Here is a 54,657-nt window from a genome sequence, read left to right as displayed (position 1 = left end):
ACGACCCGGACGGCGGCTACGGCCACCCCGACCACATCCAGGCCCACCGCGTCGCCATGCGCGCCGCCGGGCTGGCGGCCGAGCCGGGCTTCCGCCGCGACCTCGGCGAGCCGCATGCGATCGCCAAGGTCTACTGGAACTGCCTTCCGCTCTCCGTCGTCGAGGAGGGCTTCGCCCGGCTGCGGGCCCTGGGCAAGGAGAACGTCTTCCCCGGCATCGCCACCGCGTCCGATGTGCCCGGTGTGCTGCCGGATGCGGAGGTCTCGGCCGAAATCGACACCGCTGCGTACGTGCCCGCCAAGGCGGCCGCGATGCGGGCCCACGTCACGCAGATCGCCGTGGACGGCCCCTTCTTCGCCCTCTCGAACGACCTGGGCCAGCCGCTCTTCCCGCGCGAGTACTACCGGCTCGTCAAGGGCAGACCCGGCGTCGAGAACGGCCGGGAGCACGACCTCTTCGCAGGAGTGGACGCATGAACGGCCTTGTCACTCCGCCCAGTTTCGGGCGCCTCGCGGCGTATGTCCTGTTGGCGGTCCTCGGATTCGCCGTCGGCGTCGCCGGGTCGCTCGTCCAAGGCGGCTGGTTCCCCGCAGGGTTGCTGCTCGCCCTGCTCGGCATCGCGGGACTCTGCTACGGCGGCCTGACGGCCACCGGCACCCGGGTCGGCGGGGCCGCACCCGGCGCCGGCTGGCTCATTGCCGTGCTGATGCTCTCGAGCACCCGGCCGGAAGGCGACTTCCTGTTCGGGGCGGGAATCGGCTCCTACGTTTTCCTGCTGGGCGGGATGATCGTGGCTGTGATGTGTGCCACGCTCCCGAAGCTGCCGCAACCGGGCGGGCCTGCGGCCCGACTTGGCAAGTGACGTGACCATTTCTGCCTGACGACGGTGCGATTGCCGCTCGCCCGGCCCCTGGCCTGATCCGGCGGTCGTCAAATACGCGCCCGTGGTGCCCAGTATGGTGGTGCGCGCCGCCGAGCCTCCCCCTGGCCTCCGGCGATGGGTGACCCCGAGCGAGGTCAACGAGGGCGGCAAAGAGTAACCGGGAGAACCTGCTTTGAGCCGTGAATCTGACAGTTCGTCCTCCACGCCCCAGGGTCGCGGCGGAGCCACCGCCTACCCCTCGGGCACGCCGCCGTACGGGACCGCCTCCGGCCCCGGCACGGACGGCGCGGCCGCGGCTGCCGGGCCGGACGAGCCGAAGCTGACCGAGACCACGCTGACCACGCGGATCCGCATCAACATCCCGGGCTCGCGGCCCATCCCGCCCGTCGTCATGCGCACCCCCGTCGCCGGGGGCGGCGAGGACGAGGGCCCGGCCGCCGCGCCCGCCGCGCCCGCAGCCAAGGCCGCCCCGGCCGTTCCCGCCCCGGCCGCCCCCGCGGCGGAGCCGGCGGCGGAGAAGGCCGCGGACAAGACCAGCGACTGGTTCGCGCCCCGCAAGGGGTCCGCGGGCGGCGCCCCCGCCGCCCCCGCCCCTGCGCCCGCGCCTGCTCCGGCCCCCGCTCCCGCGCCGCGGCCCGCGCCCCGGACGCCGGCCGCCCCGGCGGCGGCACAGGGCGACAGGCCCCCGCTGCCGAAGCGCGGCGCCCCCGGCTCGGGGGCCCCGTGGCGCGGCGGCCCGCCCGCCGGCCTGAGCAGCGGCTCGCTGTGGGAGAAGGGCGCGCCGGGCCGCTCCGTGGGCTCGGGCGACGCCCCGTACGTGGGCGGCCCCGCCGCGGACGGCACCGCCGGTGCGGGCATGGGCATGGGCGCCGCGCCCATGGCCGGTGACCCGTCGACGACCGGTGCCACGCCGTGGGCCGGCGACTCCGCCGCCACGGGCACGGGCGGCGGTCCCGCACCCATGGCCGGTGACCCGTCCACCACCGGTGCGACGCCGTGGCAGAACGGCCAGGCCGTCGACGACTGGCCCGCGCCGGGCGGCAGCCCCGCCCCCATGGCGGGCGATCCGTCGACGACTGGTGCGACGCCGTGGCAGCAGCCGGTCGGTCAGACCGATGACTGGCCGGGTGGTTCTTCGACGACCGGTTCCATGCCCGTTCCCGGTGACCCGTCCACGACGGGGACCATGCCTTTCCCGGGCGATCCGTCGACGACCGGCACCACGCCGTGGCAGCAGCCGGTCGGTCAGACCGATGACTGGCCGGGTGGTTCTTCGACGACCGGTTCCATGCCCGTTCCCGGTGACCCGTCCACGACGGGGACCATGCCTTTCCCGGGCGATCCGTCGACGACCGGCACCACGCCGTGGCAGCAGCCGGTCGGTCAGACCGACGACTGGCCCGGCGGTTCCTCGACGACGGGAACCGTGCCCGCGCCCGCCGCCCCCGCGGCCGGCGGCAAGGGCTCCTGGGAGCGCGTCGGCCCGGCGGCGGGCGCGAACCCGTCCGGCGCCGGTGCCACGCAGCAGTTCCCCGCGGCCACGCCCGGCGAGGGCGCCCCGCTGACCCCGCAGGCGCCGCCCTCCAAGAAGAAGCGCGGCCCCAAGGGCGGCAAGGGCGGCGGCGGAACCGTTCCGGCCCCGTCCAGCGAGACGCTGGTCAGCGGCGTGCCCGCCGCCGTGCCCCCGGCGGCCGGGCAGGTGCCGAAGCCCCCGATAGACAGCGGCGCGCCCCGCATGTCGGTGCCCAAGCCCAAGACGCAGGTCCCGCCGCCGCCCGCGCCCAGGAGCGAGGACAAGAAGGCCGCGCCCGCGGCCAAGGCGAAGAAGAGCGCGCCCGCGAAGAAGGGCGGCGGCCGCTCGCGGCTCGTCCTGCTGGGCGGCGGCATCGTCGGCCTGGTCGGCGTCGCGTACGCCGCCGGCCTGCTGATGGACCACGCGGACGTGCCCAACGGCACCACCGTGCTCGGCGTCGACATCGGCGGCTCCTCCAAGGAGGCGGCCGTGCAGAAGCTCGACTCCGCCCTGGGCAGCCGGGCCGGCGCCCCGCTCCAGGTCACGGTCGGCGGCAAGACGGCGCAGCTCAAGCCGTCCGTGGCGGGCCTGTCCATCGACACCCAGGCCACCGTGCGGTCCGTGTCCGGGCGGGACTACAACCCGCTCACCGTCATCGGCTCGCTCTTCGGCGGCTCCCGCAAGGCCGAGCCCACCGTGATCGCGGACGAGGAGAAGATCGGTTCCGCGCTCAAGGCGCTGTCCGGCGAGACGGGCGCGGCGGGCGACGGCACCATCAAGTTCGAGCCGGGCAAGGCCGTCGCCGTCTACGGCAAGGCGCACGAGGGCCTGGACATCGACAAGTCGGTGCAGGTCATCTCGGACGCGTACAAGGCCCGCGTGGCCGGCGGCGCGGACAAGCCGGTGGCGCTGCCCAGCTCCGGCCAGCAGCCGAAGGTGAGCAACGCCGAGGTCGACCGGATGATGAAGGACTTCGCGGAGCCCGCGATGTCCGGTCTGGTCACCGTGCAGACGGACCCGGCGCACAAGATCCAGTTCGGTCCGGACCGTTCGCTGCCGAAGATCCTCTCCGTCAAGGAGGTCAACGGCAAGCTCGTCGAGAGCTACGACCTGGAGGCGCTCAAGGAGCTGTACGGGAGCGCGTTCAACGGCGTCCTGATCCAGCGCGGCGACGGCACGAAGAAGCCGGTCATGCCCCAGGACGTCGCCGGGGCCCTCGGCAAGGCCCTGCGCGGCAAGACCCCGGCCGACCGCATCGCCACGATCGCGGTCAACGGCAGCTGACCGAAAACCGCCCCTGCACGGGCCCTCGTACCTTCACCGGTGCGGGGGCCCGTCCCGTGCACCCATGACATCTGTCATCCCGGGTTCACGACGACCGACACTGCAGGTGCAGCTCCCGGCCGGGGATGATGGTCGGCATGACCACTACAGCAACGTTCACGGGGGACGGGCGCCGCACCGGCGGCGCCCCCGTGGTCAGTTTCGACAACGTCAGCAAGTCCTACGGCAGCGTCAAGGCCGTGGCCGATCTCCACCTCGAACTCCACCCGGGCGAAACCGTCGCCCTGCTCGGCCCCAACGGCGCGGGCAAGTCGTCCACCCTCGACCTGCTGCTCGGACTGCGCAATCCCGACGCGGGCCGGGTCCGGCTCTTCGGCACGACGCCGCAGCAGGCCATCGCGCAGGGCAAGGTCGGCGCGATGCTGCAGAGCGGCGGCCTGATGGAGGACGTGAAGGTCCGCGAGCTGGTGAAGCTCGCCTGCGACCTGCACCCGCGCGCCTACCCGGTCGACCGCGTGATGAAGAACGCGGGCGTCGAGGAGATCGCCGACCGCATGGTCAACAAGCTCTCCGGCGGCCAGGAGCAGCGCGTGCGCTTCGCGCTCGCGACCGCGGGCGCCAACGAGCTGATCGTGCTCGACGAGCCGACGACGGGCATGGACGTCTCGGCCCGCCAGGCCTTCTGGGCCGTGATGCGCGAGCAGGCAAACGAGGGCCGGGCGGTGCTCTTCGCCACCCACTACCTGGAAGAGGCCGACGCGATCGCCGACCGCGTGATCGTGCTGCACCGCGGCCGGGTCCTCGCGGACGGCTCGGCCGCCGAGATCAAGGCGAAGGCCGGCGCCCGCCGCATCGTCTTCGACCTGGAGGGGCCGATCAACGAGGCCGCCCTGCGCGAACTGCCCTTCCTGTCCAGCCTGGAGATATCGGGCCGTACCGTCCGCATCCAGTCCCACGACGCCGACTCCACCGTGCACGCGCTCTACGGGCTCGGCTTCTTCCCCCGCAACCTCGAGGTCGCGGGTCTCGGCCTGGAGCAGGCCTTCATCGCCATCACCGAAGCCGCGACCGCCGAAGAGGCAGCCCGATGACGTGTCTCCCGGGGGACACCCCCCGGACCCCCGGCCGTAACCGCTCCGCCGCAGCACCCGGACACGTCTCGCGAGGGATATCCCGATGAACACCCTGATCAAGCTCGAAATCACGCGCACGCTGCGCAACAAGAGGTTCATGTTCTTCTCGGTCGCCTACCCGGCGATCCTCTACACGGTGATCGCGGGCGGCGCGAGCACCGAGGAGCTCGTCAAGGGCACGCACCTGACGCTCCCGCTGCTGATGATGGTCTCCATGGCCTCCTTCGGCGCGATCACCGCCGTCCTGGTGGGCAACAGCGAGCGGATAGCCAAGGAGCGCGAGAAGGGCTGGGTCCGCCAGCTGCGCCTCACCGCGCTGCCGGGCCGCGGTTATGTGACGGCGAAGGTCGCCTCGGCGGCCGTCGTGTCGCTGCCGTCGATCGTCGTCGTGTTCATCGTCGCCGCGGCCGTGAAGAACGTGCGTTTCGACGGGGTCTGGCAGTGGTTCGCGCTGACCGGGGTCATCTGGGCGGGCAGCATCGTCTTCGCCGCGCTGGGCGTGGCGATCGGCTACCTCGTCACCGGTGACGCCGTGCGTCCCGTCACGTTCATCGTGTACTTCGTCCTGTCGATCCTGGGCGGCCTGTGGATGCCGACCGCGACCTTCCCGCACTGGGTGCAGAAGATCGCGGAGTGGGTCCCCACCCACGCCTACGCGGCGCTCGGCCAGGCCATCGAGCAGGGCCACGCCCCGCACGTGAAGGACGTGGCCCTGATGGTCGCCTACGGTGCGCTCTTCGCGGGTGCCGCCGCCTGGCTGTACCGCAAGGACACGCACAAGTCCTGACGGGGTGTCAGTTATCGGCCCGGGCGGCGGCGGGGAGACTGCGAGCATGAACGAGCACAACGACCCCATGGGGAAGGTCGCAGAAAGTCCCTTCGCCCGGGTCGGCAGGGCGCCGGAGGACTGGCGCCACCTGCTGATCAAGGCCTGCTGGACGCTCCTCTACATGTCGTACCTGTACTACGCGGTGGACGACCTGAGGAGCGGAAGGCACACGGAACTCGCCACCCAGCTCGGCTGGATCGGCCTGTCCGCCTTCGTGGCCGGCTACTTCTACCTCACCCTCGCCCCGCGGCCCGAGGGCTACGTCCCCAGCCGGATCGCGATCCTCGGCGGGCTGTACGTCCTCGCGTTGACGCTGGCACTGACGCTGGGCGGGGCGTGGACGGTCCTGCTCGTGTACGTCTCCATCTCCAGCGGCGTGATGCTGCCGCTGAAGTGGTCGCTGAAGTCCGTCCCGTTCGTCTCGCTCACCGTCTTCCTGCTCGGCATGATCGAGCACGCGGCCACCGTCGAGGTGCTGCTGCTCGTGCTGCCCACCTTCCTGGGCGGCGCCGCGATGATCGCCGTCATGCAGATGGGCCGCACCATGCGGGAGTTGCGCGAGGCACGGGCGACCGTCGCCCACCTCGCCGCGAACGAGGAACGCCTGCGGCTCGCCCGGGACCTGCACGACCTGCTCGGGCACTCGCTCTCCCTCATCACGCTCAAGAGCGAGCTCGCCGGGCGGATGCTCCCCGAGCACCCCGAGAAGGCCGCGCAACAGGTCGCGGACATCGAAAAGGTCAGCCGGCAGGCCCTGGTGGACGTCCGGGAGGCGGTGAGCGGATTTCGCCGCCCCACCCTGGAGGCCGAACTCGCCGGAGCTCGCACTGCCCTGGCCGCGGCCGGCATCGCCGTCGACCTCGGCGGGGCGACCGACCGCCACCCGGACCTCGCGCCCGACACGGAGGGCGCCCTGGCCTGGGCGCTGCGGGAGGCGGTGACCAACGTGGTGCGGCACAGCGGGGCCCGCCGCTGCGAGGTGACCGTCGCGGAACGGGACGACGAGCTCTGCCTCACGGTCACCGACGACGGGCACGGCCCCGGCGGCCCGTACGGCAACGGCCTGACCGGCCTGACGGAGCGCCTGGCGCTGGCCGACGGGCGGCTGGAGACGGGCCCGGCGCCGCACGGAGGCTTCCGGCTGCGGGCGTACGTCCCGCTCTCGCGCAGGGCGGAGCCCCGGCCGCCTACCCTGTCGGTGTGACACAGCAGATCCGCGTACTCCTCGCCGAGGAGGAGTAACCCCTTGCGGACCTAGGGTCTGACCTGCGGCTTTCTGATGTGGGAACCGTTGCGCTCTAGGCGCCCCAAAGGGGATACGCCTACTGGGAGCACCGGATCATGTCTGTTGAGCACGTCTGCACCATCTGCGGGAAGAGCGAGCCGAACGCTGTAGACCTCTACACGCGCAAGTCGAAGCGCTTGAGGGAAGACGACCACCGCCGAGAGCAGAGCACCGACGCGCAATGCGAGCAGGGGCACCGCTGGGCGCACCGCAACGGGTACGCGGTGCGGAAGGTCTGGCGGGACATCCAGAGCGCTTTCAAGGACGTCAAGCGGTCCGACTTCGACCGTGCGTTGCGCGCCCTGGCCGACGGCGAGGTTCCGGCGCTGTGGGCGTACGCGATCGACCGGTTCAGCCGCAAGGGAGCCGAGGACCTTCTGAAGGTGATCGGCAAGGCGCGCGTCATCTTCGACATGGACGGGCTCGACTCGAACGAGACGCGTGACCGTCGTTGGATCATCAACCGGGCCGAAGAGGCACGGGAGAGCAGCGAGAACCTTTCCAAGCGGGTCAGGGACACCAAGGAAGCACAGCGCGACGCTGGGCTTTGGGTGGCCGGTCGCGCCCCGTTCGGATACGTCGTCTCCCGCGACCGTGTCCTGATGCCGGACGAAGAACCGTACATCTGCCATGTGGCGACGCGGACGGAGTGGTCCCGCGCCGCACTTCTGCGGGAGATGTTCCGCAGGATTGCGGAGGACGGCGCCTCTACGCGTGAGGTCTGCCGCTGGCTCGACGGCATGGGCGTCCCGTCCCCTGGCGGAAGCTCCTGGGGGTACGCGTACGTCCACCGCATGACCCGGAACCCTGCCTTCTCCGGGTGGCAAGTGATTCAGATCCGCCCGGGGCATCCGGAGGCCTACCGCAATAGCAAGGGCCAGAAGGTTCGCCTCAAGGGCAAGGCGCTGGTCACCTCCGAGATGCAGCGCAAGGCGCAAGAGACGCTGACGGGCGGCAATCTCATCCCGCTTGCCCACCGGGCCCGGGATACCCGGCGCAAGCACCTGCTTACGGACCTGATGCAGTGCGAGGGGTGTGGCCGGTCGATGTCCATGGGCGGCAAGGCGTACAAGTGCCAGGCCGCAACGGGAGGCACCGGATGCAAGGCAATCGCCTCTGCCAAGGTCGAGGCCATTGAGAACTTCGTCTTCAACGCCTGGTTGGCACGGCTGACCAACGCAGCTGAAGACGACCCGATCGTGATCGCCGTCTCCGAGCGCTGGACGGCCCGTGTGAGGCCCGAGGAGACCGAAGAAGAACAGGCCGCACGCGCCGCTCTGCGAACCGCTGAGGCCGGTTTGAAGCGGCTCCTCGACGACCGTCAGGCGGGCGTCTACGACGGCGCGGCAGCGCGGTACTTCGGCCCTCTGCTGCGGGATGCGAACAAGGCTGTCGAAGCCGCCCGAGAAGAGGTCAACCACTACTCGCACGGGGGCACTGTCACGTTGCCGTTTGAAAGCGTGGAACACGAGACCCTCACGGCCACATGGGATGCGGCGGACCTGCCCAAGAAGCGTGACCTCCTCCGCCTTGCCATAGAGCGCATAACGGTCCGCAAGGCCCCGCGCCAGGGCGCCCGTTTCGACGGCCACGAGCGGTTGACCATCGAATGGGCCCAGCCCGCCCAGCAAGAGGATTTCGCAGAGGCCGCGTAAGCGCGTCTGAGCCCCTTTCAGCCCCACCTCTCCACTCCTGAGGGGTGGGGCTTTTCGCGTGCCTACAGCGGCGTATGCGGGGCGTGGCGGGCCCCACCGGCAGCCGGGCCACCCAGAGGAGCCCAGTTGTCGGCAGAGAAGGCGTGACGAAGTGCGTTAGCCCTCGCTGATCCACCAAGCCGATGACCTACGGGAAGTGATGAAGTGACGGTTTATGGGTAGGTCCACGTATCCCCATAGAGCACCTATAGGGAAAACGAGACCCGCTTTCAAACTGCCACTTCATCACCCTGGCAGTCACACAGGGGGCGCGAAGGCGCCAGCGCAGGGCGTGGCCGACATCACCGCTGTGCAAACGGCGTGCGGGCCGACAGCGGAGAACGCTTGCGCTCTAGTAGCCGTACGGGGGCGCCGCGTAGCAGCCAGCCCGCCGATGGTCAGCGGAGTGCGGTGGAACGGTGATTCTTGGTGTTTTCTGGAATGCCATAAGAAACCTATAGGGAAAACAGGATCGCCCTCCGAACCACCGTTTCACCGCGCCGTGATAGGCGTCACTCAACGGTATGCGGGAAGTGCCGGAAGCGGTGTCGCTCCAGGCAACCATAACGCTCTAGTAAGGGCACAGAACTCGTGATCACCGCATCACGTGATGCGGTGCCCTCTCTGAGCTGGCTAGACATCCGGCCCAATTGGCGCAAGCCAGTTGACGCCCGCGCAGGGGCGCACCTCGATTCTTCGGCGAATCATGTTGAGCGCACTTCGATGCCGCCCAATTCGCCGAACCGCCCCCCTTCCGGTACGTGCTGCACCGCGTTCCGGTAAGGGGGATTTTTCGTACCCAGAACCAGGAAGGTGTCAGGCTTGACAGGGGTTCGTACTACCAACTTGAAGACCTTTCGGGCTCATTGTGTCGAAGTCAAGAAGATTGAGCATCGCATTGCCGATGCCCGGAAACGTCGCCGCGAACTCATCGAAACGTACGGCGCTGGCACCGTAGATGCCCGCGAAGCTAGCCGCCCCCTCACCATGCAAATGCGTGAGGACGCTCAGAAGCTGCACGACATGTGGGACAAGTTCTTCGAGGACATGTAATGCCAGACAACAGCCCGGGAAGTCTCAACGTCGCCCAACTCGCCGCGCAGCATACGCCGGAAGAACTCGCCCGCATGGTCGTGAACCATCGGCGCGAGGCCACATCGGCCCGACAGCACGCGCGCCGTGAGCAGGACAAGGCATTGGCGGCGATGAGGGACGCGGCAGAGCAGTCCGCCAAGGCTGCCGATCTGACCAACGAGGGAAGTGAACGCCCGCCAGGTCCAAAGGAGTTGGCAGCAGAGATCCGGTTGCACGTATTCAACAAATTGCCCGTGCCGGACGAACTAAAGCGCATGTTTTCTCGACTTCAGCTCGCGCAGATGAGCCCACGGCAACGCGCTGCCTATGAGGCCGGGCGCCAGCGTTAACCACTACAGAAGGGGCTATTCATGGCTCATAAGATTCAGATTGACCAGGTAGCAACTGCCGCCCTGGGGCTGCTTTCGTACCAGTCCGTACTTGGCGCCACTGTCCACCGTGACGCCGAAGCGGAGTTTGAAGGTGGCCGGGGATCGGTTGTAGGCGTCCGCCTGCCGAAGCAGCGAACCGCTAAGAACTACACGGGCACCACCGAGTACGCTGACGTAGAGGAAGGCATCGCGCACGTCAAGCTGACCGATGAGCCGACCGACGCCGCAAAGCTTGGCACTCGCGATCTTTCCCTTAATATCCGCGACTTTGGCGGACAGGTTCTCATGCCGCAACTCGACGCGGTTTCTCGCTACATCGAGAAGAACCTGGCCGCGCTCATGAACGCTCAGAGCGAATCGGCGGATGCGGTGGTCATTGATCCGGCCGTCCCGCTCAAGGCAATTGCCGCAGCCTCCGCCGAGTTCGTCCGGCGCGAGATCGACCCGGGGGACCGTTTCCTAGCGGTAGGCCCTGACGTGTACGGGGCCCTGCTGGACGTCGAACGGCTTCAGCGCGTGGATGCGTCGGGAGATGATTCGATGCTTTCGCGCGCCGAGATCGGAACGTTGTTTGACTTCCGTGTCATCGTCTCGCCTCATCTGACGGGGGCCGTCGCTTACCACACGACGGCTTTTGCGCTGGCGAATCGGGCACCGAACGCCAACGAGGGTGCAGGCAAGTCGAGTTCGCAGACGTTCAACGGTTACGCAATTCGTGCGACGCTCGATTACTCCGCTGACGTCAAGTCGGATGTTTCTATCGTTGACTCGCTTTGCGGTTCAGCAATCCTTGATCCGAATCGAATGATTGCGTTCAAGCTCAAGAAGACTCAGAAATAACCGTCAATTGGCAGCAGCGCGGCCCGTTACGCCCGCTAACCCCCCTGCCGAGGGTCTCCCTCCGTCAGCGACCCGAGCCGGGGGCCAATAGCGCGCCCGTCCGTGTACGGGTCTGGGGTTTTTCTGTCCAGGCTTCACGGGGCGGGGCGCGGGGGTGCGGGCACGGGCAGGCCCCGCACGCCTGCGAATCAAAGGTGACCCTTTCGCCGGCTCGGGGTGTCCGATCCTCAACTCTCGTGTTGAGGCGCGGGAGTTGACCCCTTCGGTTCCATGGCCCCGCACCTTCCCCTGTCAGGGTGGGTGCGGGGCCATCCGTGTGTCCGGGGCTGCTGGCCAGGCGTACGCTGGCCGGACGAGAGCACGACACCACACGCACTAGGCGGGGATCATGAGCGCTCTAGGGGAGAACGTCAGGAAGCATCGTCGGCTACGGGGTCTGACCCAGGAACAGTTGGCCTACGCTGCTGGGCTCGCTCCCTCCACCGTCGCCAAGCTGGAACAGGGCGGAAACGTCCGCATCGAAACCCTTCACATTCTGGCTCGCGCGCTGCATGTGAAGACCTCTCAACTCATGGCATCCGACACACCGGAACCAGTTCGAAGCGAAGACTCGACCCGTGTGGGGCTGGCCGAATTGCGGAGCGCGCTTACTCCGCCCCTGGGAATCGCAGACGGCCCTAACGAAAGGCCCGATGAGGAACCCAACCTTCCCGCGCTCCTGGAAGTCATCCGCGCTGGCTCAGCGGCGTACGACTCGGACAACTTCGGTTCCGTGGCTGGCAAGATGCCTGAGATCATCCGGGACGCGAATTCAGCTGTTGCCTACTTCGGCAATGGCGAGGAGTACACACAGGCGCTGTCTGCCCGCGCGGAGGCATATTTGCTGGGCGGCCGGTATCTGACGCAGGTTCGGCAATACGATCTTGCCTATCATGCGCTGTCTGGAGCGATTCAGGATGCGCGAGCGGTGCAGGACATGAACACGGCAGGGTATGCCGTGTTCATCATGTCGTGGCTGCTGCTCCGGCAAGGGCGATTCGATGATGCGGAGCGAGCGGCTATCGAGACAGCGGACCGCCTGGAACCGCGAATCTCGAAAGCGCCGCCGGAAAGGCTGGCCGTGTGGGGCTGGCTCGCCCTGCAAGCGGCTGCCGCTTCTGTTCGCAACAACCGCCCCGAGGAGGGCGCGGAAGCCCGCCGGATTGCCGAGTCTGCCGCTGCTGCCCTGGGAAGGCATCCCGGTGCCCGGCACCGGTTCGGGCGATTCGATATCGCCGTTGCCGGAATGAAGGGGCTGGAGGATGAGCTGATCTCCGAGAACGGCGACCCCTTCCGAGTGATCGACGAATCCACCGGAAAGGCTCGATTCTCCGACCACGCCATGAAGGCCTCCCGCATCGCTGAGACCGACAAGGAGTGGAACCGGCACCGCCTCACTGTGGCAACGGCATTCGTCAAGGTGGGTGAGCACGACAAGGCACTCGACCGGCTGACGGCCGTGGACTACGCCAACCCGCAATGGCTCCGGCATCAGCGCATGGCGCAGGACGTGATGGCGGCGATCGTCCAGCGTCGTAAGCGCAGGCTCACCGCCGAGATGCGCGCCATGGCAACCCACCTGGGCGTACTGGGCTAGCTGCTACGTAGCGCGGTAGTTCCGAGTGATCGCTTCTCCAACTGCCGTGCTGCGGAGCTGGATTGAGATGTTCTGTGGCCATAGCTTCGCGGTATCCCGAAACCGAGCAGGCCAGGGGTCAAGATGGTTCACAGAACAGAAGCCGATCACCAGCGCAGGCGCGGCCTTGCCGACGATGCGGCGGGAGTCGCACGCTTGCTGCCTTGGGCGACGGATGACGGCCGACCCTGCTACCTCGCGACCGATGGCGCGGGGTGGCTGTCGGCGCTCGCCGACGACATGGAAGCCGTGCAACTCGCCGTGGGTGCTGAGCTGTTGGGGCATGTTAACGCCACGATGGGTGCCCCGAAGTTGTCGGATGGGGAACTGCGTTACCTGGTGGCCCGTCTGTACGAGGCGCTCGGCGACGCGCTGATTGTCGCTGAGAGTCGGGGCAAGCGTCTGTCAGGGGCGGACACTGGCGACGGCAGGGAGGGCCAGGCATGACCCTGGAGCCTGCCCCCGTGGAGGGCTGCAAGGTTTGCGCGCACTGTGCTCACTGGCGCAGGGCGTATCGCACGGGGGTTGGTACGCCAGAGGGCTACGCGAACCAGTCGGCGGCGTCTGACTGCAACGTGGAGATCCGGAATCACCCGCATGTGCCGCGCAAGGTAGCTCTTCCGGTCAACCGCCCGGCGGTGGCGTCGTGACGAGAAGCATCACCCTCCCCGCCGTGAAGCACGCGATCAGTACCCACCCGCGCAGCGAGATCACCGTTACGGCGCACTGCATGAGTGGTGGGTGCGGGTGGACGCTCGCGCCGACGGCAGACCTGGAGACGGCGGACGTGGCGATGATGTCGCACACGGGCCGTTCGGGGCACCCGCTGTTCGGCCGGACGTTTGAAGACGTAGCCCTCGTGCGCCGCCTTGAGTTGAACGAGGGGAAGCGGGAGATCCCGGCGCTTCCGTCCGAGGAGCCGCAGCACGAACACGCGGCCCACTGAGACCCCCACCCGGTTGCACACCCCGTGAAGCGGAGTCGGCCGGGCGGGTACCCAAGCACCATCGACAACGGAGGTACGACATGCAGAAGCACGCGTGGTGGCTGACCATGGCCGATGGCAACCCTCAGGACGACAGCGACTCGGGCAACAAGCACGGGGGCGGCGGGTCGGACGAGGGCGGCAACACCAACGACGGCAAGGACCCGGCGGACGGCAAGTGACCGAGCGCACCGCAAAGGAGGTGGGCCCCCAGGGGCTCGCCTCCGTGCTCATGGAAAAGGGAGCCCTGGCAAGCGACTGGCTCCCTGCGTTCGAGGCGGTACCGCGTCACGCGTTCATGCCGGATGCGATCTGGCCCGGTCGCGCTGGCATGAACCGGCAGAGTGACCGCGTGATCCGCAGCGAGGAACCTGACGTGTGGTGGGAAGCCGTCTACCGGGACGCGCCGATCACGACGCAATGGGATGACGGTGCGTACACCGGAACCGGCAAGGGCAAGTCACCTACCTCGTCCAACTCCATGCCCACGATGGTGTTTTCGATGTTGGACGCGCTCAGTGTGGAGGACGGGCAGACCGTTTTGGAGGTCGGCACCGGAACCGGGTGGAACGCTGCTCTGCTGTCTCACCGGCTGGGCGCTGAGAACGTCGTCAGCGTCGAAGTGGACGAGGCCAGTGCAGAGGACGCGCGTGCCCGCCTGAACCTCGCTGGACTCCGTCCGCTGGTACACGTCGGCGACGGGGCGCAGGGGTACCCGGAGCGGTCTCCCTATGACCGGCTGATTGCTACGTGCTCCATCGGCAGCGTGCCCCCGCCATGGCGGGAGCAGGTGAAGCCAGGCGGGGTGATCGTGACCCCGTGGGGGCCGACGTACGGCGGGGAGGCGGTAGCGCGTCTCACGGTCGCCGGGGACCGTTCGGCGTCCGGCCCGTTCGTGGGGTCGTCGGCGTTCATGCGCATGCGTGCTCAGCGGGTCCAGCGTCGGCACGTCCGTGAGTATCTGGGCGGGCGGAAGTGGCCAGCGGACGGCGTGAAGTCCATGACGTCACTGTCCCCGGACGACGTGGGTGACTGGCACGTCATGTTCGCGATCGGGGTCCAGGTGCCCGACGCGTTCCCGTGGATGGAGCCGTACGACGACGGTTCATACACGCTCTGGCTGCGGGACACGGCCGTCACGTCGTGGGCTACCACTGACTACGTGCCGGGGAAGGATGAGTTCGAGGTCTACCAGTCTGGACCCCGGAATCTCTGGGATGAGGTGCTGGTGGCCTACCACTGGTGGGACAGGCAGGGGCGGCCCGGGTTCGAGCGGTTTGGGCTGACCGTGGACGGCGACGGCGAGCGGGTGTGGCTCGACTCTCCGGACAACCCCGTGTCGGTGCCGTAGCCGCGCGGGCGTGCGACCGTGCCCCCTCAGCCCCGCCTGTGCGCTGTACCGATGCGCATGGGCGGGGCTTCGCCGTGTCTACCCTGGCCCGTATGACTGACGCCCCCGATCAGCCGCCCGTAAGATGTGTAAGAGTCCTCCTCGCCGAGGACCAGTCCATGGTCAGGGAAGCCCTGGCAGCCCTGCTCGGGCTGGAGGACGACATCGACGTGGTCGTCCAGGTGGCCAGGGGCGACGAGGTGCTGGACGCCGCCAAAGCCACGCCCGTCGACGTCGCCCTGCTGGACATCGAGATGCCGGGCATGACGGGCCTGGAGGCGGCCGCGGTGCTGCGGCGCGAGCTGCCTGCGCTCAAGGTGGTCATCCTGACCACCTTCGGGCGCCCGGGCTATCTGCGCCGCGCGATGGAGTCCGGCGCGGACGCCTTCCTGGTGAAGGACGCGCCCGCGGCACGGCTGGCGGACGCACTGCGCAGGGTGCTGCGCGGGGAACGGGTCATCGACCCGACCCTCGCCGCGGCGGCCCTGGCGGACGGCGCGAACCCGCTGACGGACCGCGAGCGCGCGGTCCTCACGGCCTCGGCCGACGGCTCGACCAACGCGGAACTCGCCGCGCGGCTGCACCTGTCGAACGGCACCGTCCGCAACTACCTGTCCACGGCCATCCAGAAGACGGGGGCACGGAACCGCGCGGAGGCCGTTCGCATTGCGCGGGACAAGGGGTGGCTTTAGGGCCCCGTAAGGGGCGCGGGGAACTGCGCGAGCAACCACAGACGGCCTGTAGCCGACGCACCACCCCAGAGGTCCGGGGCGAAGCCCCGGGGACGTCAACTGCGGGCGCGTCGTGGCTGATCGCGCAGTTCCCCGCGCCCCTTACGGGGCGCTGACCGCACGGTCAGTTCAGCATCGCCCGCGCGGCAAGCGCCCGGTGCCGGACGGACTCCGCCACGGTCGGGTCCGCCACCGCCACGACCTCCGCGTACTCCTCCATCTCGCGCGCGCCCCGCGCGAAATCCCCTCGCTCCACGAGGAGTTCCGCCCGCTCGAAACGCAACCGCGCCGGATGGCTGGGCAACAGCAAAGCGAGTTCAACGGCCCACAGTTGAACGTCGCTCCGCTCCGGCCGCGCCGCCGCCCACGCGCGGATGTTGTTGAGCACCCGCAGCACGATGTCCAGCGGCTCGGCCGGCGAGAACACCGACGGCGACAGCGGCGCCCCGGTCGCCCCGGCGACCAGCAGCCCCGCGTCGTCCTCGGACAGGATCCGTCCCCCGTCGAACGGATCGACCAGGACGTGGTGCCCGTACGGGTCCCCGAAGCCGACCACGAAGTGTCCCGGCAGGGCCACCCCGTACACCGGCGCCCCGGCCCGGCGGGCCGTCTCGATCCACACCACCGACAGCAGGATCGGCAGGCCGCGCCGCCGCGCCAGCACCGCGCCCAGCAGCGAGGACTCCAGCCGCCGGTAGTCGGCGGGCACGCCGTGGAAGCCGCACCGCCCGCCCAGCAGCTCCGCGAGCGCCTCCGCCCAGCGCTGCGGCTCCGCCCCGCGCAGCAGCGCGGGCAGCAGCCCGGCGAGGCGGTCCAGCTCCATCTGCGCCTCGTCGACGGCGCGCTCGCCGCAGCCCTCCTCCCCGGCCGCCGCCTCCTGCTCGACCAGCAGGCACAGCAGCGCCAGGTCGGGCCGTTCCTCCCGGGCCGCCGCGGCGAACCGCCGTCGGCGATGGGGGTCCCCCCAGCGGTAGCTGGGGGAGGCGTCGTCCATGGCTGCCTCCTTCCTCCATGGTGCGGCCGTGACTACGGCCGCGGCTCGCGGCGGTAGTGATAGGCGTGGTGGGTGGTGAAGCCGAGCTCGTCGTAGAGCGCCGCGGCCCCGCCGTTGTCCGTCTCGACCTGGAGATACGCCGCCGAGGCGCCCTCGTCCAGCGCCTGCTGCGCCAGCCGGGCCATGACCAGGGTGCCCAGCCCCTGCCGCCGGCGCCCGGGGGCCACCGTCAGTGCGGAGAAGCCCGCCCACCGGCCGTCGACCACGCACCGCCCGATCGCCGCGCCGGGCACCGTCGCGAACCAGACCGACGGCCCGCCCGTCAGCACCGCCCGCGCGTCCTCGGCGCCGCCCTCGCGCCCGTAGGCGGCGAGCCACTGTGCATCCGGCTCGCGGGAGAGCAGCACCGCCCCCGTGTCGGCACCGGTGTCGGCGACCGGCGCCAGCGCGGCCGTCCGCATCAGCGCGTGCCGCTCGGCGGCCCAGCCGCGGGCCGCGAGCGCGGCGTCGAGCGCCTCGTCCGCCGCCGCGTCCCCGGTCGTGACCTGGATCAGGGCCGGCAGCCCGCGCCGCCCGTACCACTCGACGACCCGGTCCACGGCCTCCGGCAGCGGCAGCCCGGGGGAGCCGAGGGGCAGCACCGAGTTGGCCCGGGCGGTGAAGCCGCCCGCGGCCCGCAGGGTCCAGTCGCCCAGCCGCTCCGTCTCCCGCGCGGGCCAGCCGCGCGCCGCGGTCTCCTGCAGCTCACGCACGGTGGCCGCCGGGCCCCGGCGGCGGGGCGGGGCGGCGGGCACCACCTTGCCCGCGACGAGCGCCCGCTCGGGAATTTCGATGGTTTCCCCAGTCCTGCGAGTGATCCGCAGCACACCGCCTTCCCAGGAGACGAGCTCTCCGACGGTGTCGGTGAACCGTTCCGGGGACCGGACGGAGTCGTTCAGTCGCCGCACGGAGACCCTTTTTCCCACATCTGCCGCGGTGATCCGGACTTCCAGTCTTCCGCCCGTGGTGAATTCCACAGCTCTGCCCGCCCCTCTTGTTCGTCATGTGCCCGGGGAGGGAGATACTAGGTGTGGGCATCGACGACGCCGCGCTCCCGCGCGAGATTGGCCCTACCGAGGAGGAACGACAGCGTGACCTACGTCATCGCGCAGCCTTGTGTCGACGTGAAGGACAAGGCGTGCATCGAGGAGTGCCCCGTCGACTGCATCTACGAGGGCTCCCGGTCCTTGTACATCCACCCGGACGAATGTGTCGACTGTGGTGCCTGTGAGCCGGTCTGCCCGGTCGAGGCGATCTTCTACGAGGACGACACCCCGGAGGAGTGGAAGGACTACTACAAGGCGAACGTCGAGTTCTTCGACGAGCTCGGTTCGCCCGGTGGAGCCTCCAAGCTCGGCCTGATCGAGCGGGACCACCCCTTCATCGCCGAGCTGCCGGCGGACATCAACCCGCAGCACTGACGGCAGCCGCCCGCGGCCCCGTACGGCCTTGCGCCGTGCGGGGCCGCGGTGCTACGTGCCGCACCCCGGACGGACCACCCCAGCGCAAGAACCAGCACAAGAACCGGCACTAGAGCCAGCACAAGAGAGCGAGCGATCACGTGGGCGCAGTCTCCTCCCGTCTCCCCGTCTTCCCCTGGGACCGGCTCGAGCCGTACAAGGCCACGGCGGCCGCCCACCCGGACGGCATCGTCGACCTGTCGGTGGGCACCCCCGTCGACCCGGTCCCGGCGATCGTCCAGCAGGCCCTGACCGACGCCGCGGACAGCCCCGGCTACCCCACGGTGTGGGGCACGCCCGCGCTGCGCGACGCCCTGACCGGCTGGGCGGAGAGCCGCCTCGGCGCCCGGGGCATCGGCCACGCGAACGTGCTCCCGATCGTCGGCTCCAAGGAGCTGGTGGCCTGGCTGCCGACCCAGCTCGGTCTCACCGCGGGCGACAAGGTCGCCTACCCGCGCCTCGCCTACCCGACCTACGAGGTGGGCGCCCGGCTGGCCGGCGCCGAGCCCGTCGTCTACGACGACCCGACGGAGCTGGACCCCGCGGGCCTGAAGCTGCTCTGGCTGAACTCGCCGTCCAACCCCACCGGCCGCGTCCTGTCCCTCGACGAGCTGCGCCGCACGGTCGCCTGGGCCCGCGAGCACGGGGTGCTGGTCTTCAGCGACGAGTGCTACCTGGAGCTGGGCTGGGAGGCCGACCCGGTCTCCGTGCTGCACCCGGACGTCTGCGGCGGCTCGTACGAGGGCATCGTCGCCGTCCACTCGCTCTCCAAGCGCTCCAACCTGGCCGGCTACCGCGCCGCGTTCCTGGCCGGCGACGCCGCGGTGCTCGGCGAGCTGCTGCAGATCCGCAAGCACGGCGGGATGATGGTGGCCGCGCCCGTCCAGGCGGCCACCGTCGCCGCTCTCGGCGACTCCGCGCACGTCGCGGAGCAGCGCGAGCGTTACGCCCGCCGCCGGGCGAAGCTGCGCGCCGCGTTCGAGGCCGCGGGCTTCCGGATCGAGCACAGCGAGGCCTCGCTGTACCTGTGGGCCACCCGGGACGAGCCCTGCTGGGACACGGTCGCCGATCTGTCGAAGCGCGGCATCCTCGTCGCGCCGGGCGAGTTCTACGGTGCCGCGGGCGAGCGGTTCGTGCGGATTGCGTTCACCGCGACCGACGAACGGGTGGAGGCGGCGGTCCGTCGCCTGGCGTAGGCCCGGCACCCGTGATGCGAAAGGGGCCCGGGAGAGCGAGTCGCTCTCCCGGGCCCCTGCGCGTTCCGCGTGGGGAACGGCGTCAGCCGCCGATCGGCAGCTGCCCGGTGGGCAGGTGACCCGCGGCCCCGCCGAGGGCGCTGGTGGCGGAGCCGGTGAGCTGCTGGCCGGCCGCCTGGAGCTTCGGCGCGGTCTCGCTGCCGGTCTGCCCGACCACGTGCTTGGTCGTCTCGACGGCCTTGTTGCCGACCCCGGTCGCCATGCCTCCGGCCTTCGTGGTGGCCCCGGAAACGGTGTTGACCGCGTGCGAGGTGTCCGCCGCGCTCAGCCCGCTGGCCAGGTCGGGGGTCTGCGCCAGGTCCGCGGCGTTCGCGGCACCGGAGGCGCCGAGGACGGTGCCGGCGCCTGCTGCGACGAACAGGGCGACCTGGGCGATCCGACGCGTGAGGGGGAGGGACATGTTTCTCCTTGTGACGGAGTGAGAGGTCGATTGCTGTCCGGCGAGCGGACGCAGTGACTACCGCGTGAGTCCCTTGAAGGTTGCGGTGGACCGAGGTAAAGAGTTGGCAATGCATCGCATTATCGGCTCTGCAGGAAACCCGTCAAACCGGACCCGCCGAGCGGGTGCACAAAAGCGCTACAAGCCGTTCATCGCAAGGAAGTTGGGGCTTCTTCGGGAATGTGTGCGGACGGCTTGCCGGGCGGCAATTCCGGTACGCGGGGCGTACGTCCCGGGAGTGGTCCGTCGCACTACTGAACGGTGGTGATGTGCACCGTCGGAGCGGAACCGGCGTCCTTCTTGTCCTTCGACTTCTGCCAGCCGTCCTTCGCGTCCTCGGCGGTCCACACCTTGCCGTCGAAGGACACGCGCGCGATGCGCAGTTCGGCCGCGTGGGCCACCGCCCAGGACGCCAGCGCCCAGCCGCGCCGCTGCGTCCCGTCCTCCGGCGCCTGCGGCGACGGCTGCACGGGCACCGTCACCGTGCCCGCCCCGCTCGACATCACCGGCTGTACCGACGGGCCGAACTCGCGCTCCAGCTTGGAGCTCACCGCCGACGCGTCGCCCGCCTTGCCGTCCCCGGGGCTGGGCGTGCAGCTGAACGCGGCCGGCTGGCGGCCCGTGAGCGCCGACGCCAGCAGCGAGGCGTCCGGCTCGTGCTTGGCGTACGCCTGCGGGAAGCCGCTGCGCTGCACCTTCTGCGCGGCCACCGTCAGCGGCAGCCGCGAGTAGCCCGGCACCTGCACCAGGTGGTCGTAGAACTTCCCCACCGAGTAGACCGGGTCGGTGATCTGGGCCGCGGTGCCCCAGCCCTGCGTCGGCCGCTGCTGGAACAGGCCCAGCGAATCGCGGTCCCCGTGGTGGATGTTGCGCAGCCCCGACTCCTGCATCGCCGTGGCCAGCGCGATGGTCACGGCCCGCTCGGGCAGCCCGCGCGAGGTCCCCACGGCCGAGATCGTCGCCGCGTTCACCGCCTGCTCGGGCGAGAGGGCGTACGACTGTCCCTGGGCGCGGGCGGTGCACCGCGGGGCCCCCGGGCCGCCCGTCACCAGCTGGGCGATGCCATAGCCGATCAGTGCCAGCAACACGGCACAGGCGGCGACGGTCCGCAGCAATCGGCCACGACGGGCGGTGGAGATCCGGGGCATGCGCCCACGTTACTTGAGAGACGTGGCAACATCCGTCCCTGCCCTCCGCGCCGGGCCGTAGCGTTCCCGCCCGGCCCTACCGGCGGTTAGGCTCCAGGTCATGGACCCCATGGCACTCGACCTGTCCCTCGACGCAGCCGCCCTCACCGCCCGGCTGGTCGACATCCGTTCGGAGAGCGGTACGGAGAAAGAACTGGCCGATGCCATCGAGGCGGCGCTGCGCGACCTGCCGCATCTGACGGTCCACCGGTACGGCAACAACGTCGTGGCCCGCACAGGGCTGGGACGGGCCGAACGCGTCGTCCTCGCCGGGCACATCGACACAGTTCCCATTGCGGACAATGTGCCCTCCCGGCTGGACGAGAACGGCGTGCTCTGGGGCTGCGGCACCAGCGACATGAAGTCCGGCGTCGCCGTACAGCTGCGCGTCGCCGCGACCGTCCCCGAGCCCAACCGCGACCTCACGTTCGTCTTCTACGACAACGAGGAGGTCGCCGCCCACCTCAACGGCCTCGGCCACCTCGCCGACGCCCACCCGGAGTGGCTGGCCGCCGACTTCGCCGTGCTGCTGGAGCCCTCCGACGCCCAGGTTGAGGGCGGCTGCCAGGGCACCCTGCGGGTACTGCTGCGCACCGCCGGCGAGCGCGCCCACTCCGCCCGGAGCTGGATGGGCTCCAACGCCATCCACGGCGCCGCCCCGATCCTCGCGCGGCTGGCCGCGTACGAGCCCCGACGGCCCGTCATCGACGGCCTGGAGTACCGCGAGGGCCTCAACGCCGTCCGCATCGAGGGCGGGGTCGCGGGCAACGTCATCCCCGACGCCTGCACCGTGACGGTGAACTTCCGCTACGCCCCCGACCGCTCCCCGGAGGACGCCCTCGCCCACGTCCGCGAGGTCTTCGCGGAGTGCGGCATCGCGGAGTTCGTCGTCGACGACCACTCGCCCGGCGCCCTGCCCGGGCTCTCCCACCCGGCCGCCGTGGCCTTCATGGAGGCCGTGGGCGGCACCGCACAGCCCAAGTTCGGCTGGACGGACGTCTCCCGCTTCAGCGCGCTCGGCGTGCCCGCCGTCAACTACGGGCCCGGCGACGCGTTGTACGCGCACAAGCGCGACGAGCACGTGGCAGTCGAGAAGATCCACCACTGCGAGGAGCGGCTGCGCCGCTGGCTCACCTCCTGAGACATCCCGGCTGAAACATCCCGGGTGGGCCTACGCTGAACAGCAACGATCCGCAGCGGAGGGAGCGTACGCATGGTCAACCCCGAAGGGACGCGCGCACAGCGGGAACAGCGCCGGGGGCCGGTCGTCAGACGCCACGGCCAGATGCAGGCGGGCACCACCGACCAGCATCTGCTGGACACCCGCGGGACCGCGGACTGGGTGCACGAGGATCCCTTCCGGGTGCTGCGCATCCAGTCCGAGTTCGTCGAGGGCTTCGGTGCCCTCGCCGAACTGCCCCCCGCCATCAGCGTCTTCGGCTCCGCCCGCACCCGGCGCGGCACCCCGGAGTACAAGGCCGGGGTGGCCATCGGCCGCGGCCTGGTCGAGGCCGGCTTCGCCGTCATCACGGGCGGCGGCCCCGGCGCCATGGAGGCGGCGAACAAGGGCGCCATGGAGGCCGGCGGCATCTCCGTGGGCCTGGGCATCGAGCTGCCCTTCGAGCAGGGCATCAACCCGTACGTGAACCTGGGCGTCGACTTCCGCTACTTCTTCGTCCGGAAGACGATGTTCGTGAAGTACGCGAGCGGCTTCGTCGTCCTGCCCGGCGGACTGGGCACGCTGGACGAGCTCTTCGAGGCGCTCACCCTCGTCCAGACCAAGAAGGTGACGCGCTTCCCGATCGTCCTGTTCGGCACCGCGTACTGGCGGGGCCTGGTCGACTGGATGCGGGACACCCTCATCGCCCAGGGCAAGGCGGGCGCGGCCGACCTGCAGCTGTTCCACATCACGGACGACGTGGACGAGGCGATCGAGGTGGTGACGAAGGAGGCGGGGACGTAACGCCCCTGCCCGCCGCGCCCCGTCAGGCGAGCCCGCGCCGGGCCACCGCAGGTGCCCGGTGCCCGGCAATGGTGGCCACCATGTCCACCACCTGCTTCGTCTCGGCGACTTCGTGCACCCGGTACACCTGCGCCCCCAGCCACGCGGAGACGGCCGTAGTGGCGAGCGTCCCCAGCAGCCGCTCCTTGACCGGCTTGTCGAGCGTCTCGCCGACGAAGTCCTTGTTGGACAGCGAGACCAGCACCGGCCAGCCCGTCTCCGCCATCTCGCCCAGCCGGCGGGTCGCCTCCAGCGAGTGCCGGGTGTTCTTCCCGAAGTCGTGCCCGGGGTCGATCAGGATGCCGTCGCGCCGCACGCCCAGCGCGGCGGCGCGCTCGGCCAGGCCGAGCGTGACGTCGAGGATGTCCTGCATCACGTCGTCGTAGACCACCCGGTGCGGGCGGGTGCGCGGCTGGACGCCGCCCGCGTGCGTGCACACCAGGCCCGCCCCGTACCGGGCCGCGACCTCGGCCAGCTTCGGGTCCACGCCGCCCCACGCGTCGTTGAGCAGGTCGGCGCCCGCCTCGCAGACCGCCTCGCCCACCTCGTGCCGCCAGGTGTCCACGCTGATGACCACGTCGGGGTGGCGCCGGCGGACCTCCGCCACGAAGCCGACCGTGCGGCGCGCCTCCTCCTCGGCGGTGACCTCCTCGCCGGGACCGGCCTTGACCCCGCCGATGTCCACGATGGCCGCGCCCTCCGCGACGGCCTGCTCGACGCGGGCCAGCGCGGGCTCGTCGCGGAAGGTGGCGCCCTGGTCGTAGAAGGAGTCCGGGGTCCGGTTGACGATCGCCATGATCACCGGTTCGTGAGCGCCGAACTCGCGTCGTCCCAGCCGCAGCATCTTCCCAACTCCCTCTCCAAGGTCCGGCAGCGACCTTAGCTGTCTGTCGCTGTCGGTGCGGCATGGCACGATCGGAGTGGACGGTTCGGCTGACGGAGGACTACGGGGAGACGTTCGTGTTCTGGTTCCTGCTCATCGCGCTGGTCGTGGTGGTCGCCGCGGTCACCCTCGCCGTCGCCGGGGGAGGCGGGGGCGGGGCGCTGCCCGAGTCCGGGCCCGACGCGGCCTTCCGGCCGTTCCCCGCCCAGCGGCCGCTGGGCAGGGCGGACGTCGAGGCGCTGCGCCTGCCGGTGGCCCTGCGGGGCTACCGCATGACCGAGACCGACGACGCGCTCGACCGGCTCGGCGCCGAGCTCGCCGAGCGGGACGCGCGCATCGCCGAGCTGGAGGCGGCGCTGGCGGGCGCCCAGGCCGCGGCCATCGAGCGCGAGCGCCGGGCGCCGTCCGGCGAGGAGGAGGGACGGTCGTGAGCGGATCCGGAACGGTCGTCGGGCCGGACGGGCTGCGGCGCTGCCCGTGGGGCCTGGAGGCGGAGTCCATGGCGGACTACCGCGCGTACCACGACACCGAGTGGGGCCACCCGGTCCACGGCGACGACGCCCTCTTCGAGCGGATATGCCTGGAGGCCTTCCAGTCCGGGCTCTCGTGGCTGACGATCCTGCGCCGCCGGGAGGGCTTCCGCGCGGCCTTCGCGGGCTTCTCCGTCGCGAAGGTGGCGGCCTTCACGGAGGAGGACGAGGCGCGGCTGCTCGCCGACCCCGGCATCATCCGCAACCGCGCCAAGATCGCGGCGGCGGTCGGCAACGCGCGGGTCGCCGCGCAGCTGGGGGAGGGTGAGCTGGACGCCCTGGTGTGGTCGTACGCGCCCTCGGGCCGCCGGGCCGCCCCGCGCACGAGCGCGGACGTCCCGGCGGTGACACCGGAGTCGACGGCCCTGGCCAAGGACCTCAAGAAGCGGGGCTTCCGCTTCGTGGGCCCGACGACGGCGTACGCCCTCATGCAGGCGTGCGGGCTGGTGAACGACCACCTGGCCGGGTGCGCGGCGCGCGCGGCGTAGCCGGGCGCGCCGTAAGGGGCGCGGGGAACTGCGCGAACGGCCCTCACCGGCCCGCAGTCGACGCACTACCCCAGGGGTCCGGGGCGCAGCCCCGGGGTTCCTCGGCTGCGGGCGCGTCGTGGCTTGTCGCGCAGTTCCCCGCGCCCCTACGGGGCGCCCCGGCTCAGCGCCCCAAGAACCTCGGCTTCTCCTTCTTCACGAACGCCTCCACCGCGATGCGGTGGTCCTCCGCCGCGGCCGCCCGCGTCTGGAGTTCGTCCTCCTTGGCCAGCGCCTCGCCGAGAGGGCGCCCTGCCCCGTACGTGAGCGACTCCTTGATCGCCGCGTAGGCGACCGTCGGCCCCCCGGCGAGGCGCCGGGCCACGGCCTCCGCCTCGGCGGCCAGTTCCGCCGCCGGGACGACCCGGTTCGCGATGCCCAGTTCGCGGGCCTCCTCCGCGCTCACCGTGCGCGGGAAGAGCAGCAGGTCCGAGGCGCGGCTGTGGCCGATCAGGCGGGGCAGCGTCCAGGAGACGCCGGAGTCGGCGGTGAGGGCCACCCCGGCGAAGGAGGTCGTGAAGGACGCGGTGTCCGCGACGACCCGGTAGTCGGCCGCGAACGCGAAGCCCGCGCCCGCGCCGGCGGCCACGCCGTTGACCCCCGCCACGACCGGCTTCGGCATCTGCACGATGGCCGAGACGATCGGGTTGTAGTGCTCCGCGACGGTCGACATGGCCGTCGCCGTGCCGTGCTCGCGGTCGGCGGCCAGTGCGCCGATGTGTTCCTTGAGGTCCTGGCCCACGCAGAACGCCCGCCCGGTGGCGGTCAGCAGCACGGCCCGCACGGCGGGGTCCGCCGCGGCCTGCTGCAGGCTGTCCCGAAGACCGCACTTGGTCTCGGTGTTGAGCGCGTTCATGGCGTCGGGGCGATTCAGTGTGATCGTCGCGAGCCCGTCGGCCACCTCGTAGAGCACGGCGTCGGCCATGGTGCGGATCCCTCCCTCTCGGCTGCTGCGTCTGCGGGGCTCAGCATGCCGGAGATCATCCGCAGCCGATATGTGACCTGCATCAAAGAATCGGCTCCGTGTACGGGCGCAGCCCGGGGCCAGGGCGATGGCCCGATCCCCGAATTGAGTGGTTTTGCGGGAGGGCGTTGTCGAAGGGATGCGGACCGATGTTGGTCATTGGGTCGCGCGATGCGGGATAATGGCCTGGAAGCAATGTGTTCGATGCCGGTGACACCTGGGTTGTCGGCTGCGACGAGCTGGTTTCAGGAAGGGGAACGAGCATGGCGGCCATGAAGCCGCGGACGGGCGATGGCCCGCTCGAGGTGACCAAGGAGGGGCGGGGCATCGTCATGCGGGTTCCGCTCGAAGGCGGCGGTCGTCTCGTCGTCGAGCTGACCCCTGACGAGGCCAAGGCTCTCGGCGAGGCCCTGGAGAAGGTCACCGTCTGACGACGGCCCACAATCCCCCCACTGCCCTGTCGCCTCCGGCGCGGGGCAGTGGTGTTTTTCCGGGGCGCCCCGTCAGGGGCGCGGGGAACTGCGCGAGCAACCACGACGCACCCGCAGTCGAAGTACTCCCCCAGCTACCGCTGGGGGTACCCCCAGGTGCTGCGCCCCGGACCCCTGGGGTGGTGCGTCGACTGCAGGCCGTCGGTGGCTTGTCGCGCAGTTCCCCGCGCCCCTTCGGGGCGCTACCCGCGCCGGACGGCGCAGAGGAGTCCGTCCCCCACCGGGAGGAGCGACGGCATCAGCACCGTCGACTCCCGTACCGCCCGCAGCAGTTCCCGCACCCGCTGCACCTCCGCCGGAGGCGCCACGGTCGAGTCGACCGTGCGGCCGTCCGCGAAGACGCCCTCGAAGCAGACGAGTCCGCCGGGGCGCAGCAGGCGCAACGATTCCGCTAGATAGTCCAGGGACTCCATCCGGTCGCCGTCGCAGAAGACCAGGTCGTACCCGCCGTCGGCGAGCCGCGGCAGCACCTCCAGGGCGCGGCCGGGGATGAACCGCGCCCGGTTGCCGGCGAAACCGGCCGCGCGGAACGCCTGACGGGCGAACTGCTGGCACTCCGGGTCGCTGTCCACGGTGGTCAGCACGCCGTCCGGCCGCATGCCGTGCAGCAGATGGATACCGGACACCCCGGTACCGGTGCCGATCTCGGCGACGGCCTTGGCGTCCGCCGCACCGGCGAGCAGGCGCAGCGCAGCGCCGGTGCCGGACGACACCGAGCGGAGGCCCGCCTCCCGGGCCCGGTCCCGGGCCCAGCGCGTTGCCTCGTCCTCGGCTACGAACGCATCGGCGAACGCCCAGCTCGTCTGCCGGTTGCCGGTAATGGCCCTCTCCTGTCCCCGTGGTCGACGCACCCGTGACTGTATCCGCTGCCCACGGGAACCCGCAGATGGGACCGGGCGTTGGGAGAGGTGGAAGGCGGTGGCCGGATCCCGGCGCCGGCCGGCACGGTCCGGTGACGAGGGGATCACTCCAGGTCAAGGCCAAAAAGCGGGTCAAAAAAGCTTATCCGGAGCTAACGGGCGAGGTGGATATGGTAGGGGCTCCACTGGACACCACCAGAGCCGACAGGGGAGGTGCGGCTGCGGGCGGAGACCGCCGGGGAGTGCTGAGGCGCTTCCGCAGGTCCGCCGCCGAGCCGAAATCCGTGACCTACACCGCTGACAGTTCTCCCACCGCAGCCACCGCGACGTTCACCGCCGATGCGGATGCGCAGGCGTGGACTCCTCCCAGCTGGGAGGAGATCGTCAGCACGCACAGCGCACGGGTCTACCGCCTCGCCTATCGCCTCACGGGCAATCAGCACGATGCCGAGGACCTCACGCAGGAGGTCTTCGTCCGCGTCTTCCGCTCGCTGTCGACGTACACGCCGGGGACGTTCGAGGGGTGGCTGCACCGCATCACCACCAACCTCTTCCTCGACATGGTGCGTCGCCGGCAGCGCATCCGCTTCGATGCGCTCGGCGAGGACGCGGCGGAGCGGCTCCCCAGCCGGGAGCCGTCGCCCCAGCAGCACTTCAACGACACGCACTTCGACGCGGACGTCCAGCAGGCGCTGGACACCCTCGCCCCGGAGTTCCGGGCGGCGGTCGTGCTCTGCGACATCGAGGGCCTGTCCTACGAGGAGATCGCCGCGACGCTCGGCGTGAAGCTCGGCACCGTGCGCAGCCGTATCCACCGCGGCCGCTCCCACCTGCGCAAGGCGCTTCAGCACCGGTCGCCCGCCGCCCGGGCCGAGCGGCGCGAGCCGGCAGGGGTGGCCCCCGGAGTCCAGCTGAGTGGGGAGGTCGGGATCGCGTGACCGGTTCAGGCGGTCAGTCCCCCGCCGAGCATCACCTCGGCGACCGTCTCGCGGCACTGGTCGACGGGGAGTTGGGGCACGAGTCCCGGGAGCGGGTGCTCGCGCACCTCGCGACCTGCCGCACCTGTAAAGCGGAAGCCGACGCGCAGCGCCGGCTCAAGAGCGTTTTCGCGGAGGCAGCGCCTCCGCCACTTTCCGCAGGGCTGCTCGCCCGGCTGCAGGGCCTGCCGGGCAGCGAGGGCGGAGACTCCGACCGGGGCGCCGGCGGCCAGGGAAAAGCCGCCGGCTTCGGCGCTCTCCCCGGGCCGGCGTTCACCCTCCTCCCGGCCGTCGCCCCACAGCCCCGTGACAGCGGTTTCCGGATCCACGAGGTCGAGCGCGGCAGCGGCACCCGCCGCCGCTTCGCGTTCGCGGCGGCCGGAGCGGTGTCGCTGGCGGCCCTCGCACTGGTCGGCGCCCAGCCGTTGGAGACCCCGGCCGACCCGGTGCGGGCCCGCGCGGGCGACCCGGGCGTGACGACGACCTCGCTGAACATGACGCCGGACCTGGCGCCGGGCCGCTTCGCGGACAACGACCCTTACGCGGCACCGCAGCCGGCCTTCAGCGCGGCCCTGCTGCGCCCGTCCGGCGCCCCGGTCCTCCCGCCGCTGGCGCGCGCCTCGCTCCCCGTGCACGCCACCCGCTGATTCCCGCCATCGCCCCGGGGCCCGGTCCGCGGGCCCTCCGGGACCTGGAAGAATCCTCCCCGGACGGCGGGCCCTGAGGGCGGGACAGTGGGGGAAACACGATGGACCAGGCGGAATCGGCTGCGCCGCGCACCACGAAGGGCGCCCTCGAGGCCGCGTACCCCCGCCCCACGATCCCGTCCCAGCCGACTGCCGCCCCGGGCGAGCAGCCGCCGTCCCGCACGGCCGGGGCCCCGGCGCAGCCGGATGCGGCACCCGGCCAGGGCGCCGCGCACCTCGAGGCCGTCGTCCCGGCGCAGCCGACTGCCGTGCCGTACGGGCCGGTTGCGGCCCGTACGGCCGACGCGCATCCCGAGCCCGCGACTTCGGCGTCCGGGACGCCCGGTCCGGAGAGCTCGCCCATCACTGACGCACCGTCAGGCGGCCCGGCGCACGCACCCGATCCCCACGGCACGCCCGCGTCCTGGACGCCCGGGCCGTGGCGGTACGACCCCTGGGCCGTCGTGCCCGGGCAGCGGTCCGCCGCCGGGTCCTCGGCGCGCCGTCGGCGGATCGTCGGCGGGGCCGTGCTCGTGGCGCTCGTCGCGGGCGCCGTCGGCGGCGGCGTCGGGGCCTGGCTCCAGCGGGACGGCTTCGGGCGCACCCTGAACCTGCCGCAGACGGCCGCCGGCGACCGGCCCGCCGACCGGGCACCCGGCAGCGTCTCCTGGATCGCCGCCCGGGCCCTGCCGGGCGTGGTCACCCTCCACGTGAGCGGCAGCGGCGAGAGCGGCACCGGCACCGGATTCGTCCTCGACAAGCAGGGCCACATCCTCACCAACAACCACGTGGTGCAGCCCGCGGGGCAGAACGGATCCATCACGGTGACGTTCAACGGCGGCCAGACCGCCAGGGCCACCGTCGTCGGCCGGGACAGCGGCTACGACCTGGCCGTCGTCAAGGTGTCCGGCGTGTCCGGCCTCACCCCGCTGCCGCTGGGCAACTCCGACTCCGTCCGCGTCGGCGACTCCGTCGTCGCCATCGGCGCCCCCTTCGACCTCCCGGGCACCGTCACCACGGGGATCATCAGCGCCAAGGAGCGCCCGATCACCGCGGGCGGGAAGCAGGAGGGCACCGACATCAGCTACGTCGACGCCCTGCAGACCGACGCCGCGATCAACCCCGGCAACTCCGGCGGCCCCCTGATGGACTCCGCGGGCCGGGTCGTCGGCATCAACAGCGCCATCCGCTCCGCGGGCGGCACCTCCGGCGAGCCCGGGCAGAGCGGCGGCGCGCAGGGCGGCAGCATAGGCCTCGGCTTCGCCATCCCCGTCAACCAGGCCAGGCGCGTCGCCGAGGAGCTCATCAACACCGGCCGTGCCACCCATGCGGTCATCGGGGTGACCCTCGACATGGCCTACACGGGTGACGGCGCCCGGGTGAACACCAAGGGCGCCGACGGCCCGCCCGTCACCCCCGGCGGCCCCGGCGACAAGGCGGGCATCCGGGCCGGCGACGTGATCAGGGCGGTGGACGGGGTCCGGGTGCACAACGGCCAGGAGCTGATCGTCAAGGTCCGCAGCCACCGCCCCGGCGACCGCCTCCGGCTCACCGTCGAACGCGACGGGCGCGCGCACACGGCCGCGCTGACCCTGGGCTCGGCCGGCTCCGGCTGACCCGCCGGCCCCCTGCCCCGGCCCTTGGCCTGTTGTTGGCCGAGGCGTCTCCCACCCACCTCTTCCGGCCAGGTACCGTGATAGGCGGCCTGCATCCTCGGCCACCGACGCATCAAGGAGCTGCAACGTGCTCGACATAGGACCCCTCGAGCTGGTCTCGCTCGTCGTCCTTGCGGTGCTCATCTTCGGCCCGGACAAGCTGCCGAAGGTGATCCAGGATGTGTCGCGCACGCTGCGCAAGATCCGGGAGTTCTCCGACAACGCCAAGCAGGACATCCGCTCCGAGCTCGGCCCGGAGTTCAAGGACTTCGAGTTCCAGGACCTGCACCCCAAGACGTTCGTCCGCAAGCACGTGATGGAGAACGAGGAGCTGGGGCTGAAGGAGATCCGCAACGGCTTCGACTTCAAGTCCGAGATGGGCGAGATCACCGACGCGGTGCACGGCCGTACGGACGTCCCCGCCGCCGCGGGCGGCCCCGATCTGACGAAGAAGCCCGACCTCCACAAGCCGCAGGAGCGCCTCCAGCCGGGCGAACGGCCCCCCTTCGACGCCGACGCCACCTAGAACCGCGCGGCCCGCGCATCCGGGGCCCCATTGACGCAGGTGGCTATCCTCCCTTTGTTTGGGAGCAGCCGCCCGCGGTGGGCAGGCGTCCCGGTCGACGGGGCTACGAGGAGGCGCGGCGCAGATGGAGACGACGAGTCGGGCAGTGGCACAGGGCACCGGTTCGGCCGACGACGGCCCACAGGGTGCGTCCGGCACCCGGCGTCCGGTCGACGGCTATCTGATGGCGGCCTTCCCCTGGTACGGACTGGACGAGGCCCATACGGGCCGGCGCTGGCTGATGCAGGTCGGCGCCGCCGCCGACGGCACCGTGGAGCACGGCTCCACGGGCCACGGCGAGGAGCCCTCGCTGCTGCGCACCGGGCGCGCCGTCCCGGGGGCGGAGCGCCGCCGCTTCGCCGTCGTGGTGACCGTCGCGGGCCGCCCGGTGCGGCGCAGCGCCGACGGCACGGGCGTGCTGGAGGCCACCTCGGTCTCCTCGGCCGCCTGGCTGGCGGGTTCGGGCCTGCTGTCCTGCACCTGGCCCGCACAGATGGAGCGGGCCCTGCGGCAGGACTGGCTCGACCAGCAGACGGCCCTCGCCTGGGAGCTGGCCGACCACATGGACGAGGCCCCGTGGACGGCGCTCTCGCTGCCGGTGGACGGGGTGCCGACGGAGTTCCGCTACCGGGAGTCCGAGTACGGCTGGGTGCTGGCCGGCTCGCCCGAGGAGGGCGGCGTCCATCTGGGTGCGTACGGCCGGGGGATGAGCGCGTACGGCATGGGCTTCTCGGTGATCAAGGACATCACGGCGTACGCGGAACGGTAAGGGGCGGCCTCAAGGGAGGCCGCCCCTTACTGCTGTCCGTGCCGTCAGAACTTGTTGCGCGGCGTGATGCCCAGCGACATGCCGGACAGCCCGCGCTGGCGGCCGCCCAGCTTGCCCGCGATGGCCCGCAGCGCGCTGCCCGCGGGCGACTCCGGGTCGGTCAGCACGACGGGCTTGCCCTCGTCGCCGCCCTCGCGCAGCCGGACGTCGATCGGGATCGAGCCCAGCACCGGGACGTTGGTGCCCGTCGTGCGGGTCAGCCCGTCGGCGACCAGCTGGCCGCCGCCCGTGCCGAACACGTCGACCATCTCGTCGCAGTGCGGGCACGGCAGCCCGGACATGTTCTCCACGACGCCGACGATCTTCTGGTGCGTCTGCACGGCGATCGAACCGGCCCGCTCGGCCACCTCGGCCGCGGCCTGCTGAGGCGTCGTCACGACGAGGATCTCGGCGTTGGGCACCAGCTGGGCGACGGAGATGGCGATGTCGCCGGTGCCCGGCGGCAGGTCCAGCAGCAGCACGTCCAGGTCGCCCCAGTAGACGTCCGCGAGGAACTGCTGCAGCGCGCGGTGCAGCATCGGGCCGCGCCAGACGACCGGGGCGTTGCCCGGGGTGAACATGCCGATCGAGATGACCTTCACGCCGTTCGCCGACGGCGGCATGATCATGTTCTCGACCTGGGTGGGCCGGCCGTCGGCGCCCAGCATGCGCGGCACGGAGTGGCCGTAGATGTCCGCGTCCACGACGCCCACCTTCAGCCCGTCCGCGGCCATGGCGGCCGCCAGGTTGACCGTCACCGAGGACTTGCCGACGCCGCCCTTGCCGGAGGCCACCGCGTACACCCGGGTCAGCGAGCCGGGCTTGGCGAACGGGACCTCGCGCTCGGCCTGTCCGCCGCGCAGCGAGGCCGCGAGCTCGCGGCGCTGCTCGTCGCTCATCACGTCCAGCTCGACGGTGACGCCCGTGACGCCCTCGACGCGGCCGACCGCCTCCTGCACCAGCGAGGTGATCTTGTCCCGCATGGGGCAGCCGGCGACCGTCAGGTAGACCGCCACCGCGACCGCACCGCCGGCCGCGATCTCCACCGATTTGACCATCCCCAGCTCGGTGATGGGTCGCTGGATCTCGGGGTCGTTCACCGTCGCGAGCGCGGCGCGGATCGCGTCCTCACCCGGGGCGGCGGTGCCGTTCGTTTCGGTAGCCATAGGTCTGATGGTACGGCCCGGTACGGGCCCCGGGGAAAGGCCTTCAGCGGTCGGCTTCCTCACTCTCCCGGGGGAATACGCGCCGCTGTTCCAGCTCCCTGACCAGGTCCTGGAACTCCGAGCGGATCCAGTCCCGCGTCGCCACCTCGCCGAGGCCCATGCGCAGCCCCGCGATCTCCCGGGTCAGGTACTCGGTGTCGGCGATGGACCGCTCGTTCTGCTTGCGGTCCTGCTCCAGGTTGACCCGGTCGCGGTCGTCCTGGCGGTTCTGCGCGAGCAGGATCAGCGGCGCGGCGTACGAGGCCTGCAGGGACAGCACGAGCGTCAGGAAGATGAACGGGTAGGGGTCGAACCGCAGATGGTGCGGGACCGTGGTGTTCCACACCAGCCAGACGATGATGACGACGGTCATCCAGACGATGAAGCGCCCGGTGCCCAGGAACCGGGCGATCCGCTCCGAGAGCCGGCCGAAGGCCTCCGGGTCGTACTCCGGCAGCCAGCCGCGCCGCTTCACCCGCGGCACGTCCAGCCGGGCGCGCGGATGCGGATGGCCGTGCGGGTGGACGGCCGCCGACTCCGCCTTCACGCGTTCGGCGGACCGGTCGGGGCGCAGCCCCGCCCCGGTCGGCACGGCGTCCCGGCCGCGGTCACGGCTTCCCATGAGTGGCCTCCCGGATGTCGCTCATGCCCAGCGCGCCGTGGTGCAGTTCCGTCTCGCGCCAGTCCTCGGGCAGCAGGTGGTCCAGGACGTCGTCGACGGTGACCGCGCCCAGCAGCGAGCCGCTCTCGTCCACGACGGGCGCGGCGACCATGTTGTACGTGGCCAGGTAGCTGGTGACGGCGGGCAGCGGGGTGTCCGGCGCCAGGGGCCGCAGGTCGGTGTCGGTGATCGAGCCGACGAGCGTGAACGGCGGGTCCCGCAGCAGCCGTTGGAAGTGCACGGTGCCCAGGTACTTGCCCGTCGGCGTCTCGTCCGGCGGCCGGCAGACGTAGACCTGCGCGGCGAGCGCGGGGGAGAGGTCGGGGTTGCGGACCCGGGCCAGGGCGTCGGCCACGGTCGCGTCCGGGCGCAGCACGATCGGCTCGGTCGTCATCAGCCCGCCCGCGGTCCGCTCCTCGTAGGCCAGCAGCCGCCGCACGTCCGCCGCGTCGCCCGGCTGCATCAGCGTCAGCAGCCGCTCCTTGTCGTCCTCGGGCAGCTCGGAGAGCAGGTCGGCCGCGTCGTCGGGGTCCATCGCCTCCAGGACGTCGGCGGCGCGCTCCTCCTGGAGCTTGCCCAGGATCTCGATCTGGTCGTCCTCCGGCAGCTCCTCCAGGACGTCCGCCAGCCGGTCGTCGTCGAGGGCCGCGGCCACCTCGGACCGGCGCTTGGGCGAGAGGTGGTGCAGGACGTTGGCGAGGTCGGCGGGGCGCAGCCGCTCGAAGGTGGCCAGCAGGTTCTCGGCGCCCTGCCCGTGCTCCTCGAGCGAGAAGCCGGTGACGGCCGACCACTCGACGGTCAGCGTCTCGCCCTTGCGGCGCAGCGCGCCGCCCTTGCCCCGGCGGACGAAGACCTTGTCGATCTCCCAGTCGCGGCGGGCCGGCAGCTGGGTGATGGACACGTCCAGCACCGTCACCTCCTCGTCCCCGTCCACCAGGCGCACCCGCCGGTCCAGCAGTTCGCCGAGGACGAGGGTCTCGGTCGGGCGCTGCTCGAAGCGCCGCATGTTGATCACTCCGGTCGTGATGACCTGGCCGGACTCCACCCCGGTCACCCGGGTCATGGGCAGGAAGATCCGCCGCCGGCTGACGACCTCCACGACCAGTCCGAGGACGCGCGGCGGCCGGCCGCCCACGCGCAGCATCGCCACGAGGTCGCGCACCCGGCCGACCTGGTCCCCGTTCGGGTCGAAGACGGCCACGCCCGAAAGATGCGAGACGAACACCCGGGGGGCGCCTGCTGCCATGCCGCGCACCTCCTCTCGTGTCCGGTTCAGGCTAACGTGACCGGCTTCCTCCCGCCGGGGGGAAGCGGCCGTACGGACTCGGGGCTTCCGCTCCGTTCGGGCCCGGGTACGCTGCCGCTGCCGTACTCCCGCCGGTCACAGGAGGCAGAGCAGACGTGCGAACCCGGAACGCGGCCCTCGGGGCGGCGCTGTGCGCCGTGCTCTCCACGGCGCTCACGGCCTGCGGCGGCAAGGAGGACCCCGACGCGGGGACGAACGGCGTCGGCAAGCTCGGCGCCGCCGCCATCCAGCAGAAGACGCGGTCCGCGGCGCGGTCCGCGGACGCGGTGCACCTGTCCGGCAACGTCGTCAGCCAGGGCCGCACGTACCGCATCGACATGCGGCTGAAGAAGAACGGCGGCACGGGCCGGGTCTCCTCGTCCGACACCGGGGCCGGCGCCTTCGAGCTGCTGCGCACCGGGGACGACCTCTACCTGAAGGCGCCCGCCGCGTTCTGGTCCAAGGGCGCCGCCTCGGCCTCGGCCAAGCTGGAGGGCAAGTACGTCAAGGTGCCGGCCGCGGACCCCTCGTACCCGCAGCTGCGGGGCTTCACCGAGAAGGACGCCCTGCTGGACGGCCTGCTCGGGCTGCACGGCACCCCGAGCCGCGGGGAGCACGGCAAGGTGGGCGGCGTCCCCACGATCAGCGTCAACGGCGGCAGCAAGGGCAGCGGCGGCACGCTCGACGTCTCGCTCTCAGGCGAACCGTATCCGCTGCGCGTGCAGCGGGCGGGTGGTGCCGGTCAGCTGGAACTGGGCGACTGGGGCAAGGACTTCGCCCTGACGCCTCCGGCGAAGGGTGAGACGGTCGACTACGGGAAACGGATCCCCTCCGGGGACTGAGGCCCGGTTCTTCGGGTGCGGGTCCGGCTGTGGTTGCTCGCGCAGTTCCCCGCGCCCCGGCCCCGTAAGGGGCGCGGGGAACTGCGCGACCAGCCAACGACTACCCGCAGCCGAATGCTCAGCGCCTCCGCTTGCGCAGCAGCCGCGGCAACGCTGCCGGCATCGCCTTCCGCGTCGTGGCCGGCGAGGCCACCGGCACGGCCGCCAAGGAGCCGTCCGGCAACGGCTCCACCCCGTCGCCGCGAGGCTCCAGGCGGAGCACCCGGCACTCGCGGGCCCACCGCTCCTCGATGCCCTCGGCATCCACGGCGTTCAGCCGCTTCCCCTTCAGCTCCGCCACGGCGGCGCCCCACGCCTCGCCCCCCGCAGGGAGCTCGCTGACCCGCGCGGTGAACGTGACGAGCCGGCCGCCCTTGTCCTTGCTGCGCACCGTCACCGTGGCGGTGCCCCCGTCCTCCAGGCCGAGGCCGTCCAGCGGCTGTTCGCCGGCGCCGCCGCCGACCAGGCACACGGCGCCCTCGTGCCACACGTGCCACAGCGCACGGCTGGGCCCGGCGGGGCCCTGCAGCCAGATCAGGCCCGACTTCCTGGCGGCCTCTTCGATCAGCGCACGTGACAGCGCTTCCGTCTCGGTCATGCACCCACCTTAGGTGGACCTAGGCTGGTGGGGTGAGTGCTGCCCCCACCCGACGCGACGCGATACGCACCGTCCCCGCGGACCCCGCGGGGACGGTCTCCCCTGCTGCCCTGCGCATCGAGGGACTGCTGCTCGCGACGGCCATCGCATCCGTCTCGTTCTCCGCGCCGCTCATCGCCGCCACCGCGGCCCCGGCCCTCGCCGTCGCGTTCTGGCGCAACGCCATGGCGGTCGGCGCGCTGACCCCGTTCGCGCTCGTGCGCCACCGCGCGGAGCTGCGCGGCATCGGCCGGCGGGAGGTCCTGCTGACCGTGGGGGCCGGCGTGCTGCTCGCGCTGCACTTCGGGATGTGGCTGCCGAGCCTGCACATGACGTCCGTCGCCTCCTCGACGGCGCTGTGCACCACCACCCCGATCTGGACGACCCTCGTGCTGCGGCTGCGCGGCCACCGCCCGCCCGCGCTCGTCTGGGGCGGCACCGCGGTCGCGTTCCTCGGGGTCGTGATCCTGACGGGCCTCGACCTGTCGCTCTCGACCCGCGCCCTGGCCGGCGACGCGCTCGCGCTCGCGGCCGGCATGGCGGCCGCCGGGTACGTCCTGCTGGGCGCGGAGGTGCGCCGGACGGTGGGCACGGTCCCGTACACGTACGTCTGTTACACGACCACGGCCGTTCTCCTGCTCGTCACCTGTCTGATCAGCGGCAGTGCGCTCGGCGGCTACAGCGGGGTGACCTGGCTGAAGCTGGCGGCGCTGACCGTCACAGCGCAACTGCTCGGTCACTCGCTCATCAACAGGGTGGTCAAGAGCCTCGGCCCGTCGGTCACTTCGACGGCCATCCTGCTGGAGACGCCAGGCGCTGCGCTCATTGCCGCCCTGTGGCTCGGTCAGTTGCCGCAGACGGCCGCCTACCCGGCGCTCGTGGTGATCCTGGTGGGTCTCGCCCTGGTCATCATGGGCGACCGCCGCGGCAAGCAGCAGGCGTAGCCGTAGCCCTGGCCCTACAGCCAGCCGTTGCGCTTGAAGCCGCGGTGGATCGTGACGCAGATGCCGACCGTGACGAGCATGACGAGCGGGTAGCCGTACTTCCAGTGCAGTTCCGGCATGTTGTCGAAGTTCATGCCGTACACGCCCGCGATCATCGTCGGCACGGCGCAGATCGCGGCCCAGGACGTGATCTTGCGCATGTCCTCGTTCTGCGCGACGGAGGCCTGCGCGAGGTTGGCCTGCAGAATGGAGTTGAGCAGGTCGTCAAAAGAGACCACTTGCTCGTGCACGCGCGCCAAGTGGTCGGCGACGTCACGGAAGTACTTCTGGATGTCCGGGTCGACCAGCCGCATCGGGCGCTCGCTCAGCAGCTGCATGGGCCGCATCAGCGGGGTCACCGCCCGCTTGAACTCCAGGACTTCGCGCTTGAGCTGGTAGATGCGGCCCGCGTCGCCGCCGCGCGACGTGCCCTTGCCGGAGACCGAGAAGACGTCGATCTCGACCTCGTCGATGTCGTCCTGCACGGCGTCGGCGACGGCTATGTACCCGTCGACCACCTGGTCGGCGATGGCGTGCAGCACGGCCGAGGGGCCCTTGGCGAGCAGCTCGGGCTCGTCCTGCAGGCGGTGGCGCAGAGCGCGCAGCGAGCCGTGGCCGCCGTGCCGGACGGTGATGATGAAGTCGGGCCCGGTGAAGCACATCACCTCGCCGGTCTCCACCACCTCGCTGGTGGCGGTGAGTTCGGCGTGCTCGACGTAGTGGATGGTCTTGAAGACGGTGAACAGCGTGTCGTCGTAGCGCTCGAGCTTGGGCCGCTGGTGGGCGTGGACCGCGTCCTCCACGGCCAGCGGGTGCAGGCCGAACTCCTTGGCGATGCCGGCGAACTCCTGCTCCGTGGGCTCGTGCAGCCCGATCCAGACGAAGCCGCCCTCGGCCCGCACCCGGCGCACGGCCTCGGCGGGGCCGACGTGTGCGCTCAGCCGTCGGCCGTCGCGGTAGACGGCGCAGTCCACGACGGCGCTGCTGGCGGCCGGGTCGCAGGCGACGGAGTACGTGTACGAGGAGCCGGAGGCGGCATGGCCGCGCCGCAGGGCGGGGCGGACGGCGGCGCGCAGGTCACGGATCATCGACAAGGCAGGCTCCTTCACGGGCCGGCCGTCGGCAAGTGCAGCAAACGCGGCCTGAATCGCAGACGTGCGACACGTCCGTGAATCGGGCGGCGCTTCGCGTGTTGCACAGGGCTGACGGCACTTCGCGGGAAACGTCCCGGAGAACGCAGTGAACACGGAACAAAGCGGAAAGCGGGCGGAGGGCGCTCTTCCGTCACGTGCTGCGGGCGCAGGAGCACTTCCGGTGCTGCTGCCGGCCGAGAGGCCGGCCGCGGAAGGCTTCGGGTCAGGCGGAGTACGGGTGCGTCCGGAGCGGGCAGACGGGAGAACTGCCGGTACTGCACGGTCGACTAGGATCCACCGCAGCCCCACCTCCTCCGGCCGGTCCCCGCTGGGGGACGAACGTCACGCACTTGACCAGGGGTCAAGGCCCGTCAAGGCTAGCAGCCGTCCGGCGTACCCTTGCCCGCTTTGCTTGTTCGATACGCGTTCTATGCTCACGGCATGTCAGACGTTCTCGCACGGGTCGAGGCCCGGCTGCGCTCGGCGCTCGGCGAGCCGGACGCCCGCGCCGCGGTGACCTTCCTGGGCACCGACCGCATCGAGGTCCTCCGCTTCGCGGCCGCAGATGACGCGGGCGACGTCGTCCGCTACGCCACGCTCGGTATGTCCGCCCAGCCGATGGCCGACCCGACGTCCCCCCTCGCCGACCCGGTCCGCGGCCCCCGCGCCGAGCTGCTCCTCACCGTCCGCACCGGCCGGGCCGACACGGACAAGGTCCTCCGCCCGCTGGCGGTGCTCGCCGCGTCCCCCCAGGTCGAGGGCCTCGTCGTGGCCACCGGTGCCTCGCTGGACACCGGTGAACCGCTGTGGCCGGGGGCGCCCTTCACCTCCGTGCTCGTCGCCGAGTCCGGCGGGCTGGTGGAGGACCTGGAACTGGACGATCCCATGGACCCCGTCCGCTTCCTCCCCCTCCTTCCCATGACCCCCAACGAGGCCGCCTGGAAGCGCGTCCACGGGGCCGCCGCGCTGCAGGAGAAGTGGCTGAAGCACGGCACCGATCTGCGCGACCCGCTGCGGCCGGGTGTGTCCCTGGAGTGACGATCGGGCCACGGCGCTCCGGTGCGGCCCTCCGGACGGGTGATCGTCCTTGACGCGGCGGCAACCCGGTAGGACCGTTGGAGGCTATGAGGGGCGAACCCAGTTGCCCGAAGTGCGGTGGCCGGGTGCGAGCGCCCGGTCTCTTCGCCGACTCCTGGCAGTGTGCTGTGCACGGCACGGTGCAACCCCTGCAGCCGGTCGTCCCACCGAGCGTGGAGGCGCTGGCCGTCGTGGTGCGGCGGGCCCGGGTCCCGGTCTGGATGCCCTGGCCGCTGCCCGTCGGATGGCTCTTCACCGGCGTCGTCAGTGCGGGGGACGACCGCAGCGGCGGCCGTGCCACGGCCGTGGCCTGCTCGGGCCCGAGCCCGCTCGGCGGCCCCGGCGAGCTGCTGCTGGTGGCGGAGGAGCTCGGCATCGGACTCGGCGCGCGCTACGCGGGGGTCGACGGCCCCGACCCCGGCCCCCTGCTGCGGGTGGACCGCTCGCCCCACGCCAAGGTGCACGCCGCCGGCCGCCCCACCCCCCTCTGGCACGTGGAGGGAGCCCCCGGTGACCGGGCGGTGTTCGCGGGCGAGGCGCGCGGGCTGTGGCTGTGGGCGATCGTCTGGCCGGAGCGGTCGGGCCTGCTGATGTACGACGAGCTGGTGCTGACCGATCTGCGGGACGCGGGCGCCGAGGTGGACCTGCTGCCGTGCGGTGCGCTGTCGCCGCGCATCCTCTCGCCCTGAGGCGACACGGTTCACGTTCGTACGACAGTTATCCTGAACCGGTCCTGTCCGTTCTGCTGAGTACCGGGGAGTCCGCGTCGTGCGCATCGATCTGCACACCCACTCCACGGCTTCCGACGGTACGGACACCCCCGCCGAGCTGGTCCGCAACGCGGCCGCCGCGGGCCTGGACGTCGTCGCGCTGACCGACCACGACGGGGTCGGCGGCCACGCCGAGGCCGTCGCGGCCCTCCCCGCCGGGCTGACCCTGGTCACCGGCGCCGAGCTCTCCTGCCGGCTGGACGGCGTTCCGCTGCACATGCTGGCCTACCTCTTCGACGCGGCCGAGCCGGAGTTCGCCCGCGCCCGGGACTTCGTCCGCGACGACCGCGAGCCGCGCGCCCGCGAGATGGTCGCCAAGCTCAACGCCCTCGGCGTGCCCGTCACCTGGGAGCGCGTCGCCGCGATCGCCGCCGGGGGCGCCGTCGGCCGGCCGCACGTGGCCGCCGCCATGGTCGAGCTCGGGGTGGTCCGGACCGTCTCCGAGGCCTTCACCCCCGAGTGGCTCGCCAACGACGGCCGTGCGTATGCCGAGAAGCACGAGTTCGACCCCTTCGAGGCGATCCGCCTGGTCAAGGCCGCGGGCGGGGTCACCGTCCTCGCGCACCCGCTGGCCTTCAAGCGCGGCCAGTGCGTCTCCGACAGCGCGATAGCCGAGCTGGCCTCGGCCGGGCTCGACGGCGTCGAGGTCGACCACATGGACCACGACGCCCCCACCCGGGCCCGGCTGCGCGGCCTCGCCGCCGAACTCGGCCTGCTGCCGACCGGCTCCAGCGACTACCACGGCAGCCGCAAGACCTGTGTCCTCGGCGAGTTCACGACCGACCCGGAGATCTACGGGGAGATCACGCGCCGCGCCACGGGCGCGTTCCCCGTTCCGGGCGCCGGCGGCTGCTGACAGGCGCTCGCGCGCACTCGTACGGACCCGGCGACCGCACCGGCGGCGTCCGTGCACCCCTGCATCCGTGCCCGTCGTGCACGGCACTTCCTCCTCCCCCCTTTCCTCTCGCTCACCCCCTCTGCAAGGCCTCACTGTGTTCGACTTCGCTGTCTTCGGTTCCCTCTTCCTCACGCTGTTCGTGATCATGGACCCGCCCGGCATCACGCCGATCTTCCTCGCCCTCACCTCGGGCCGTCCCGCCAAGGTCCAGCGCCGCATGGCCTGGCAGGCCGCGTCGGTCGCCTTCGGCGTGATCACCATCTTCGGGATCTGCGGCAAGCAGATCCTCAACTACCTGCACATCACCACGCCCGCCCTGATGATCGCGGGCGGTCTGCTCCTGCTGCTCGTCGCGCTGGACCTGCTCACGGGCAAGTCGGAGGAGCCGAAGCAGACGAAGGACGTCAACGTCGCGCTCGTCCCGCTGGGCATGCCGCTGCTGGCCGGCCCCGGTGCGATCGTCTCGGTGATCCTCGCCGTGCAGCGCGCGGACGGGCTCGCGGCGCAGGTCTCGGTGTGGTGCGCGATCGCCGCGATCCACGTGGTGCTGTGGGTGGTGATGCGGAACTCGCTGCACATCATCCGGGTCATCAAGGACGGCGGCGTGGTGCTGGTCACCCGGCTCGCGGGCATGATGCTCTCCGCGCTGGCCGTGCAGCAGATCATCAACGGCATCACCCAGGTGATCGCCGGGCACCACTGAGAGCCTCTCCGGACGCAGGAAAGCCCCGCACGGCCGTTGCCGTGCGGGGCTCTTCGTATGGGGGAGTCGCGCGTGCGCGTTACCGGGCCGTGGAGTCGGCCGGGCGGATGTAGATGCGCTGGCCCGTCGAGGCGGCCTGCTGCACGATCCGCTTGACGGATGCCGCGTCCACGACGGTGCTGTCCACGGCGGTGCCGTCGACGTCGTCCAGGCGCATGATTTCGAAGCGCATGGCTTCTCCCTTCGTTCGATCCTCCAGTGGAGAAACTGATGTCAGTGGCGCGTGCCGCGACGATGGGGCGCGCGCGTTCTCGATGGGTCCAACGTGCGGGGAGCCTGAAACATTCCCTACGCTAAGGAAATTTTTACCGTAAGTAATTACTGACGAAAGTCCAGAGCGTGCCGGAATGCGCAGGCCCGGAGCGAGTGGAACCCTGGAGATCCCGACCCCGGACTGAATCGAGGCGATCGGCCATGTCGGCTTCCGACCGCGCGGGGCCCGGGATGCCCTGCTGGGTGAGCCTGCTGACCGGTGACCTCGCCGCGGCCCAGCGGTTCTACGCCGCCGTGCTCGGCTGGACCTTCCGGCTCGGCTCCCTCGGCGAGGACTTCTCCGTCGCGCTCGCGGGCGGCAAGCCGGTCGCCGGCGTGGGCGAGGTCGCCCGCCGCATGGGGGTCGCCGTCTCCTGGACCTGCTACTTCGCCGTCGACGACGCCGACCTCGTGGCCGCCCGGGTGCGCGAGCGCGGCGGCACCGTGGCCGTGGGCCCGCTGGCCGTCGGCCAGGGCCGTGCCGTGCTCGCCGCGGACCCGGCCGGGGCCGTCTTCGGCTTCTGGGAGGGCAAGGTCCTGCGCGGCTGGCACATCGGCAGCGGCGTGGCGCCCGCCTGGCTCGAACTGCGCACCCGGGACGCCTTCGCCTCCGCCGTCTTCTACGGCGAGATCTTCGACTGGGACAACCGGCCGGACCTCTGCGAGGTCCGCTACGAGGACGAGGCCGTCATGGTGCGGGCCGGCAGCCGCACCGTCGCCTGCCTGCGCGGCGGTGCCATCGAGGCGGCGCCCGATCCGCGCGTCAGGCCGCGCTGGCACGTCTACTTCCGCGTCGACGACGTCGAGAAGGCCGTCGAGGCGGCCCTCGCGGGCGGCGGCTCCGTTGCCTCGGAACCCGGCGCCGGCTCCGGGCGCATCGGGCGCGAGGCGACGCTGTGCGACCCCGAGGGCGGGATGTTCACGGTGACCGAGAACGGGAACAGCGCGGACGCCTGACGGGGCGTCAGGCCACCGTCTCCCAGAACCGCACGAGCGCCTCGGCCGTGGCCGCCGGACGCTCGGCGTTGGGGGAGTGGCCCGCACCCTGGACGACGGTGCGCACCGCCGACAGCTCCTTCGCCATCGCGTCCATCACCGGCACCGGCCAGGCGTAGTCCACCGACCCGGAGACGACGTGCTTGGGCAGCGGCACGCGGGCCAGCTCCGCCGTGCGGTCCGGCTCGCCGATCAACTGACGGCCGGTGGCCACGAGTTGCTCGGGAACGGTGCGCATCCAGCGCCGGTGCAGGAACTCGGCGAGCTCGGACGGGGCCTCCTCCTCGGGCACGTTGTCCGTCTCCGCGTCCTGGCGCTGCATCTCCTGCCAGACGCTCTCCATGTCCATGGCCGCCAGCGCGCCGACGAGCAGGCGCGTACGGGCCTGCTGCGACTCGGAGATCGCGGCCGGGCCGCTGCTCATGACGGTCAGCGAGCGGAACGCGGACGGCTCGGCCAGGACCGCCGCGCGGGCGATGAGCCCGCCGAGGGAGTGCCCGAGCAGGTGCACCGTCCCCGGTCCGCCGCCGAGCGCGGCGGCCTGCGCCAGCACGTCGCGGGCCAACTCGTCCTGCGCGTAGGCGCTTTCGTCGTGCGGCCCGGCGCTCTCGTGCTGGCCGCGTCCGTCGACGGCGACGGCGCGGTAACCGGCGGCGGCCAGCGGTTCGAGGAGCGCGATGAAGTCCTCCTTGCTGCCCGTGAAACCGGGGAGGAGGAGAACGGTGCCACGGGCTTCCGCGGCCTGGGGCTGCGCGTCGTGCACGGCGAACTCCCCACGGGAGGTGGCGAGCTGGTACGCACGGGCGCACGGGGGGAGGGCGAGGAAGGGGGGCCGGCTCATGGGTCGAGATTAGCGCCACCCCTGCCGGCGCCGGACCGGGGATACGCGTCGGCCCCCGTCGCCCGGGCGGTGCCGGGTGACGGGGGCCGGAAGGCGGATCAGGCGTCGGCCTTCTTGGCCGCGGCACGGGTGCGCCGCGGCTTCGGCACGGAGGCCTCGGCGGTGTCGACGGCCGCCTCGGCCTTCTTGGCGGCGGCGCGGGTGCGCTTGGGGGCGGCCTCGGCCGTCGCCGTCGCGGCCTCGACGGCCTTCTTGGCGCGGGTGCGCCGCACCGGCTTGGCCTCGGCCTCGGCTTCGGCGGCAACCGGCTCGGCTGCGGCCTTCTTGGCCGTGGCGCGGGTGCGCTTCGGCTTGGCCTCGGCCGTGTCGACGGCGGCCTCCGCCTTCTTGGCGGCGGTGGTGCGCGTCCGCTTCGGCTTCGCCTCGACCGCCTCGGCGGTGTCGGCGGTGTCGACGACGGCCTCGGCCTTCTTCGCCGCGGCGCGCGTGCGCTTCGGCTTGACCTCGGCGGTCTCTGCGGTGTCGACCGCGGCCTCGGCCTTCTTGGCGGCGGCGCGGGTGCGCTTGGGGGCGGCCTCGGCCGTCTCCGTCGCGGCCTCGACGGCCTTCTTGGCCGTGGCGCGGGTGCGCTTGGGCTTCGCCTCGGCCGCCTCGGCGGTGTCGACCGCGGCCTCGGCCTTCTTGGCGGCGGCGCGGGTGCGCTTGGGTGCAGCCTCGGTCACCACGGGCTCGGCCTCGACGGCCTTCTTGGCGCGGGTGCGCCGCACCGGCTTCGCCTCGACGGCCTCGGCCGTCTCGACGACGGCTTCGGCCTTCTCCGCCGGAGCCTTGGTCTCGGCCACCTCGGCCTCGACGGCCTTCTTGGCGGCCGCGCGGGTGCGCTTCGGCTTGGCCTCGGCCGCCTCGGCGGTGTCGACGACGGTCTCGGCCTTCTTCGCCGTGGCGCGGGTGCGCCGGACCGGCTTGGCCTCGGCCTCGGCCTCGGCGGCAATCGGCTCGGCCTCGGTCTTCTTGGCCGCGGCACGCAGGCGCTTCGCGGCAACCTCGACCGTCTCGAAGGTGACGGTCTCGGCCTCGACGGCCTTCTTGGCCGCCGCGCGGATCCGCTTCGGCTTCGCCTCGGCAACGACGGCAACCGGCTCGGCCTCGACGGCCTTCCGGGCGCGCGTGCGCCGGACCGGCTCGGCCTCGACGGCCTTCACCGTCGTGACGGCTGCCTCGGCGACGGCCCCCGCCTCGGCGGAGGCGCCCCGCGAGCGGCGGCGGCGCGGCTTCGCCGGGGCCTCCGGCTCCGGCGCCACGGCCGGCACGGCGGCCGGGGCGTCCTCGGCGGCCGGAAGCGCGGTGACCGCGGCCTCCGCGACCGCAGCCCCCGCGGAACCGTTCCGCGTGCGGCGCCGGCGGCGCGGGCGGGCAGGCGTCTCCGGGGCGGAGGTCCCGGCGGCGGTGGCGGTGTTCACGGTCTCCGGCGTGGCCACGGCGGCCTCCGCCGTGGCGGCGAGCGGCGCACCGCTGCGCGTGCGGCGCCGGCTGCGCGGCGTACGGGTGCGCTCGGCGGGGCGCTCCTCCGTCCGGCGCGGCCCCCGGTCCCGGTCCCGGCCGCGTCCGCGGCCCCCGGGCTCGCCGAGGTCCTCGAGCACCTCCGCGTCGAGCCCGGCGCGGGTGCGCTCCGAGCGCGGCAGGATGCCCTTGGTGCCGGCGGGGATCTTCAGCTGCTCGTACAGGTGCGCGGAGGAGGAGTACGTCTCCTCCGGCTCGTCGAACGGCAGCTCCAGCGCCTTGTTGATCAGCTTCCAGCGCGGGATGTCGTCCCAGTCGACCAGGGTGACGGCCGTACCCGCCTTGCCCGCGCGGCCGGTGCGGCCGACGCGGTGCAGGTAGGTCTTCTCGTCCTCGGGGGACTGGTAGTTGATGACGTGCGTGACGTTGTCGACGTCGATGCCGCGCGCGGCCACGTCGGTGCAGACGAGCACGTCGACCTTGCCGTTGCGGAAGGCGCGCAGCGCCTGCTCGCGGGCGCCCTGGCCGAGGTCGCCGTGGACGGCGCCGGCGGCGAAGCCGCGGCGGGTGAGCTGCTCGGCGATGTCCGCCGCCGTCCGCTTGGTGCGGCAGAAGATCATCGCGAGGGCGCGGCCCTCCGCCTGCAGGATGCGGGCGACCATCTCCGGCTTGTCCATGGAGTGGGCGCGGAAGACGTGCTGGGCGATGTGGGCGTGCGTCTGGCCCTGGTCGTCCGGCTCGGTCGCGCGGATGTGCGTCGGCTGCGACATGTAGCGGCGCGCGAGCGAGATGACGGCGCCCGGCATGGTCGCGGAGAAGAGCATGGTCTGACGCTTCGCCGGGAGCATCGTGATGATGCGCTCGACGTCCGGCAGGAAGCCCAGGTCGAGCATCTCGTCGGCCTCGTCGAGGACGAGCGCCTTGACGTGCGCCAGGCTGAGCTTCTTCTGGCCGGCGAGGTCGAGCAGTCGGCCGGGGGTGCCGACGACGACGTCGACGCCCTTCTTGAGCGCCTCGACCTGCGGCTCGTAGGCCCGGCCGCCGTAGATCGCCTGGACCCGGACGTTACGGACCTTGCCCGCGGTGAGCAGGTCGTTGGTGACCTGCTGGCACAGCTCGCGGGTGGGGACGACGATCAGGGCCTGCGGCGCGTCGGAGAGCTGCTCGGGCGTGGCCCGGCCCGCCTCGACGTCGGCCGGGACGACGACGCGCTCCAGCAGGGGCAGGCCGAAGCCCAGCGTCTTGCCGGTGCCGGTCTTGGCCTGGCCGATGACGTCGGAGCCGCCGAGGGCGACGGGGAGCGTCATCTCCTGGATGGGGAACGGGTGGACGATGCCGACGGCTTCCAGGGCTTCGGCGGTCTCGGGCAGGATCCCGAGGTCTCGGAAAGTGGGCTGAGAATTCAGCGGTTCGCCTCTTCTGTGAGACGCGGCGCGGGGCGGCGAAGGGGGTCGTACGTGGGGTCGTACGTACCGCGCCGGGGTACCGATCCCGGCCGGGGGCCGGGTGGCGCGGGACCACTGCCTTCGCTCGTGCACGCGTGCCGCGAGCGGATCCCTCCAGGTGTGCGCACGTCTCGTGCGTACCGCGGGGAGGGCGGTCGGTTTTGTGGAAGCCGATCGGGCCACCGACCGGGCATCCGCTGGAGCTCAGGGGACCTGTTCCCGAGAGACACAGCTTGGGTGCGGCCCGCCGAAGAGTCGGCTGGCCTCCTAGCACTGTACCCCGGAAAGCCGCATGTGTGTCCGGACAATCCTCGGGACGGTTCAGGACGAACCGGCTGACCAGGGCCTTCCCACCGGTGCGGGGCGGGCTATCGTTCGGTCCATGGAGACGCACGGGACGCCCGAGAACGCCGCAGAGCACACCGGAATCGCCGCCCAGGACTGGGCCACGGCCTCCGCCGACCCGCAGTACCGGGCCGCGGTCGTGGACCTGCTCGGCGCGCTCGCCTACGGCGAGCTGGCCGCCTTCGAGCGGCTGGCCGAGGATGCCAAGCTGGCCCCCTCGCTGGACGACAAGGCCGAGCTGGCCAAGATGGCCGCCGCGGAGTTCCAGCACTTCCAGCGGCTGCGCGACCGGCTCGCGGCGATCGAGGCGGACCCCACCGCCGCCATGGAGCCCTTCGCCGCGGCGCTGGACGAGTTCCACCGCCAGACCGCGCCCTCGGACTGGCTGGAGGGCCTGGTCAAGGCGTATGTGGGCGACTCGATCGCCAGTGACTTCTACCGCGAGGTCGCGGTGCGGCTGGACTCCGACACCCGGGCCCTGGTGCTCGCGGTGCTCGACGACACCGGCCACGCCACCTTCGCGGTCGAGAAGGTCCGGGCCGCGATCGAGGCCGAGCCCCGGGTCGGCGGGCGGCTCGCGCTGTGGGCGCGCCGGCTGATGGGCGAGGCGCTCTCGCAGGCGCAGCGGGTGGTCGCCGACCGCGACGCCCTCTCCACCATGCTGGTGGGCGGGGTGGCCGACGGCTTCGACCTCGCGGAGGTCGGCAAGATGTTCTCCCGGATCACCGAGGCGCACACCAAGCGGATGGCCGCGCTGGGTCTGGCGGCGTAGCCGCCGGAGTAAGCGGAACACCCTGCACGCCCCCGGTTCCGGCGTCGGCCGGCTCAGACCGTGGCTGACCGGCGGGGGCGGCGGGGGTCCGGCCGGAGCAGCAGGGACAGCAGCGCGACGGCCACGCCCAGCGACACCCCCAGGGTGGCGAGCAGATGCCCGGGGCCGAGCACCGAGTGGGCCAGCAGGGCGCCGAAGAGCGCGGCGCCCGGTCCCGTGGCCAGCGCCAGGGGGCGCGATCCGAAGTGGCCGAACCGCTCGGGCAGCCAGCGCAGGGCTCCGTAGGAGACGGCGAGGCCGATGAGGACCGAGCCGAGCGCTTCCCAGAGGAGCATGTGGATACCCTCCCGTGCGGTGGCCGAGGAGCGGGGTGCAAATCGGTCGTAGCGGTGTTACCCCCGGACCGTGACGGGCAACCCTCGTTCCGGCGGCCCGTCACCCGTGACGCTCCTGTCCGTTACGACACGGCGAAGGCCCCGGTGCATTCCCGCACCGGGGCCTTCCGTTCGTGCTCGGGCGTCACATCGCGCCGAAGCCGACCTTGCGCACGGCGGGCTCGCCGATCTCCACGTACGCCAGGCGGTCGGCCGGGACCAGGACCTTGCGCCCGCGGTCGTCCGTCAGCGACAGCAGCTGTGCCTTGCCGGCCAGTGCCTCGGTGACCTGGCGCTCGACTTCCTCGGCAGTCTGCCCGCTCTCCAGCACGATCTCGCGGGGCGAGTGCTGCACGCCGATCTTGACCTCCACGGCCTGTCCCTCCGAAGGTGTGCGGTCCCCCTGGCAGGGCCCGGGGGAGGGGTGCGCGGCCAGCCGCGCCGGTACGTTCCACACATTAGCCCGGTACGGGGGCGGGCCGGGCCGGTCCCCGCACGCTCGCAGCGAACACGCGCAGGCTCCGGCCTCAGTGGTTGTCGGCCGCGGCCTTCTCGTGCCCGACCTTGGGGAAACCCGCGATGCCGCGCCAGGCCAGCGAGGTCAGCAGCTGGACGGCCGTCTCGCGCGGGACCGTGCTCTCGCTGGAGAGCCAGTAGCGGGCGACCACCTGGGACACGCCGCCCAGGCCGACGGCCAGCAGCATGGCCTCGTCCTTGGACAGGCCGGTGTCCTCGGCGACGACCTCGCTGATCGCCTCCGCGCACTCCAGCGACACCCGCTCGACGCGCTCGCGCACGGCCGGCTCGTTGGTCAGGTCGGACTCGAAGACGAGCCGGAAGGCGCCGCCCTCGTCCTCGACGTAGGCGAAGTAGGCGTCCATGGTGGCCGCCACGCGGAGCTTGTTCTCGCTGGTGGAGGCCAGGGCGGTGCGCACGGCGTGGAGCAGGCTCTCGCAGTGCTGGTCCAGCAGGGCCAGGTAGAGGTCGAGCTTGCCCGGGAAGTGCTGGTAGAGCACCGGCTTGCTGACCCCGGCACGCTCGGCGATGTCGTCCATCGCCGCCGCGTGGTAGCCCTGGGCCACGAAGACCTCCTGGGCCGCACCCAGGAGCTGATTGCGTCGGGCTCGGCGCGGCAGGCGCGTGCCTCGCGGGCGCGCCTCGGTCTGCTCGATGGCTGTCACGCCGCCTCCCATGATTGTTCTGTGCACGGCCCACGCCGCGCCCGCCATCGTACTTTTGGGTAACCGGGCCGTGCGTGGTCGGAGCGGAGAATTTCGCATCCCGGACGCTGTGGGGAGCCGACAAATTCCCGACAAATCGCATTCCGCGCCGCCCGCGGCGGCCGTGGGTCAGCGGTAGTCGTCCTCGTCGATTTCCACCACCCGGGCCTGCTCGGCGCGGTCCGCCTCGTTCGCCGCACCCGGGTCGACGTGCTCCAGCGGCTCGTCCCGGTGCGGGGCGAGGTCCGCGTGCTGCTCGGCGGCGTCCGCCTCGGGGGCCTCCACGTCGAGCTCCTCGGCGTCGGTCTCGTCCTCGAAGGTGTCGGGGTCCATCGGATCCACGGGCATGCGGAACCTCTTTCCGGCATCCAGGATGTGCGCCCTCGTACTCCTTGGTACGAGCCTAGGAGACCCGGCCCCGTACCGCCAGGCGATCTGTGACCGCCGCCACAGAGGTCCCGGCGTGATCGTCTCGTAACATTGCCCGCATGTCATCGACCGAGTCGCCGCACGCCCGTGTCGTCCCCGTGGTGCCGCCCTCGCGGCCCTCGCGGGTCGCCGAGGGCGAGGAGCTGCGCACGGTGACCCTGCCGGGCGTCACGCTCGCCGTGCGCTCCCGGCCGCCCGTGCGGGAGGGGCTGCCGCCCGCCCTCTACGTGCACGGGCTCGGCGGATCCTCGCAGAACTGGTCCGCCCTCATGGGGCCGCTCGCGGACACCGTCGACGGCGAGGCGCTCGACCTGCCGGGCTTCGGCGACGCACCGCCGCCGCAGGACGGTGACTACTCCATCGCCGGGTACGCGCGCGTGGTCGTCCGTTACCTCGACGCCTCGGGCCGCGGGCCCGTGCATCTGGTCGGCAACTCCATGGGCGGTGCGATCGCCACGCGCGTGGCGGCCGCCCGGCCGGACCTCGTCCGCACGCTCACCCTGGTCTCGCCCGCCCTGCCGGAACTGCGCCCGCAGCGCACGGCCCTGCCGACCGGGCTGCTCGCGGTGCCGGGCCTCGTCTCCCTCTTCGCCAAGGCCACCCGGGACTGGAGCCCGGAACAGCGCACGCGCGAACTGCTCGCGCTCACCTACGGCGACCCCGCACGGGTGACGCCGGAGGCGTTCGCACTGGCGGTCGAGGAGTACCGGCGGCGGCTGGAACTCCCGTACTTCTGGGACGTGATGGCGCGTTCGGCGCGCGGCATCGTGGACGCGTACACCCTGGGCGGGCAGCATTCGCTGTGGCGTCAGGCGGAACGGGTTCTTGCCCCTACTCTGCTCGTGTACGGGATGCGCGATCAGCTCGTCTCGTACCGTATGGCCCGGCGGGCGGGCGCGGCTTTCCGCGACTCGCGCCTGCTGACACTGCTGGAGTCGGGACATATCGCCATGATGGAGGACCCCGGCGCGGTGGCCCGCGCCTTCCGCGAGCTGCTCGCGGACACCGCCACGACGACTGGACGGAGCGCCCCGCCCCGTGGGTAAACACAGCGCACGAGCGGACCGGCCCGCCGACGGGCCGGCTGCCGCCCCCGGTACGGGCCGTCGGCGCGCCCCGGCCGGCCGCGGCACGGACGACCCCCTGCCCGGTCCCGGCACGCCCGCCGGGGCTCCGCGCGACCCCGTCCTGGGCTGGGGCGTCATCGGGTCGCAGCGCGCGCAGGGGGCCGGCGGGTACGGCGCTTCCGGCCGTGCGCCGACCGGATATGTCAAGGGCGAGGCGTCCTTCACCCCCGGCTTCACCCCCTCCGGGGGCGGGCGCGCCGGGGTGCCCGAGCCGCGCCGCGAGGCCGCCGGGCCGTCGGGCGGCGCCCACCGGGCCGGCAGCAGCGGCGTGGTGCGCACCGTGACCGGGGTGGCCGCCGCCGTGGTGACCGCGGTGCTGGCCGTCGCCGTCGCCGGGCAGGTCGAGGACGGCCAGGAGAGCAGGGCCCAGGCGCGCGCCGCGGACACGGACGGCCGGCAGGGCGCCGGCGCCGCCTCGCGCTCCGACAGCCGGCCGACCCCCAACGGCGGCGCCGAGCTCCCGGCCACGTACGAGCAGCAGATGGCCCGCAAGTACCCGCTGGACCCCGCCGCCAAGGGGGCGGGCGAATTCGCCACCATGGGCGGCCACGACAGCGCCCCCGGCAAGGGTGAAGTCCTGCGCTACCGCGTTGACGTGGAGAGAGGGCTGCCGCTCGACGGCACGCTCTTCGCCACGGCCGTGCACCGCACCCTCAACGACGACCGCAGCTGGGGCCACGGTGGCACCCGCACCTTCGAGCGCGTCTCGTCCGGCACGCCCGACTTCGTCATCACCCTGGCCAGCCCGCAGACGACCGCGGCCTGGTGTGCGAAGTCCGGCCTGGACACCACCGAGGACAACGTCTCCTGCGACTCCGCCGCGACCGACCGCGTCATGATCAACGCCTATCGCTGGGCGCAGGGTTCGCAGACCTACGGCGACCAGATGCACGCCTACCGGCAGATGCTGATCAACCACGAGGTCGGCCACCGGCTGGGGCACGACCACGAGACCTGCGAGAAGCAGGGCGGGCTGGCGCCCGTGATGATGCAGCAGACGAAGTTTCTGTCGACGGACGGCAGGACGTGCCGGGCCAACCCTTGGCCGTACCCGGCGAACTAGGGCCTTCGTCCCTGACGGGGCGATACTCGTGACCGCATAACGAGACTTGTCGTCTCTCGTGGTGAGACGGCTTTGCGGGCTGGCCGGATTTCAACCAGTCTTCTTCCCATGCCGCACCACCACGCCTCCGAGAACGCCAGCATCGAGCTGGCTCTGCTCGGCGTGGCCGCGCACGCAGTCGCCGACATTCTCTGTCGCTGAGACCGCCTTCCCCCTTCCCCCGGGGGCGGTCCGAGCGCTCCCGTGCGCCCCTTCTTCCCAACCGCCTTCCGTGGGTGTTCCCTGCATTCGCCCTTCCTCGCCCACCCGCGAAAGGCTTCCCTCGTCATGCCTCATATATCCGTCATATCCCGCCGCGTGGCCGCGGCCGCCGTCAGCGTGGTCCTGATCGGAGGCGCGGCGGCCTGCGGCCCGAAGGACGGCAGCGGCGCCAAGAACGACGCCGGTGCGGCCCCGAAGAAGGGCGGCACCCTCACCGTCCTCAACAGACAGCCGCAGAACAAGTTCGACCCCGCCCGCCTCTACACCTCCGGCGGCGGCAACATCCCCTCCCTCGTCTTCCGCACCCTCACCACCCGCCACCGCGCCAACGGCACCGAGGGCACCAAGGTCGTCCCCGACCTCGCCACCGACACCGGCACGCCGAGCGACGACGCCAAGGTCTGGACGTACAGGCTCAAGGACGGGCTCGCCTACGAGGACGGCACCCCGATCACCAGCGCCGACATCAAGTACGGCGTCGAGCGCTCCTTCGCCCCCGAACTCTCCGGCGGGGCCCCCTACTTGCGCGACTGGCTCGTCGGCGGCGAGGACTACCAGGGCCCGTACAAGGAGAAGAAGGGCCTGGACTCCATCGAGACGCCGGACGCGAAGACCATCGTCTTCCACCTGCGCAAGTCCGAGGGAGACTTCCCCTACTTCGCCACCTCCACCCAGTTCGCGCCCGTCCCCAAGGACAAGGACACCGGCGCCAAGTACGCCGAACACCCCGTCTCCTCGGGCCCGTACAAGGTCGTCAAGAACACCAACGACGGCGAGCAGCTGCAGCTGGAGCGCAACACCCACTGGTCGGAGGACTCCGACAAGGAGCGCCACGCCTACCCCGACCGGATCGAGGTGAAGTCCGGCCTCTCCTCCGCCGTCATCAACCAGCGGCTGTCGACCGGCGCCGGCCCCGACGCCGCCGCGGTGACCACCGACACCAACCTCGGCCCGGCCGAACTCGCCCAGGTCGGCAACGACAAGAAGCTCGCCGACCGGGTCGGCACCGGCCACTTCGGCTACACGAACTACCTGGCCTTCAACCCGGAAGTGAAGCCCTTCGACAACCCGAAGGTGCGCCAGGCCATCTCCTACGCCGTCAACCGCACCAGCGTCGTCAACGCCGCCGGCGGCTCCGCGCTCGCCGAGCCCGCGACCACCTTCCTGCCCAACCAGAAGTCCTTCGGCTACACGCCCTACGACCACTTCCCGGCGGGCGACAAGGGCAACGCGGCCAAGGCCAGGGAACTGCTGAAGGAGGCCGGTTACGACAACGGCCTGGAGATCACGCTCACCCATTCCACCGCCCAGGACTTCGAGACCAGCCCCGAGATCGCCACGGCCCTGCAGGCCGCGCTCAAGGACGCGGGCATCACCGTCAAGCTGGAGGGCCTGGAGGTCAACGACTACGACCAGAAGGTCCACAGCTTCAAGGACCAGCCCGGCCTCTTCCTCGCCCACTGGGGTGCCGACTGGCCGTCCGGTGGACCGTTCCTCGCGCCCATCTTCGACGGGCGGCAGATCGTGAAGGACGGCGCCAACTTCAACACCGCGCGCCTGGACGACGCCAAGGTCAACGACGAGATCGACGCGATCAACAAGATCACCGACCATGACGCCGCCGCACAGCGCTGGGGCGCCCTCGACCGCACCATCGGCGAACAGGCCCTGACCGTCCCGCTGTTCCACCCCGTCTACAAGCGGCTGT

General features: G+C 71.7%; 59 protein-coding genes (2 of these 59 running past the window's edge). 40 read left to right on the top strand and 19 right to left on the bottom strand.

Translation table 11 applies throughout. From position 1 onward, the window contains the following. The 16 genes from mshB to ACMATS_RS13790 all read left to right on the top strand — a co-directional run. Positions 1-476: the 3' portion of an N-acetyl-1-D-myo-inositol-2-amino-2-deoxy-alpha-D-glucopyranoside deacetylase gene (mshB, locus tag ACMATS_RS13865; protein ID WP_414168049.1), read on the top strand. It extends 415 nt beyond the left edge of the window; only the last 476 of its 891 coding nucleotides appear in the window; its start codon lies off the left edge, out of view; it ends in the stop codon at positions 474-476. Beyond that, positions 473-862 carry a DUF6113 family protein gene (locus ACMATS_RS13860; RefSeq protein WP_390776354.1) on the top strand — a complete coding sequence of 130 codons (390 nt, stop codon included), beginning with the start codon at positions 473-475 and terminating at the stop codon, positions 860-862. Before mshB ends, ACMATS_RS13860 begins: the two co-directional genes overlap by 4 nt. A gap of 193 nt (positions 863-1,055) precedes the next feature. Further along, a complete protein-coding gene (locus ACMATS_RS13855; RefSeq protein WP_414168048.1) occupies positions 1,056-3,680 on the top strand; it encodes a hypothetical protein in 2,625 nt (874 codons plus the stop codon). A gap of 137 nt (positions 3,681-3,817) precedes the next feature. Continuing rightward, positions 3,818-4,771, top strand: a complete 954-nt coding sequence (locus tag ACMATS_RS13850) for an ABC transporter ATP-binding protein (RefSeq protein WP_414168047.1) — start codon at positions 3,818-3,820, stop codon at positions 4,769-4,771. Between the two features lie 85 nt (positions 4,772-4,856). Further along, on the top strand, positions 4,857-5,600 hold the full coding sequence (locus ACMATS_RS13845; RefSeq protein WP_390776357.1) for an ABC transporter permease: 744 nt from the start codon (positions 4,857-4,859) through the stop codon (positions 5,598-5,600). Between the two features lie 46 nt (positions 5,601-5,646). After that, positions 5,647-6,846: a sensor histidine kinase gene (locus ACMATS_RS13840; RefSeq protein ID WP_414168046.1), complete on the top strand. Its 1,200-nt coding sequence runs from the start codon at positions 5,647-5,649 to the stop codon at positions 6,844-6,846. Positions 6,847-6,983: 137 nt separating this feature from the next. Then, positions 6,984-8,582 carry a recombinase family protein gene (locus ACMATS_RS13835; RefSeq protein WP_414168045.1) on the top strand — a complete coding sequence of 533 codons (1,599 nt, stop codon included), beginning with the start codon at positions 6,984-6,986 and terminating at the stop codon, positions 8,580-8,582. Between the two features lie 861 nt (positions 8,583-9,443). Continuing rightward, on the top strand, positions 9,444-9,674 hold the full coding sequence (locus ACMATS_RS13830; protein ID WP_414168044.1) for a hypothetical protein: 231 nt from the start codon (positions 9,444-9,446) through the stop codon (positions 9,672-9,674). Then, a complete protein-coding gene (locus tag ACMATS_RS13825; RefSeq protein ID WP_414168043.1) occupies positions 9,674-10,045 on the top strand; it encodes a hypothetical protein in 372 nt (123 codons plus the stop codon). Before ACMATS_RS13830 ends, ACMATS_RS13825 begins: the two co-directional genes overlap by 1 nt. 21 nt (positions 10,046-10,066) lie before the next feature. Next, positions 10,067-10,927, top strand: a complete 861-nt coding sequence (locus ACMATS_RS13820) for a hypothetical protein (protein ID WP_414168042.1) — start codon at positions 10,067-10,069, stop codon at positions 10,925-10,927. A gap of 388 nt (positions 10,928-11,315) precedes the next feature. Next, positions 11,316-12,563, top strand: a complete 1,248-nt coding sequence (locus ACMATS_RS13815) for a helix-turn-helix domain-containing protein (protein ID WP_414168041.1) — start codon at positions 11,316-11,318, stop codon at positions 12,561-12,563. Positions 12,564-12,686: 123 nt separating this feature from the next. Continuing rightward, positions 12,687-13,049 (top strand): hypothetical protein, encoded by a 363-nt coding sequence (locus ACMATS_RS13810; protein WP_414168040.1) that lies wholly within the window; start codon positions 12,687-12,689, stop codon positions 13,047-13,049. A gap of 226 nt (positions 13,050-13,275) precedes the next feature. Continuing rightward, the gene (locus tag ACMATS_RS13805) at positions 13,276-13,548 is read left to right on the top strand and encodes a hypothetical protein (protein WP_414168039.1); all 273 of its coding nucleotides are present in this window, start codon (positions 13,276-13,278) and stop codon (positions 13,546-13,548) included. A gap of 80 nt (positions 13,549-13,628) precedes the next feature. Then, a complete protein-coding gene (locus tag ACMATS_RS13800) occupies positions 13,629-13,769 on the top strand; it encodes a hypothetical protein (RefSeq protein WP_158688813.1) in 141 nt (46 codons plus the stop codon). Next, complete coding sequence (locus tag ACMATS_RS13795; protein ID WP_414168038.1) at positions 13,766-14,938, top strand: methyltransferase domain-containing protein; 1,173 nt, start codon at positions 13,766-13,768, stop codon at positions 14,936-14,938. Before ACMATS_RS13800 ends, ACMATS_RS13795 begins: the two co-directional genes overlap by 4 nt. Before the next feature lie 92 nt (positions 14,939-15,030). Then, complete coding sequence (locus ACMATS_RS13790) at positions 15,031-15,669, top strand: response regulator transcription factor (RefSeq protein WP_414168037.1); 639 nt, start codon at positions 15,031-15,033, stop codon at positions 15,667-15,669. Positions 15,670-15,832: 163 nt separating this feature from the next. On the opposite strand, the gene ACMATS_RS13785 is transcribed toward ACMATS_RS13790, so the two are convergent. Beyond that, complete coding sequence (locus ACMATS_RS13785) at positions 15,833-16,702, bottom strand: transglutaminase-like domain-containing protein (RefSeq protein WP_414168036.1); 870 nt, start codon at positions 16,700-16,702, stop codon at positions 15,833-15,835. Between the two features lie 32 nt (positions 16,703-16,734). Next, the gene (locus ACMATS_RS13780) at positions 16,735-17,718 is read right to left on the bottom strand and encodes a GNAT family N-acetyltransferase (RefSeq protein ID WP_414168035.1); all 984 of its coding nucleotides are present in this window, start codon (positions 17,716-17,718) and stop codon (positions 16,735-16,737) included. Positions 17,719-17,832: 114 nt separating this feature from the next. On the opposite strand from ACMATS_RS13780, the gene fdxA reads away from it, so the two are divergent. Together fdxA and dapC are read left to right on the top strand one after the other, a co-directional pair. Beyond that, entirely contained in the window at positions 17,833-18,162 is a 330-nt protein-coding gene (fdxA, locus tag ACMATS_RS13775; protein ID WP_336414216.1) for a ferredoxin, read from the top strand. A gap of 140 nt (positions 18,163-18,302) precedes the next feature. After that, on the top strand, positions 18,303-19,397 hold the full coding sequence (dapC, locus tag ACMATS_RS13770) for a succinyldiaminopimelate transaminase (RefSeq protein ID WP_391152512.1): 1,095 nt from the start codon (positions 18,303-18,305) through the stop codon (positions 19,395-19,397). An 82-nt stretch (positions 19,398-19,479) separates the two neighbouring features. Here the strand turns inward: dapC and ACMATS_RS13765 are convergent, their stop codons facing one another. Continuing rightward, entirely contained in the window at positions 19,480-19,857 is a 378-nt protein-coding gene (locus tag ACMATS_RS13765) for an ATP-binding protein (protein ID WP_390776363.1), read from the bottom strand. A 290-nt stretch (positions 19,858-20,147) separates the two neighbouring features. Continuing rightward, the gene (locus tag ACMATS_RS13760; protein ID WP_414168034.1) at positions 20,148-21,044 is read right to left on the bottom strand and encodes a hypothetical protein; all 897 of its coding nucleotides are present in this window, start codon (positions 21,042-21,044) and stop codon (positions 20,148-20,150) included. A 100-nt stretch (positions 21,045-21,144) separates the two neighbouring features. Here ACMATS_RS13760 and dapE point away from each other — a divergent pair, with 100 nt between their 5' ends. Beyond that, a complete protein-coding gene (gene dapE / locus ACMATS_RS13755; RefSeq protein ID WP_414168033.1) occupies positions 21,145-22,224 on the top strand; it encodes a succinyl-diaminopimelate desuccinylase in 1,080 nt (359 codons plus the stop codon). Between the two features lie 72 nt (positions 22,225-22,296). Then, positions 22,297-23,046: a TIGR00730 family Rossman fold protein gene (locus tag ACMATS_RS13750; RefSeq protein WP_390776366.1), complete on the top strand. Its 750-nt coding sequence runs from the start codon at positions 22,297-22,299 to the stop codon at positions 23,044-23,046. A 22-nt stretch (positions 23,047-23,068) separates the two neighbouring features. Here the strand turns inward: ACMATS_RS13750 and folP are convergent, their stop codons facing one another. Further along, a complete protein-coding gene (gene folP / locus ACMATS_RS13745) occupies positions 23,069-23,929 on the bottom strand; it encodes a dihydropteroate synthase (RefSeq protein WP_391152514.1) in 861 nt (286 codons plus the stop codon). A 62-nt stretch (positions 23,930-23,991) separates the two neighbouring features. Here folP and ACMATS_RS13740 point away from each other — a divergent pair, with 62 nt between their 5' ends. Further along, on the top strand, positions 23,992-24,399 hold the full coding sequence (locus ACMATS_RS13740) for a hypothetical protein (RefSeq protein WP_390776368.1): 408 nt from the start codon (positions 23,992-23,994) through the stop codon (positions 24,397-24,399). Then, a complete protein-coding gene (locus tag ACMATS_RS13735) occupies positions 24,396-24,986 on the top strand; it encodes a DNA-3-methyladenine glycosylase I (protein ID WP_390776369.1) in 591 nt (196 codons plus the stop codon). The genes ACMATS_RS13740 and ACMATS_RS13735 overlap by 4 nt, the downstream gene beginning before the upstream one ends. A gap of 163 nt (positions 24,987-25,149) precedes the next feature. Here ACMATS_RS13735 and ACMATS_RS13730 read toward each other — a convergent pair whose 3' ends face one another. Next, on the bottom strand, positions 25,150-25,950 hold the full coding sequence (locus ACMATS_RS13730; RefSeq protein WP_414168032.1) for an enoyl-CoA hydratase-related protein: 801 nt from the start codon (positions 25,948-25,950) through the stop codon (positions 25,150-25,152). 302 nt (positions 25,951-26,252) lie between these two features. Between ACMATS_RS13730 and ACMATS_RS13725 the strand changes: the two genes are divergently transcribed. Next, positions 26,253-26,420, top strand: a complete 168-nt coding sequence (locus ACMATS_RS13725; RefSeq protein WP_003985072.1) for a DUF3117 domain-containing protein — start codon at positions 26,253-26,255, stop codon at positions 26,418-26,420. 242 nt (positions 26,421-26,662) lie between these two features. Here the strand turns inward: ACMATS_RS13725 and ACMATS_RS13720 are convergent, their stop codons facing one another. Next, positions 26,663-27,331, bottom strand: coding sequence for an O-methyltransferase (locus tag ACMATS_RS13720; protein ID WP_390776371.1), 669 nt, complete (start codon positions 27,329-27,331; stop codon positions 26,663-26,665). Between the two features lie 179 nt (positions 27,332-27,510). Between ACMATS_RS13720 and sigE the strand changes: the two genes are divergently transcribed. The 5 genes from sigE to ACMATS_RS13695 all read left to right on the top strand — a co-directional run bounded on the left by sigE (position 27,511) and on the right by ACMATS_RS13695 (position 31,992). Beyond that, the gene (gene sigE / locus ACMATS_RS13715; protein WP_171087405.1) at positions 27,511-28,278 is read left to right on the top strand and encodes an RNA polymerase sigma factor SigE; all 768 of its coding nucleotides are present in this window, start codon (positions 27,511-27,513) and stop codon (positions 28,276-28,278) included. Continuing rightward, positions 28,275-28,964, top strand: coding sequence for a zf-HC2 domain-containing protein (locus tag ACMATS_RS13710; protein ID WP_414168031.1), 690 nt, complete (start codon positions 28,275-28,277; stop codon positions 28,962-28,964). Before sigE ends, ACMATS_RS13710 begins: the two co-directional genes overlap by 4 nt. A gap of 101 nt (positions 28,965-29,065) precedes the next feature. Next, on the top strand, positions 29,066-30,619 hold the full coding sequence (locus ACMATS_RS13705; protein WP_414168030.1) for a trypsin-like peptidase domain-containing protein: 1,554 nt from the start codon (positions 29,066-29,068) through the stop codon (positions 30,617-30,619). Positions 30,620-30,746: 127 nt separating this feature from the next. Then, entirely contained in the window at positions 30,747-31,184 is a 438-nt protein-coding gene (locus tag ACMATS_RS13700; RefSeq protein WP_171087408.1) for a sec-independent translocase, read from the top strand. 124 nt (positions 31,185-31,308) lie between these two features. After that, positions 31,309-31,992, top strand: coding sequence for a hypothetical protein (locus ACMATS_RS13695; protein ID WP_390776374.1), 684 nt, complete (start codon positions 31,309-31,311; stop codon positions 31,990-31,992). Between the two features lie 44 nt (positions 31,993-32,036). On the opposite strand, the gene ACMATS_RS13690 is transcribed toward ACMATS_RS13695, so the two are convergent. From ACMATS_RS13690 to ACMATS_RS13680, 3 genes are read right to left on the bottom strand one after another with little or no spacing between them, the layout of a single operon-like run. Beyond that, the gene (locus ACMATS_RS13690) at positions 32,037-33,197 is read right to left on the bottom strand and encodes an Mrp/NBP35 family ATP-binding protein (protein WP_390776375.1); all 1,161 of its coding nucleotides are present in this window, start codon (positions 33,195-33,197) and stop codon (positions 32,037-32,039) included. Positions 33,198-33,240: 43 nt separating this feature from the next. After that, a complete protein-coding gene (locus tag ACMATS_RS13685; RefSeq protein WP_390776376.1) occupies positions 33,241-33,858 on the bottom strand; it encodes a DUF1003 domain-containing protein in 618 nt (205 codons plus the stop codon). Next, the gene (locus ACMATS_RS13680; protein ID WP_390776377.1) at positions 33,845-35,143 is read right to left on the bottom strand and encodes a magnesium transporter MgtE N-terminal domain-containing protein; all 1,299 of its coding nucleotides are present in this window, start codon (positions 35,141-35,143) and stop codon (positions 33,845-33,847) included. Before ACMATS_RS13680 ends, ACMATS_RS13685 begins: the two co-directional genes overlap by 14 nt. Positions 35,144-35,298: 155 nt before the next feature. Between ACMATS_RS13680 and ACMATS_RS13675 the strand changes: the two genes are divergently transcribed. Then, complete coding sequence (locus ACMATS_RS13675) at positions 35,299-36,024, top strand: hypothetical protein (RefSeq protein ID WP_414168029.1); 726 nt, start codon at positions 35,299-35,301, stop codon at positions 36,022-36,024. A 118-nt stretch (positions 36,025-36,142) separates the two neighbouring features. Here ACMATS_RS13675 and ACMATS_RS13670 read toward each other — a convergent pair whose 3' ends face one another. Then, positions 36,143-36,661: a hypothetical protein gene (locus ACMATS_RS13670; RefSeq protein ID WP_390776379.1), complete on the bottom strand. Its 519-nt coding sequence runs from the start codon at positions 36,659-36,661 to the stop codon at positions 36,143-36,145. Between the two features lie 32 nt (positions 36,662-36,693). On the opposite strand from ACMATS_RS13670, the gene ACMATS_RS13665 reads away from it, so the two are divergent. Then, positions 36,694-37,644: a DMT family transporter gene (locus ACMATS_RS13665; protein ID WP_414168028.1), complete on the top strand. Its 951-nt coding sequence runs from the start codon at positions 36,694-36,696 to the stop codon at positions 37,642-37,644. 14 nt (positions 37,645-37,658) lie between these two features. Here the strand turns inward: ACMATS_RS13665 and ACMATS_RS13660 are convergent, their stop codons facing one another. Then, on the bottom strand, positions 37,659-38,777 hold the full coding sequence (locus ACMATS_RS13660; protein ID WP_390776381.1) for a magnesium and cobalt transport protein CorA: 1,119 nt from the start codon (positions 38,775-38,777) through the stop codon (positions 37,659-37,661). 480 nt (positions 38,778-39,257) lie between these two features. Here ACMATS_RS13660 and ACMATS_RS13655 point away from each other — a divergent pair, with 480 nt between their 5' ends. From ACMATS_RS13655 to ACMATS_RS13640, 4 genes are all read left to right on the top strand, one after another. Next, positions 39,258-39,854, top strand: coding sequence for a suppressor of fused domain protein (locus ACMATS_RS13655; protein ID WP_414168027.1), 597 nt, complete (start codon positions 39,258-39,260; stop codon positions 39,852-39,854). A gap of 86 nt (positions 39,855-39,940) precedes the next feature. Then, a complete protein-coding gene (locus ACMATS_RS13650) occupies positions 39,941-40,582 on the top strand; it encodes a DUF6758 family protein (RefSeq protein WP_336414193.1) in 642 nt (213 codons plus the stop codon). A gap of 79 nt (positions 40,583-40,661) precedes the next feature. Next, positions 40,662-41,519: a PHP domain-containing protein gene (locus ACMATS_RS13645; protein WP_390776383.1), complete on the top strand. Its 858-nt coding sequence runs from the start codon at positions 40,662-40,664 to the stop codon at positions 41,517-41,519. Positions 41,520-41,655: 136 nt separating this feature from the next. Next, complete coding sequence (locus ACMATS_RS13640; protein ID WP_336414191.1) at positions 41,656-42,264, top strand: MarC family protein; 609 nt, start codon at positions 41,656-41,658, stop codon at positions 42,262-42,264. A gap of 79 nt (positions 42,265-42,343) precedes the next feature. Here ACMATS_RS13640 and ACMATS_RS13635 read toward each other — a convergent pair whose 3' ends face one another. Beyond that, positions 42,344-42,496 (bottom strand): hypothetical protein, encoded by a 153-nt coding sequence (locus tag ACMATS_RS13635; protein ID WP_171087432.1) that lies wholly within the window; start codon positions 42,494-42,496, stop codon positions 42,344-42,346. A 242-nt stretch (positions 42,497-42,738) separates the two neighbouring features. Between ACMATS_RS13635 and ACMATS_RS13630 the strand changes: the two genes are divergently transcribed. Next, positions 42,739-43,533: a VOC family protein gene (locus ACMATS_RS13630; RefSeq protein ID WP_391152527.1), complete on the top strand. Its 795-nt coding sequence runs from the start codon at positions 42,739-42,741 to the stop codon at positions 43,531-43,533. Between the two features lie 7 nt (positions 43,534-43,540). On the opposite strand, the gene ACMATS_RS13625 is transcribed toward ACMATS_RS13630, so the two are convergent. Beyond that, positions 43,541-44,413 carry an alpha/beta fold hydrolase gene (locus ACMATS_RS13625; RefSeq protein ID WP_414168026.1) on the bottom strand — a complete coding sequence of 291 codons (873 nt, stop codon included), beginning with the start codon at positions 44,411-44,413 and terminating at the stop codon, positions 43,541-43,543. A gap of 98 nt (positions 44,414-44,511) precedes the next feature. Then, positions 44,512-47,220, bottom strand: coding sequence for a DEAD/DEAH box helicase (locus ACMATS_RS13620; RefSeq protein ID WP_414168025.1), 2,709 nt, complete (start codon positions 47,218-47,220; stop codon positions 44,512-44,514). Positions 47,221-47,740: 520 nt separating this feature from the next. Between ACMATS_RS13620 and ACMATS_RS13615 the strand changes: the two genes are divergently transcribed. After that, entirely contained in the window at positions 47,741-48,475 is a 735-nt protein-coding gene (locus tag ACMATS_RS13615) for a ferritin-like fold-containing protein (protein ID WP_390776387.1), read from the top strand. Positions 48,476-48,528: 53 nt separating this feature from the next. On the opposite strand, the gene ACMATS_RS13610 is transcribed toward ACMATS_RS13615, so the two are convergent. From ACMATS_RS13610 to ACMATS_RS13595, 4 genes are all read right to left on the bottom strand, one after another. Continuing rightward, the gene (locus ACMATS_RS13610; protein WP_390776388.1) at positions 48,529-48,810 is read right to left on the bottom strand and encodes a hypothetical protein; all 282 of its coding nucleotides are present in this window, start codon (positions 48,808-48,810) and stop codon (positions 48,529-48,531) included. 184 nt (positions 48,811-48,994) lie between these two features. After that, on the bottom strand, positions 48,995-49,222 hold the full coding sequence (locus tag ACMATS_RS13605; RefSeq protein ID WP_336414185.1) for a DUF3107 domain-containing protein: 228 nt from the start codon (positions 49,220-49,222) through the stop codon (positions 48,995-48,997). A 154-nt stretch (positions 49,223-49,376) separates the two neighbouring features. Further along, complete coding sequence (locus tag ACMATS_RS13600; protein ID WP_390776389.1) at positions 49,377-50,030, bottom strand: TetR/AcrR family transcriptional regulator; 654 nt, start codon at positions 50,028-50,030, stop codon at positions 49,377-49,379. Positions 50,031-50,198: 168 nt separating this feature from the next. Further along, positions 50,199-50,417 (bottom strand): hypothetical protein, encoded by a 219-nt coding sequence (locus ACMATS_RS13595; RefSeq protein ID WP_414168024.1) that lies wholly within the window; start codon positions 50,415-50,417, stop codon positions 50,199-50,201. 140 nt (positions 50,418-50,557) lie between these two features. On the opposite strand from ACMATS_RS13595, the gene ACMATS_RS13590 reads away from it, so the two are divergent. The 4 genes from ACMATS_RS13590 to ACMATS_RS13575 all read left to right on the top strand — a co-directional run. Beyond that, positions 50,558-51,544, top strand: a complete 987-nt coding sequence (locus ACMATS_RS13590; RefSeq protein ID WP_390776391.1) for an alpha/beta fold hydrolase — start codon at positions 50,558-50,560, stop codon at positions 51,542-51,544. Continuing rightward, positions 51,537-52,688, top strand: coding sequence for a DUF3152 domain-containing protein (locus ACMATS_RS13585; protein ID WP_414168023.1), 1,152 nt, complete (start codon positions 51,537-51,539; stop codon positions 52,686-52,688). The genes ACMATS_RS13590 and ACMATS_RS13585 overlap by 8 nt, the downstream gene beginning before the upstream one ends. A gap of 108 nt (positions 52,689-52,796) precedes the next feature. Next, positions 52,797-52,889: an Ms4533A family Cys-rich leader peptide gene (locus ACMATS_RS13580; protein WP_390776393.1), complete on the top strand. Its 93-nt coding sequence runs from the start codon at positions 52,797-52,799 to the stop codon at positions 52,887-52,889. A 126-nt stretch (positions 52,890-53,015) separates the two neighbouring features. Further along, positions 53,016-54,657 carry the 5' portion of an ABC transporter substrate-binding protein gene (locus ACMATS_RS13575; RefSeq protein ID WP_414168022.1) on the top strand. Its footprint extends 77 nt past the window's final position, so the window shows 1,642 of its 1,719 coding nt (coding positions 1-1,642); its start codon is at positions 53,016-53,018; its stop codon lies off the right edge, out of view.

Origin of the sequence: Streptoverticillium reticulum, from assembly GCF_047456005.1 — a bacterium.
GTDB lineage: Bacteria > Actinomycetota > Actinomycetes > Streptomycetales > Streptomycetaceae > Streptomyces > Streptomyces reticulum.
This window is presented reverse-complemented; position numbering and strand designations above follow the sequence as displayed.

What these genes read in the sequence shown, in the direction of transcription:
- ACMATS_RS13810 (WP_414168040.1), top strand. Translation starts at nt 12,687, where the DNA reads ATGGTTCACAGAACAGAAGCCGATCACCAGCGCAGGCGCGGCCTTGCC.
- ACMATS_RS13835 (WP_414168045.1), top strand. Translation starts at nt 6,984, where the DNA reads ATGTCTGTTGAGCACGTCTGCACCATCTGCGGGAAGAGCGAGCCGAAC.
- ACMATS_RS13580 (WP_390776393.1), top strand. Translation starts at nt 52,797, where the DNA reads ATGCCGCACCACCACGCCTCCGAGAACGCCAGCATCGAGCTGGCTCTG.
- ACMATS_RS13800 (WP_158688813.1), top strand. Translation starts at nt 13,629, where the DNA reads ATGCAGAAGCACGCGTGGTGGCTGACCATGGCCGATGGCAACCCTCAG.
- ACMATS_RS13610 (WP_390776388.1), bottom strand. Translation starts at nt 48,810, where the DNA reads ATGCTCCTCTGGGAAGCGCTCGGCTCGGTCCTCATCGGCCTCGCCGTC.
- ACMATS_RS13730 (WP_414168032.1), bottom strand. Translation starts at nt 25,950, where the DNA reads ATGGCCGACGCCGTGCTCTACGAGGTGGCCGACGGGCTCGCGACGATC.
- sigE (WP_171087405.1), top strand. Translation starts at nt 27,511, where the DNA reads ATGGTAGGGGCTCCACTGGACACCACCAGAGCCGACAGGGGAGGTGCG.
- ACMATS_RS13740 (WP_390776368.1), top strand. Translation starts at nt 23,992, where the DNA reads ATGGCACGATCGGAGTGGACGGTTCGGCTGACGGAGGACTACGGGGAG.
- ACMATS_RS13820 (WP_414168042.1), top strand. Translation starts at nt 10,067, where the DNA reads ATGGCTCATAAGATTCAGATTGACCAGGTAGCAACTGCCGCCCTGGGG.
- folP (WP_391152514.1), bottom strand. Translation starts at nt 23,929, where the DNA reads ATGCTGCGGCTGGGACGACGCGAGTTCGGCGCTCACGAACCGGTGATC.
- ACMATS_RS13760 (WP_414168034.1), bottom strand. Translation starts at nt 21,044, where the DNA reads ATGCCCCGGATCTCCACCGCCCGTCGTGGCCGATTGCTGCGGACCGTC.
- ACMATS_RS13790 (WP_414168037.1), top strand. Translation starts at nt 15,031, where the DNA reads ATGACTGACGCCCCCGATCAGCCGCCCGTAAGATGTGTAAGAGTCCTC.
- ACMATS_RS13750 (WP_390776366.1), top strand. Translation starts at nt 22,297, where the DNA reads ATGGTCAACCCCGAAGGGACGCGCGCACAGCGGGAACAGCGCCGGGGG.
- ACMATS_RS13860 (WP_390776354.1), top strand. Translation starts at nt 473, where the DNA reads ATGAACGGCCTTGTCACTCCGCCCAGTTTCGGGCGCCTCGCGGCGTAT.
- ACMATS_RS13850 (WP_414168047.1), top strand. Translation starts at nt 3,818, where the DNA reads ATGACCACTACAGCAACGTTCACGGGGGACGGGCGCCGCACCGGCGGC.
- ACMATS_RS13815 (WP_414168041.1), top strand. Translation starts at nt 11,316, where the DNA reads ATGAGCGCTCTAGGGGAGAACGTCAGGAAGCATCGTCGGCTACGGGGT.
- ACMATS_RS13650 (WP_336414193.1), top strand. Translation starts at nt 39,941, where the DNA reads ATGAGGGGCGAACCCAGTTGCCCGAAGTGCGGTGGCCGGGTGCGAGCG.
- ACMATS_RS13595 (WP_414168024.1), bottom strand. Translation starts at nt 50,417, where the DNA reads ATGCCCGTGGATCCGATGGACCCCGACACCTTCGAGGACGAGACCGAC.
- dapE (WP_414168033.1), top strand. Translation starts at nt 21,145, where the DNA reads ATGGACCCCATGGCACTCGACCTGTCCCTCGACGCAGCCGCCCTCACC.
- ACMATS_RS13590 (WP_390776391.1), top strand. Translation starts at nt 50,558, where the DNA reads ATGTCATCGACCGAGTCGCCGCACGCCCGTGTCGTCCCCGTGGTGCCG.
- ACMATS_RS13655 (WP_414168027.1), top strand. Translation starts at nt 39,258, where the DNA reads ATGTCAGACGTTCTCGCACGGGTCGAGGCCCGGCTGCGCTCGGCGCTC.
- ACMATS_RS13840 (WP_414168046.1), top strand. Translation starts at nt 5,647, where the DNA reads ATGAACGAGCACAACGACCCCATGGGGAAGGTCGCAGAAAGTCCCTTC.
- ACMATS_RS13685 (WP_390776376.1), bottom strand. Translation starts at nt 33,858, where the DNA reads ATGGGAAGCCGTGACCGCGGCCGGGACGCCGTGCCGACCGGGGCGGGG.
- ACMATS_RS13725 (WP_003985072.1), top strand. Translation starts at nt 26,253, where the DNA reads ATGGCGGCCATGAAGCCGCGGACGGGCGATGGCCCGCTCGAGGTGACC.
- ACMATS_RS13625 (WP_414168026.1), bottom strand. Translation starts at nt 44,413, where the DNA reads ATGAGCCGGCCCCCCTTCCTCGCCCTCCCCCCGTGCGCCCGTGCGTAC.
- ACMATS_RS13705 (WP_414168030.1), top strand. Translation starts at nt 29,066, where the DNA reads ATGGACCAGGCGGAATCGGCTGCGCCGCGCACCACGAAGGGCGCCCTC.
- ACMATS_RS13765 (WP_390776363.1), bottom strand. Translation starts at nt 19,857, where the DNA reads ATGTCCCTCCCCCTCACGCGTCGGATCGCCCAGGTCGCCCTGTTCGTC.
- ACMATS_RS13695 (WP_390776374.1), top strand. Translation starts at nt 31,309, where the DNA reads ATGGAGACGACGAGTCGGGCAGTGGCACAGGGCACCGGTTCGGCCGAC.
- ACMATS_RS13620 (WP_414168025.1), bottom strand. Translation starts at nt 47,220, where the DNA reads ATGACGCTCCCCGTCGCCCTCGGCGGCTCCGACGTCATCGGCCAGGCC.
- ACMATS_RS13635 (WP_171087432.1), bottom strand. Translation starts at nt 42,496, where the DNA reads ATGCGCTTCGAAATCATGCGCCTGGACGACGTCGACGGCACCGCCGTG.
- ACMATS_RS13825 (WP_414168043.1), top strand. Translation starts at nt 9,674, where the DNA reads ATGCCAGACAACAGCCCGGGAAGTCTCAACGTCGCCCAACTCGCCGCG.
- ACMATS_RS13630 (WP_391152527.1), top strand. Translation starts at nt 42,739, where the DNA reads ATGTCGGCTTCCGACCGCGCGGGGCCCGGGATGCCCTGCTGGGTGAGC.
- ACMATS_RS13670 (WP_390776379.1), bottom strand. Translation starts at nt 36,661, where the DNA reads ATGACCGAGACGGAAGCGCTGTCACGTGCGCTGATCGAAGAGGCCGCC.
- ACMATS_RS13845 (WP_390776357.1), top strand. Translation starts at nt 4,857, where the DNA reads ATGAACACCCTGATCAAGCTCGAAATCACGCGCACGCTGCGCAACAAG.
- ACMATS_RS13680 (WP_390776377.1), bottom strand. Translation starts at nt 35,143, where the DNA reads ATGGCAGCAGGCGCCCCCCGGGTGTTCGTCTCGCATCTTTCGGGCGTG.
- ACMATS_RS13690 (WP_390776375.1), bottom strand. Translation starts at nt 33,197, where the DNA reads ATGGCTACCGAAACGAACGGCACCGCCGCCCCGGGTGAGGACGCGATC.
- ACMATS_RS13785 (WP_414168036.1), bottom strand. Translation starts at nt 16,702, where the DNA reads ATGGACGACGCCTCCCCCAGCTACCGCTGGGGGGACCCCCATCGCCGA.
- ACMATS_RS13615 (WP_390776387.1), top strand. Translation starts at nt 47,741, where the DNA reads ATGGAGACGCACGGGACGCCCGAGAACGCCGCAGAGCACACCGGAATC.